The 57,671-nt window shown below is 71.2% G+C and carries 42 protein-coding genes (2 of these 42 only partly in view); 25 read left to right on the top strand and 17 right to left on the bottom strand.

The window, feature by feature from the left end; all coding sequences use genetic code 11:
• On the top strand, nt 1–416 hold the 3' portion of the coding sequence (locus tag ACIBK4_RS06380; RefSeq protein ID WP_033280066.1) for a GuaB3 family IMP dehydrogenase-related protein. It extends 709 nt beyond the left edge of the window; 416 of the gene's 1,125 nt are visible here — the last part of the coding sequence; the start codon falls outside the window, past its left edge; it ends in the stop codon at nt 414–416.
• A gap of 695 nt (nt 417–1,111) precedes the next feature.
• Here the strand turns inward: ACIBK4_RS06380 and ACIBK4_RS06375 are convergent.
• Nucleotides 1,112–1,687 carry a hypothetical protein gene (locus ACIBK4_RS06375; protein ID WP_398992622.1) on the bottom strand — a complete coding sequence of 192 codons (576 nt, stop codon included), beginning with the start codon at nt 1,685–1,687 and terminating at the stop codon, nt 1,112–1,114.
• 159 nt (nt 1,688–1,846) lie between these two features.
• On the bottom strand, nt 1,847–3,055 hold the full coding sequence (locus ACIBK4_RS06370; protein WP_398992620.1) for a nucleotide sugar dehydrogenase: 1,209 nt from the start codon (nt 3,053–3,055) through the stop codon (nt 1,847–1,849).
• Between the two features lie 290 nt (nt 3,056–3,345).
• Between ACIBK4_RS06370 and ACIBK4_RS06365 the strand changes: the two genes are divergently transcribed.
• Nucleotides 3,346–5,052 (top strand): glycerol-3-phosphate dehydrogenase/oxidase, encoded by a 1,707-nt coding sequence (locus ACIBK4_RS06365; protein WP_398992618.1) that lies wholly within the window; start codon nt 3,346–3,348, stop codon nt 5,050–5,052.
• 192 nt (nt 5,053–5,244) lie between these two features.
• Here the strand turns inward: ACIBK4_RS06365 and ACIBK4_RS06360 are convergent, their stop codons facing one another.
• Complete coding sequence (locus tag ACIBK4_RS06360; protein WP_398992616.1) at nt 5,245–6,372, bottom strand: serine hydrolase domain-containing protein; 1,128 nt, start codon at nt 6,370–6,372, stop codon at nt 5,245–5,247.
• 170 nt (nt 6,373–6,542) lie between these two features.
• Here ACIBK4_RS06360 and ACIBK4_RS06355 point away from each other — a divergent pair, with 170 nt between their 5' ends.
• The 7 genes from ACIBK4_RS06355 to ACIBK4_RS06325 all read left to right on the top strand — a co-directional run bounded on the left by ACIBK4_RS06355 (nt 6,543) and on the right by ACIBK4_RS06325 (nt 20,022).
• Nucleotides 6,543–9,098 (top strand): serine/threonine-protein kinase, encoded by a 2,556-nt coding sequence (locus ACIBK4_RS06355; protein ID WP_398992614.1) that lies wholly within the window; start codon nt 6,543–6,545, stop codon nt 9,096–9,098.
• 164 nt (nt 9,099–9,262) lie between these two features.
• Nucleotides 9,263–12,478, top strand: a complete 3,216-nt coding sequence (locus tag ACIBK4_RS06350; RefSeq protein ID WP_398992612.1) for a protein kinase — start codon at nt 9,263–9,265, stop codon at nt 12,476–12,478.
• Nucleotides 12,479–12,635: 157 nt separating this feature from the next.
• The gene (locus ACIBK4_RS06345; protein ID WP_398992988.1) at nt 12,636–14,312 is read left to right on the top strand and encodes a serine/threonine-protein kinase; all 1,677 of its coding nucleotides are present in this window, start codon (nt 12,636–12,638) and stop codon (nt 14,310–14,312) included.
• Between the two features lie 29 nt (nt 14,313–14,341).
• Nucleotides 14,342–16,051, top strand: a complete 1,710-nt coding sequence (locus ACIBK4_RS06340; protein WP_398992610.1) for a serine/threonine-protein kinase — start codon at nt 14,342–14,344, stop codon at nt 16,049–16,051.
• A gap of 119 nt (nt 16,052–16,170) precedes the next feature.
• The gene (locus tag ACIBK4_RS06335) at nt 16,171–17,835 is read left to right on the top strand and encodes a serine/threonine-protein kinase (protein ID WP_398992608.1); all 1,665 of its coding nucleotides are present in this window, start codon (nt 16,171–16,173) and stop codon (nt 17,833–17,835) included.
• 136 nt (nt 17,836–17,971) lie between these two features.
• Nucleotides 17,972–19,633: a LamG domain-containing protein gene (locus ACIBK4_RS06330; RefSeq protein ID WP_398992606.1), complete on the top strand. Its 1,662-nt coding sequence runs from the start codon at nt 17,972–17,974 to the stop codon at nt 19,631–19,633.
• A 29-nt stretch (nt 19,634–19,662) separates the two neighbouring features.
• Complete coding sequence (locus ACIBK4_RS06325; protein ID WP_398992604.1) at nt 19,663–20,022, top strand: hypothetical protein; 360 nt, start codon at nt 19,663–19,665, stop codon at nt 20,020–20,022.
• On the opposite strand, the gene ACIBK4_RS06320 is transcribed toward ACIBK4_RS06325, so the two are convergent.
• Entirely contained in the window at nt 20,023–20,928 is a 906-nt protein-coding gene (locus ACIBK4_RS06320; protein ID WP_398992602.1) for an AraC family transcriptional regulator, read from the bottom strand. It lies immediately after the preceding gene.
• Between the two features lie 102 nt (nt 20,929–21,030).
• Here ACIBK4_RS06320 and ACIBK4_RS06315 point away from each other — a divergent pair, with 102 nt between their 5' ends.
• From ACIBK4_RS06315 to ACIBK4_RS06300, 4 genes are all read left to right on the top strand, one after another.
• Complete coding sequence (locus ACIBK4_RS06315) at nt 21,031–21,924, top strand: MBL fold metallo-hydrolase (protein ID WP_398992600.1); 894 nt, start codon at nt 21,031–21,033, stop codon at nt 21,922–21,924.
• A gap of 44 nt (nt 21,925–21,968) precedes the next feature.
• Nucleotides 21,969–23,489 carry a serine/threonine-protein kinase gene (locus ACIBK4_RS06310; protein ID WP_398992598.1) on the top strand — a complete coding sequence of 507 codons (1,521 nt, stop codon included), beginning with the start codon at nt 21,969–21,971 and terminating at the stop codon, nt 23,487–23,489.
• A 158-nt stretch (nt 23,490–23,647) separates the two neighbouring features.
• Nucleotides 23,648–25,279, top strand: coding sequence for a succinic semialdehyde dehydrogenase (locus tag ACIBK4_RS06305; protein ID WP_398992596.1), 1,632 nt, complete (start codon nt 23,648–23,650; stop codon nt 25,277–25,279).
• A gap of 80 nt (nt 25,280–25,359) precedes the next feature.
• The gene (locus tag ACIBK4_RS06300; protein ID WP_398992594.1) at nt 25,360–27,138 is read left to right on the top strand and encodes a GMC oxidoreductase; all 1,779 of its coding nucleotides are present in this window, start codon (nt 25,360–25,362) and stop codon (nt 27,136–27,138) included.
• 130 nt (nt 27,139–27,268) lie between these two features.
• On the opposite strand, the gene ACIBK4_RS06295 is transcribed toward ACIBK4_RS06300, so the two are convergent.
• The gene (locus ACIBK4_RS06295) at nt 27,269–28,354 is read right to left on the bottom strand and encodes an LAETG motif-containing sortase-dependent surface protein (protein WP_398992592.1); all 1,086 of its coding nucleotides are present in this window, start codon (nt 28,352–28,354) and stop codon (nt 27,269–27,271) included.
• 212 nt (nt 28,355–28,566) lie between these two features.
• Between ACIBK4_RS06295 and ACIBK4_RS06290 the strand changes: the two genes are divergently transcribed.
• Nucleotides 28,567–29,757, top strand: coding sequence for a hypothetical protein (locus tag ACIBK4_RS06290; RefSeq protein ID WP_398992590.1), 1,191 nt, complete (start codon nt 28,567–28,569; stop codon nt 29,755–29,757).
• A gap of 604 nt (nt 29,758–30,361) precedes the next feature.
• Here the strand turns inward: ACIBK4_RS06290 and ACIBK4_RS06285 are convergent.
• Nucleotides 30,362–30,619 carry a chorismate mutase gene (locus ACIBK4_RS06285; RefSeq protein WP_366431114.1) on the bottom strand — a complete coding sequence of 86 codons (258 nt, stop codon included), beginning with the start codon at nt 30,617–30,619 and terminating at the stop codon, nt 30,362–30,364.
• A 388-nt stretch (nt 30,620–31,007) separates the two neighbouring features.
• Between ACIBK4_RS06285 and guaA the strand changes: the two genes are divergently transcribed.
• A complete protein-coding gene (gene guaA, locus ACIBK4_RS06280; RefSeq protein ID WP_398992586.1) occupies nt 31,008–32,576 on the top strand; it encodes a glutamine-hydrolyzing GMP synthase in 1,569 nt (522 codons plus the stop codon).
• A gap of 15 nt (nt 32,577–32,591) precedes the next feature.
• Here the strand turns inward: guaA and ACIBK4_RS06275 are convergent, their stop codons facing one another.
• Entirely contained in the window at nt 32,592–33,065 is a 474-nt protein-coding gene (locus tag ACIBK4_RS06275; protein WP_398992584.1) for a pyridoxamine 5'-phosphate oxidase family protein, read from the bottom strand.
• Between the two features lie 153 nt (nt 33,066–33,218).
• On the opposite strand from ACIBK4_RS06275, the gene ACIBK4_RS06270 reads away from it, so the two are divergent.
• On the top strand, nt 33,219–34,013 hold the full coding sequence (locus ACIBK4_RS06270) for a class II aldolase/adducin family protein (protein WP_398992582.1): 795 nt from the start codon (nt 33,219–33,221) through the stop codon (nt 34,011–34,013).
• A gap of 5 nt (nt 34,014–34,018) precedes the next feature.
• Here ACIBK4_RS06270 and ACIBK4_RS06265 read toward each other — a convergent pair whose 3' ends face one another.
• The gene (locus ACIBK4_RS06265; protein ID WP_398992580.1) at nt 34,019–34,912 is read right to left on the bottom strand and encodes a DUF4429 domain-containing protein; all 894 of its coding nucleotides are present in this window, start codon (nt 34,910–34,912) and stop codon (nt 34,019–34,021) included.
• Between the two features lie 209 nt (nt 34,913–35,121).
• On the opposite strand from ACIBK4_RS06265, the gene ACIBK4_RS06260 reads away from it, so the two are divergent.
• Nucleotides 35,122–36,402 (top strand): hypothetical protein, encoded by a 1,281-nt coding sequence (locus ACIBK4_RS06260; protein WP_398992578.1) that lies wholly within the window; start codon nt 35,122–35,124, stop codon nt 36,400–36,402.
• Nucleotides 36,403–36,542: 140 nt separating this feature from the next.
• Nucleotides 36,543–37,073 (top strand): DoxX family protein, encoded by a 531-nt coding sequence (locus tag ACIBK4_RS06255; protein ID WP_398992576.1) that lies wholly within the window; start codon nt 36,543–36,545, stop codon nt 37,071–37,073.
• 44 nt (nt 37,074–37,117) lie between these two features.
• Here the strand turns inward: ACIBK4_RS06255 and ACIBK4_RS06250 are convergent, their stop codons facing one another.
• Nucleotides 37,118–37,360 carry a hypothetical protein gene (locus tag ACIBK4_RS06250; RefSeq protein ID WP_366431121.1) on the bottom strand — a complete coding sequence of 81 codons (243 nt, stop codon included), beginning with the start codon at nt 37,358–37,360 and terminating at the stop codon, nt 37,118–37,120.
• Complete coding sequence (locus tag ACIBK4_RS06245) at nt 37,347–38,768, bottom strand: PspC domain-containing protein (RefSeq protein WP_398992574.1); 1,422 nt, start codon at nt 38,766–38,768, stop codon at nt 37,347–37,349. The genes ACIBK4_RS06250 and ACIBK4_RS06245 overlap by 14 nt, the downstream gene beginning before the upstream one ends.
• 498 nt (nt 38,769–39,266) lie before the next feature.
• Here ACIBK4_RS06245 and ACIBK4_RS06240 point away from each other — a divergent pair, with 498 nt between their 5' ends.
• Both ACIBK4_RS06240 and ACIBK4_RS06235 read left to right on the top strand, forming a co-directional pair.
• Nucleotides 39,267–40,559, top strand: coding sequence for a PspC domain-containing protein (locus tag ACIBK4_RS06240; protein WP_398992572.1), 1,293 nt, complete (start codon nt 39,267–39,269; stop codon nt 40,557–40,559).
• The gene (locus ACIBK4_RS06235) at nt 40,556–41,275 is read left to right on the top strand and encodes a response regulator transcription factor (protein WP_318018293.1); all 720 of its coding nucleotides are present in this window, start codon (nt 40,556–40,558) and stop codon (nt 41,273–41,275) included. The genes ACIBK4_RS06240 and ACIBK4_RS06235 overlap by 4 nt, the downstream gene beginning before the upstream one ends.
• Nucleotides 41,276–41,336: 61 nt before the next feature.
• Here the strand turns inward: ACIBK4_RS06235 and ACIBK4_RS06230 are convergent, their stop codons facing one another.
• Nucleotides 41,337–42,410 (bottom strand): NlpC/P60 family protein, encoded by a 1,074-nt coding sequence (locus ACIBK4_RS06230; protein WP_398992570.1) that lies wholly within the window; start codon nt 42,408–42,410, stop codon nt 41,337–41,339.
• Between the two features lie 415 nt (nt 42,411–42,825).
• Here ACIBK4_RS06230 and ACIBK4_RS06225 point away from each other — a divergent pair, with 415 nt between their 5' ends.
• Entirely contained in the window at nt 42,826–43,179 is a 354-nt protein-coding gene (locus tag ACIBK4_RS06225) for a hypothetical protein (protein WP_019055618.1), read from the top strand.
• Here the strand turns inward: ACIBK4_RS06225 and ACIBK4_RS06220 are convergent.
• Both ACIBK4_RS06220 and ACIBK4_RS06215 read right to left on the bottom strand, forming a co-directional pair.
• On the bottom strand, nt 43,157–44,146 hold the full coding sequence (locus tag ACIBK4_RS06220) for a tellurite resistance/C4-dicarboxylate transporter family protein (RefSeq protein WP_398992567.1): 990 nt from the start codon (nt 44,144–44,146) through the stop codon (nt 43,157–43,159). The two genes, ACIBK4_RS06225 and ACIBK4_RS06220, sit on opposite strands and share 23 nt — an antisense overlap.
• 97 nt (nt 44,147–44,243) lie before the next feature.
• Nucleotides 44,244–45,140, bottom strand: a complete 897-nt coding sequence (locus ACIBK4_RS06215) for a C40 family peptidase (RefSeq protein WP_398992565.1) — start codon at nt 45,138–45,140, stop codon at nt 44,244–44,246.
• Nucleotides 45,141–45,475: 335 nt separating this feature from the next.
• Here ACIBK4_RS06215 and pcrA point away from each other — a divergent pair, with 335 nt between their 5' ends.
• Complete coding sequence (gene pcrA / locus ACIBK4_RS06210) at nt 45,476–47,971, top strand: DNA helicase PcrA (protein ID WP_398992563.1); 2,496 nt, start codon at nt 45,476–45,478, stop codon at nt 47,969–47,971.
• Between the two features lie 71 nt (nt 47,972–48,042).
• Here the strand turns inward: pcrA and ACIBK4_RS06205 are convergent, their stop codons facing one another.
• A complete protein-coding gene (locus ACIBK4_RS06205; protein ID WP_398992985.1) occupies nt 48,043–49,587 on the bottom strand; it encodes a peptidoglycan DD-metalloendopeptidase family protein in 1,545 nt (514 codons plus the stop codon).
• 239 nt (nt 49,588–49,826) lie between these two features.
• Entirely contained in the window at nt 49,827–50,729 is a 903-nt protein-coding gene (locus ACIBK4_RS06200; RefSeq protein ID WP_398992561.1) for an esterase/lipase family protein, read from the bottom strand.
• Between the two features lie 475 nt (nt 50,730–51,204).
• On the opposite strand from ACIBK4_RS06200, the gene ACIBK4_RS06195 reads away from it, so the two are divergent.
• Nucleotides 51,205–51,621, top strand: coding sequence for a cobalamin B12-binding domain-containing protein (locus ACIBK4_RS06195; protein ID WP_033280095.1), 417 nt, complete (start codon nt 51,205–51,207; stop codon nt 51,619–51,621).
• A gap of 281 nt (nt 51,622–51,902) precedes the next feature.
• Here ACIBK4_RS06195 and ACIBK4_RS06190 read toward each other — a convergent pair whose 3' ends face one another.
• Both ACIBK4_RS06190 and ACIBK4_RS06185 read right to left on the bottom strand, forming a co-directional pair.
• Nucleotides 51,903–53,519, bottom strand: a complete 1,617-nt coding sequence (locus ACIBK4_RS06190) for a DUF5691 domain-containing protein (RefSeq protein ID WP_398992559.1) — start codon at nt 53,517–53,519, stop codon at nt 51,903–51,905.
• Between the two features lie 37 nt (nt 53,520–53,556).
• The gene (locus tag ACIBK4_RS06185; protein WP_398992557.1) at nt 53,557–54,909 is read right to left on the bottom strand and encodes an SWIM zinc finger family protein; all 1,353 of its coding nucleotides are present in this window, start codon (nt 54,907–54,909) and stop codon (nt 53,557–53,559) included.
• A 201-nt stretch (nt 54,910–55,110) separates the two neighbouring features.
• Here ACIBK4_RS06185 and ACIBK4_RS06180 point away from each other — a divergent pair, with 201 nt between their 5' ends.
• Both ACIBK4_RS06180 and ACIBK4_RS06175 read left to right on the top strand, forming a co-directional pair.
• Nucleotides 55,111–56,241 carry an AAA family ATPase gene (locus tag ACIBK4_RS06180; protein ID WP_398992555.1) on the top strand — a complete coding sequence of 377 codons (1,131 nt, stop codon included), beginning with the start codon at nt 55,111–55,113 and terminating at the stop codon, nt 56,239–56,241.
• Nucleotides 56,242–56,307: 66 nt separating this feature from the next.
• Nucleotides 56,308–57,671, top strand: partial view of a DUF5682 family protein gene (locus ACIBK4_RS06175; protein WP_398992553.1) — the 5' portion only. The gene runs 1,042 nt beyond the window's last position; 1,364 of the gene's 2,406 nt are visible here — the first part of the coding sequence; it begins with the start codon at nt 56,308–56,310; its stop codon lies beyond the right edge, outside the window.

The following is a 57,671-nucleotide window of genomic DNA, read 5'->3' as shown; positions in this document are numbered from 1 at the left end:
CGGTCGCCGACGTGGCCGCCGCCCGCCGCGACTACATGGACGAGTCCGGCGGTCGGTACGTGCACGTCATCGCCGACGGCGGTGTCGGCTGGTCCGGCGACCTCCCCAAGGCGATCGCCTGCGGCGCGGACGCGGTCATGATGGGCTCCCCGCTCGCCCGCGCCACGGACGCGCCGGGCAAGGGCCACCACTGGGGCATGGAAGCGGTCAACGAGGAACTCCCGCGCGGCAAGAAGGTCGATCTCGGCACGGTCGGCACGATCGAGGAGATCCTCACCGGCCCGTCCCACATCCCCGACGGCTCCATGAACATCTTCGGGGCGCTGCGACGCGCGATGGCGACGACCGGGTACAGCGAGCTGAAGGAGTTCCAGCGGGTCGAGGTCACGGTGGCCGACTCGCAGCACAAGCGGTAGGCGGTAGGCGGTTCTACGACGCGGTAGCCGTACGACGCTTTCAGGGGCCCGGGCCTGGGTGGTCCGGGCCCTTTCGTGTGCCCAAGTGGGGGGCGTGGGGCGCGTGTTGATGTTGGGGGGCGCACGGTTGCGTTCGGGGCGAAAGTTCGCTGGTGGGGCGTGTCGGGGCGGTAACGTCCGTGATCGGCGCCCCAGTTGTGTGGGGTGCTCCCTTCCACGGAAATCGTTCCGGACCCGGGCTCTCGGGGCCCGGCCCGAATTCCAGACGAACCGCCTACCGGGCCAATGGGCGGCCTCGTGGAAGGGGGCGCCCATGGGTCGCCACCGCAAGCCCACCCGCTGGGACCGGATCCGTCTTCGGATGGTGAAGCAACGGAGGAGGTGGATCTTGTGGATGTACGGCGGAAAGTGAGCGGCCACCCCCAACACAAGTAGGGGTGGACACTCCGTTCACTTTTCAGGAGCTCACCGCAGGGCCTACTGCGGTGGGCTCCACCTTGTTGGTGGAAAGTCAGCGGCCACCCCCATACCAACTAGGGGTGGACACTCCGTTCACTTTTCAAGAGCCAACCGCAGTAGCCCGCTACGGCCGGTTCCACCTGTTTCTTACGGTACCGGCGCCGCGAGTCGCACGCCACCAGCCCCCGACGCACACCCCGCCCCAAGCGCCCCCCTGCACAACCCGCGCGCCGGGGTCAGAGCGCCGCCTTCTTGGTGCCGGAGAACGCGGCGAACGCGGCGATGGCGAAGAAGACGAAGGTGAGCGGGTCGGAGTCGGCCTTCCAGGCGTCCTGGACCACGCCGAAGTGGTCGAAGAACACCTTGCTGAAGGTCACGCCGTACTCGTCCGCGATGAGCATCGCCTCGCCGACCAGCTGGCCGAGATAGACCGCGCCCAGGGCCAGCACGGCGCTGACCACGGGGAGCACGGGGTTGCGACCGCCCAGCTTGCCCGCCGCGAGGCCGATGACGAAGCCGACGCCGATCGCCGCCCAGCCGATCTCGTGCTTGGTGGTGCCGATGACGAAGCCGTAGATCCCGGCGGCGACCAGCGCGGCGGCGACAGCGGTCACCAGGCCGAGCGCGATGTTGTTCTTCGGGGGAGCGGGCGGGGCGTACGGCGCGTTCGGGGCCAGGGGCGGCGGTACGGCGCCGGGCTGCTGGGCGTACGGGTTGCCGTCGACCGGCTGCGGCTGCGCGGGCGCCTGCTGCTGGGCCTGCGCGTCGGGCTGCGGCTGTGGCTGCTGTGGTGGCGTGGCTGACTGGCTCATGACAGAGATCCCCCCACGGGATGCGAAGACAGGAAAAGCGAAACGGAGTCGCGTGCGCGCGGATATGCGACAACTGTGCGACGAGTGTGGGGAGATTAGCAGGTCGACGTAACCCTGTGACCAGTCGTTTTCGTGCTCAGAGTCGGTGTGTCTTCGTGCTCAGAGCCGGTGTGCCGCGCCCGTCGGTGTCGCCCCGCGCGTGTCCAGCAGCAACTGCGCCTTCACGGACAGGCCTTGGAGGTCGTACGTCCGGTGCTGCTGGAGCAGGATCGTCAGGTCGGCGTCGGCCGCCGCCTCGTAGAGGGAGTCCGCGCGGGGGACCGGGCGGTCCAGGACGCTCCAGGACGGGATGTGCGGGTCGTGGTAGCTGACGGAGGCGCCGAGTTCCATGAGGCGGATCGCGATCTCCTGGGCGGGGGTGCCCTGTTGGTCGGCGAGGTCGGCCTTGTAGGTGACGCCGAGCAGCAACACCCGTGCTCCGCGCGCGGACTTGCCGTGTTCGTTGAGGAGCGTGGCGGCGCGCTGGATGACGTAGCGGGGCATCTGGTTGTTGACCTGTTGGGCGAGTTCGACCATGCGGAGGGGGCGGGGGCCGTGGCCGGTGAGGTCCTGGGGGACGGTGTGGCCGCCGACGCCGGGGCCGGGGCGGAATGCCTGGTAGCCGAACGGCTTGGTCTCGGCGCAGCGGATGACGTCCCAGAGGTCGACGCCCAAGTCGTGGCACAGGACGGCCATTTCGTTGACGAGGGCGATGTTGACGTGCCGGAAATTGGTCTCCAGTAGCTGCACGGTTTCCGCTTCGCGCAGGCCACGCGCGCGTACCACCTTGTCGGTGAGGCGGCCGTAGAAGGCGGCGGCCGACTCGGTGCAGGCCGGGGTGAGGCCGCCGATCACCTTGGGGGTGTTGGCCGGGGTGAAGTCGCGGTTGCCGGGGTCGATGCGGCTGGGGGAGTACGCGAGGTGGAAGTCGCGGCCCGCGCGGAGACCCGATCCCTCTTCGAGGAGGGGGCGCAGGAAGTTCTCGGTGGTGCCGGGGTGCACCGGTGACTCCAGGATCACCGTGGTGTGCGGGCGCAGGTGCGCGGCGAGGGCGCGGGCGGCCGTCTCCACCTGGCTGAGGTCGAGGCCGCCGTCGGCGTCCCGGGGGGTCGGCGCGCAGATCACGGCGGTGCGTACACGGCCGAGCTCGGCGGGGTTGGTGGCCGGCCGGAAGCCCCCCGAGAGCATCCGGCGCAGTTCGGCGGGGCTGAGGGAACCGGCCTCGGGGCCGGTCTTGAAGCCGGCCGTGGCGATACCGGCGGCGACAGCGGCCTGGGCCAGGGGCAGGCCGAGAGGACCGAGTCCGATGACGGCGAGATCTGCGGGCATGGCGTGGGCCGTCCTTCCCAATAACCGAAAGCGGGACAGATAACCGAAGCGGGACAGGTGCGCAAGCCCTGTGGACAGAACGAGCGAGCGCAATGTCAGACTAGGAGTAAATATGACCGTTATGCGGGATTGGACGGCTGTGTTTTTCGGCAGTCCTGTGATTGTTGTCCACAGGCCGGGGGCGAGTGGTGGCTGAAGTCGGGCAACCCGGTCAGAATTTGGGCAGGAGGGATACGAACCGGGCTTCGCCGAACGGGTGCGGCCGGCGCTACCGATAGCGGGAGGCAGCGGTGAGGACAGCGACACTGGGTCCGGCGCAGCGAGCCGAGGCACTGGCGGGAATGGCCGAGCGGGAACTGGACGTGCTCGTCGTGGGCGCGGGTGTGGTCGGCGCGGGCACCGCCCTGGACGCCGTGACACGCGGCCTGTCCACGGGACTGGTCGAGGCGCGCGACTGGGCGTCCGGCACATCGAGCAGGTCGAGCAAGCTCATCCACGGAGGTCTGCGCTATCTGGAGATGCTCGACTTCGCCCTCGTCCGCGAGGCCCTCAAGGAACGCGGACTGCTCCTGGAGCGCCTCGCCCCGCACCTGGTGAAGCCGGTGGCGTTCCTGTACCCGCTCCAGCACAAGGGCTGGGAGCGCCTCTACGCCGGCTCGGGCGTCGCGCTCTACGACGCGATGTCCATGGCCCGCGCGCACGGGCGGGGCCTGCCGACCCACCGTCACCTGAGCCGCCGTCACGCGCTGCGCGTGGCCCCCGCGTTGAAGAAGGACGCGCTGGTCGGCGCCCTGCAGTACTACGACGCGCAGATGGACGACGCCCGCTATGTGGCCACCCTGGTGCGCACAGCCTCGTCCTACGGCGCGAAAGTCGCCAACCGCGCGCGGGTGACCGGTTTCCTGCGCGAGGGCGAGCGTGTGGTCGGCGCCCGGGTGCAGGACGTCGAGGCGGGCGGCGAGTACGAGATCCGCGCCAAGCAGATCGTGAACGCCACGGGCGTGTGGACCGACGACACCCAGGCGATGGTCGGCGAGCGCGGCCAGTTCCACGTCCGGGCCTCCAAGGGCATCCACCTCGTCGTCCCCAAGGACCGCATCAACTCCTCCAGCGGGCTCATCCTGCGCACCGAGAAGTCCGTGCTGTTCGTCATCCCGTGGGGCCGGCACTGGATCATCGGGACCACCGACACCGACTGGGACCTCGACAAGGCCCACCCGGCCGCGTCCAGCGCCGACATCGACTACCTCCTTGAGCATGTGAACTCGGTGCTCGCGGTGCCGCTGACCAGAGACGACGTCCAGGGTGTGTACGCGGGGCTGCGGCCGCTGCTGGCCGGTGAGTCCGACGCCACCAGCAAGCTGTCGCGCGAGCACACCGTCGCGCATCCGGTGCCGGGGCTGGTCGTCGTGGCGGGCGGCAAGTACACGACGTACCGCGTGATGGCCAAGGACGCCGTGGACGAGGCGGTGCACGGGCTCGACATGCGGGTCGCCGAGTGCGTCACCGAGGACGTGCCGCTGCTCGGGGCGGAGGGGTACCGGGCGCTGTGGAACGCGCGGGCACGGATCGCCTCCAAGACCGGCATCCATGTGGTGCGCGTGGAGCACCTGCTGAACCGTTTCGGTTCGATGGCGGAGGAGGTCCTCGACCTCATCGAGAAGGACCCCACCCTCGGCGAACCCCTCCAGGGCGCCGACGACTATCTGCGCGCCGAGGTCGTCTACGCCGCCTCGCACGAGGGCGCCCGGCACCTCGACGACGTCCTCACCCGCCGCACCCGCATCTCGATCGAGACCTTCGACCGGGGCACGCGCAGCGCCCGTGAGGCCGCCGAGTTGATGGCACCGGTGCTCGGCTGGGACAAGGACCAGATCGAGCGCGAGGTCGAGCACTACGAGAAGCGGGTGGAGGCCGAGCGGGAGTCGCAGCGCCAGCCGGACGACCTGACGGCGGACGCGGCGCGGTTGGGGGCGCCGGACATCGCGCCGTTGTAGTCCCGTCGCGGGGTGCGGCGCCGCTGTAGTCCTGTCGTGCGATGCGGCGCCGCTGTGGCGACGCCGGGTGCGGTCGGTCCCGCCCGGGGCCAGCTTCGCCCGCAGCCCGACGCCCGAAGCCCGCCGCACTCACCGTCCGCTTCACTCGAACGAGTGTCATGAGTTGGGATCTTTGTCCGGAACCCGGCCGTTCTACGAGGTGCGGGGGCAGAACTCGGCGGCGAGCAGGGCCGGTTCGAGGCCGGGGTCCGCTATCCCGCTCGTGTTCACCCGGAAGGTGAGGACATGACGGCCGTCGACGGTGGCTGCGGTGCGCACGTAGCTGCCCGAGATCCGGCCGTTGTGCCCCCACACCGTGGTGCCGCACGGCAGCTTCACCGGGAACAGACCCATGCCGTACGAGCCGTGTGCGGTGCGGGTGTCGAGCATCTCGCGCAGCCAGCGCGGGGGCAGCAACTGCCCGCCGAGCAGGGCCGAGTAGAAGCGGTCCAGGTCGGCGAGCGTGGTCACCAGCTCGCCCGCGGCGCCGGCCACCCGGGGGTCGAGATCGGTGACGTCGGAGCCGTCGGCGGCGTAGGCCCGGCCGTGCGGCGAGGGAAGAGTGGTGCGGGAGCCCGGGAAGGAGGTGCCCGTCAGACGCAGCGGAGCAAGGATGCGGCGCTCGGCCTCGGTGGCGTACGAGTTGCCGGTGACCTGTCGGATCACCAGGCCGAGCAGCACGTAGTTGGTGTTCGAGTACGAGAAGCGGCCTCGATCGGCCGGAGGGTGGGTGACTGCTATACGAACGGCCTGAGTTGGGGTGACGGGGACCGTGCCCCCGGTGACCGCGGTGAAGTCGTACAGGCCGCTGGTGTGGGTGAGCAGGGAACGGAGGGTCAGCGCGCGCCCGTCGTTGCCCGCTCCGTGTACCAGACCCGGGAGGTGCTGCTCCACTGTGTCGGACAGGGACAGCCGGTGTTCGGCGGCGAGTTGGAGGACCACGGTCGCGATGAAGGTCTTCGTGATGCTGCCGGCGCGGAAGTGGTCGGCGCGGCTGATGCCTGTTCCGGCCTGGGCGTACTGGGTCGTGCCGAGCGCGTAGTCCGTCGTGGCGGAGGCGTCGTCCGGCGCGGTCCGCGGGTGGTCCGTCCCGGTCGGTGTGGTGTCAACGCCCGTGCTGTCGTGGGCCAGTAGGGCGGCGGTGGGGGTTCTGCCTCGGGTAACCAGCAGTCTGACCAGGGCTTTCGTGTCCGGTGCCGGGTGGGCCTGGGAGGCGGCCGGGGACAGGCCGAGGAGGGCCAGGGACAGCGGAAGGGCCAGCAGTGTCCGAGGTGTGGGCATCGCGATCCTCCGTTCTTGCCGGTCATCCTGCCCGGCTTGGCTGTGTGACCTGCGGCGGATATGCGAGGGGATGTGCCGTCGGTGCGCGGGGAGAGGCCCCCTGGGCGTTGGGCACTTGTTCGGTGGGGGACAATGGAGGCTCTGTCAGGGCGGGTTGCATGAGGGGACGCATGTCGGAGGCGGAGCGGGCGGGGACATCCCGTCAGGACACTCGTCGGGACAAGAACGAGCGTCTTCTCGCCGGGCGGTACCGGTTGGGAGAAGTGCTCGGCCGCGGAGGCATGGGCACGGTGTGGCGTGCCGAGGACGAAACCCTGGGCCGGACGGTCGCCGTCAAGGAACTGAGGTTCCCGTCCAGCATCGACGAGGACGAGAAGCGGCGGCTGATCACACGGACGTTGCGCGAGGCGAAGGCCATCGCGCGGATTCGCAACACCAGCGCGGTGACGGTCTACGACGTCGTCGACGAGGACGACCGGCCGTGGATCGTCATGGAGTTGGTCGAGGGCAAGTCGCTCGCCGAGGCCATCCGGGAGGACGGCCTGCTGGAGCCGCGGCGTGCCGCGGAGGTCGGGCTCGCGATACTCGACGTCCTGCGGTCCGCGCACCGCGAGGGCATCCTGCACCGCGACGTGAAGCCGTCGAACGTGCTGATCGCCGAGGACGGCCGGGTCGTGCTCACCGACTTCGGTATCGCGCAGGTCGAGGGCGACCCGTCGATCACCTCCACCGGCATGCTCGTCGGCGCGCCCTCCTACATCTCCCCGGAGCGGGCCCGCGGGCACAAGCCCGGTCCGGCGGCCGACCTGTGGTCGCTCGGCGGGCTGCTGTACGCGGCGGTCGAGGGCGCACCGCCGTACGACAAGGGTTCCGCGATCGCCACGCTCACCGCGGTGATGACCGAGCCGTTGGAGGAGCCGAAGAACGCCGGGCCGTTGAAGGACGTCATCTACGGCCTGCTGAACAAGGACCCGGCGCAGCGCCTCGACGACGCGGGTGCCCGGGCGATGCTCAACGCGGTGATCCACGCGCCGGAGCCGAAGCCGGCCGAGCCCGAGCCGCCGGTGGACGCGACCCGGGTCGTGCCGTTGCCCGCGCAGCCGGGGCCCGCGGAGTCCGGCGGCAAGAAGAGCGGTGGCGGGAGCGGGAGTTCGGGTCCTTCGGCGGGGGCCGAGCGGTTGCGTGGGGCGTTGCGGTCCATGCGGAAGGCCGCGGGCGGGTCGGCGGGGGCCGGGGCGGCCACGTCTTCGGCGGCTGCGGGTTCGGGTACTGCTGTGGGTACCGGTACGAGTCCCGCTGCGGGTTCCGGTTCTGGGGCGGCTTCAACTCCCGTTGCTGGTAAGCCGGGTGGCTCGGGTGCGGGGGCTGCCGGGACCGGTTCGGCTGGTGGCGCCGGTGTTGCTGGTGCTGCGGGTAAGAGTGGGTCCGGTGCTGCTGGGGCTGTCGGCTCCGGTGGTGCCAAGGGCGCGGCCGGCAGCGGGAGTTCAGGGTCTGTCGGTGCCAAGTCCCGGACGTCCGGGGTGCCTTCGGCTCGGGCGGGAGATGCTTCCGGTTCGGCGGCGGGCTCCGGGGCGTCGACCGGTGCGGGGACTGTGGCCGGTGCCGGTGCCGGTGCCGGTGCCGGTGCCGGTGCCAAGGCCGGTTCGGGGACTGGCGGTTCTGGGACTGGCGGTTCGGCGGCTAAGGGTGGTGCGTCGGGCTCGGGTTCGCGTGACTCGGCGGGTACGCGTGACCCGGGTGTGCAGGCGTCCGGGCTGCGGGAGCCGGGTCTCGGTGACTCCGGTACTCGGGATCTGGGGGGCGCGACTCACGAGGTGGGTGCGCGGTCGACCAGCTCTGGTTCGGCCGGCTCCGGTACGGCCGCCAACTCGGGTGCGGGGGGCCGGAGTTCCGGGTGGCCCGTGATGACGCCGCCGGATCTGCCGCCGCGGCCGGTGCCGAGGGCGCCGCTCACCGATGTGGTGCCGAAGCGGACACTGGTGATCATCGCGGTCGTCGTCGTGCTCGCGCTGATCGGTGTCGTGCTGGCGTTCACGCTCGGTGGCGACGACGACAGCGGCTCGAAGGGGTCGAAGAACAACAGCGGTGCCAAGGCGGACAGCAGCGTCAGCGCGAGCGCGAGTGCGGGCACCGACACGAAGAAGGACACCGGCGACACCGGGAGCACGGGCGGTGGGCAGGACGACTCCACGGCGACGGCACCGGCCGCGGGGAGCACGGCTGGTTCGGGTACGAGCGCGTCCGGGGGGAGCGGCGGAAGCGGTGACGAGACGAACGGTTCCTCGGACGGTGCCGCGGTCGTCAAGACGTACAAGGGCAGCCAGGGTTTCTCGATAGGCCTGCCCGCCGGATGGTCGTACCAGTCGACGGACTCCGCCGGAGTCCGGTTGGTCGGCCCCGACGGGCAGAAGCTGCTGATCGCCTGGACCAGTACGCCGAAGAACAATCCGGTGGCGGACTGGCAGAACCAGGAGCAGTACATGACGCGCTCCGGGTACACGCGGATCCGCATAGAGAAGGTGGACTACCGGTCGTGGAACACGGCCGACTGGGAGTTCACCTATGAGGACGGCGGGACGAAGTACCGCACCATCGACCGCGGGTTCGTCGTCAACAGTCATCTCGGATATGCGCTCATGTACACCGCGAAAGCCGCTAATTGGGGCAGCGAGCTGCGTAAGGACACCTGGACGACCCTGACGAACACGTTCGAACCGAAGTCGTGAGGCGGGTGGGTCCGGGTTTGGCGCGCCAGATCCGTCAACCCCTCTTTGTGGGTTGCCTCCGGCACGTATCGTGAGTGGTTGCGGACCGTACGCATCCACGTATACGGGCGGAACGGGCCGCAAGGCGAACGGAATTGACCAACCGGGCGGCCGGGGGAGGCAACGTGGACGACTATGCGGGTCGGGTGCTCGCCGACCGCTACCGCCTGCCGCTGCCGCCCTCCGACGAGTACGAACTCACCGAGTCCCAGGCCTTCGACACCTACAGCGGGCAGGAAGTCCTGGTACGCCAGGTGCCGTTGCCCGAGGTCGTCGAGGCGGAGGTGCTCGGCGAGGACGGGCTGCCCGACGGGTTCACGGCGCGCGACCGCGGGGCGCGCCGGCCGACCGCGGCGCGGACCGCCACCCGGCGGCCCACCGATCCGGCGGTACGGCGTGCGGTCGAGGCCGCGCAGGCCGCGGCGCGGATCCCCGACCATCCCCGGCTGGACCAGGTCTTCGACGTGTTCGCCGAGGGCGGTTCGCTGTGGATAGTGAGCGAACTGGTGTCCGCCCAGCCGTTGTCCGCGCTGCTCGTCGAGAAGCCGTTGTCGCCGTACCGGGCGGCCGAGGTCGCCTCCGACGTGCTGATGGCACTCCGGGTCCTGCACGCGCACGGCTGGGTCCACCGGAACATCACCGCCCGCACGGTGCTCGTCTGCGACGACGGCCGCGTGATGCTGACCGGCCTCGCGGTCGGCGCGGCCGAGGAGGCACTGTGCGGCTACGACCCGGTGCCGCCCCAGGACGGCGAGGACGGCGGAGCGCGAACGGGACCCGGCGGCGCGGCACCGGTACCCGCGGGTTCCAGGGCTCCGGCGGCCTTCAGGACCCAGGGAGGCTCCAGACTCCCCGCAGGCTCGACACTTCCCGCAGGCGCGCCGGTTCAGGCCGCCGGCTCCCTCGCTCCCAGCGGCTCTACGGTCCCTGCGGTCCCCGGTGACTCCAGGGGTGGCGGAACCGGCGGTGGCGGGGCGATCGGCTTCGGCGGCGCGCGTGGCGGAACCGGCACGGGTGCCGCCGCCGTAGGCCCCGGTGCTGTGGACCCCGAGGCCGCTCGGCGGGCCGCGATCGAGGCGCGGGCTGCCGGAGGGCTGCCCGGAGTCGGTGTGGAGGCCGGTGGCGCGATCCCGTCCTCCGCCGCGCTGGCCCGCCGGGACGCGGAAGTCGGCGGTGACGTCCGGGCCGCGCGGGCCGGAGCGATCGCCGCGTACCGGGCGGGCGCGCGAGCCGCCGCCCGGGTGCAGGAGGCCCAGCAGCCGGGACGCCCCGCGCTGCCCGGCGCCCGGCCCACCGCGGAGGGCACCCAGGCCACCGGCGCGGCCCAACTCCCGTACGCCGGCGGCAACGGCGTGGAACACCCGACCACCACCACACCCCCGGGCCAGATAGCCGACCCCTACGGCGTCCGCAACACCACCGCCTGGCACGGCGCCGCCCCGCGCCCCGGCGCCCCGTCACCCCAGGCCGACCGACCGCACCCTCCGCAGCAGGGCACCACCGGTACACCGTCCCCCGAAGGAACAGGCACGTTCCCGGGTGCGGGTGCCCCGGCTCACGGCAGCGAGGCCCGTCCGCACGGCGCGGGCGCCCCGGCTTACGGTGCCGCCCCCCGCCCGCACGGCGCGGACCCCTCGGCGTACGCCCCGGAACCGGACCCCTCGACCCCCGGCGGAGACGCCCGCCCCTACGGCGGAAACGCCCCGGCCTACGGCGCCGACACCCGCCCCTACGGCGCGAACCCCGCGACCTACGGCGGCGGAGACGCTCACCCTCACGGCCCAGCCACCCCGCCCCACGGCCCAGCCACCCCGCCCCACGGCGGCACCCCTCGTCCCCACGGCGCGGCCCCCTCCGCCTACGCCCAGGACACCGCACCCCAGGCCACAGACACCTCCACCTACGGCGCCCTGACCCCCGCCACCGGTCAGCCCGCCATACCCCCCACCGGCAACCCCCGCCTCCCCGGCCCCGCTACGCCCACCGCGGCCCCCAGCCCCACCCCCGACAACTCCCCCCACCCTCCCGCCCGTTGGGACGAACTGGCCTCCGCCGGTGCCCCCGCTCGCCGAGGCCCCGCCACCGCGCTCGCCGCCGAGCGCGCACGCCAGGTGCGGATGACAGTCGTCGGTCCCGTCACCGAGCGCTGGGCGCCCGAGCAGGCCGTACCGGTGCATGAGAACTGGCAGTTGGCCGCGCCGATCGGGCCCGCCACCGACCTGTGGGCGCTGGGGGCGTTGCTCTTCCGGGCCGTGCAAGGGCATGCGCCGTATCCCGAGGAGGCGACCGCCGAGCTGGTGCAGCTCGTGTGTGCGGAGCCGCCCGCCTTTGCGGAGGAGTGCGGGCCGCTGCGGCCGGTCGTGGAGTCGCTGTTGCGGCAGGACCCCACCGAGCGGCTCGACTTCGAGGAACTGCGGGGCTGGCTGCGGTCGTTGGTTCGTTCGGCGCCCGAGCCCGAGGCGGGTACCTACGTTGTCGCGACCCCGCCGACCGACCCCCGGCGGCTGCCGATCGTGCGCAGGCGGGGCGAGTTGGTGCGCAGGCGGCGGGCCGGGCTGCCCGCGACCAGTCCGCACGGGCGGCACAAGCGGGCCAAGGAGGAGGTTGGTGGGTCGCCGAGACGGCTTGGCCGGACCCTGGTGATTCTCATCTTCCTGTTGCTCGCCGGTGCCATCGCGTACGCCATGCTCTTCATGCCCAAGTCCGGGGAGAACGCGGGGGCGGGGCAAGGGGATCGGACCGGGGCCGCCGGGGAGGTCAGTCCCGCGCCCACGCAGTCGTCGGCCGGGGCCAGCAGTCAGCCGCAGCCCGATCAGACTTCGCCCAGTGCCCACAACACCCCGTCCAATGCGGCCAGTTCGACCGACACGCAGACCGGCTCGAACGTCGCCGATGGGTTCGTGCTGCGCAAGGACCCCGAAGGGTTCCAGGTCGCCGTGGCCAAGGGGTGGACCCGTACGCCCAAGAACGGGAGCGGCCAAATCGTCTACTCCCACGGCGACTTCGAGCTGATCGTCGTGGCCGGGCGGGACAGCGCCACGAAGTACGGCAGCGATCCGATGGTCTATCAGCGGGACAGCGAGAGCGAGTTGCAGCCGTACCGCAACTCCAGTTGGGCCACCGCGACCGGGCTGCGGACCATCACGGTGGGCGGAAAGACCATGGCCGAGGGGCAGTTCACCTGGACGGACACACAGGGCGGCGACCTCTTCGTGCGCAACATGGCGTTCCTCATCGACGGCCGGTACCACATCGTGCAGGTACGCGGCCCGGAGGCTCAACGCGACGAAGTGACACGGCTGTACGAGCAGGCGTCGTCGACCTATCAGTACACCGGGTGACCTGCGGAGGCGGCGCGCCGAGGCGTGTTGGTTCCCGTTCGGGCCCAGAAGCGACAACCGTCACAGTGCGGTCTCCGTGGTACCCCGCCGGTTCCCTGGACGAGGGCCTGTCCTTACGCTGAGCCTGTCAAGAGCATTGCGGGGAAACGTGAATCAGATGCAGGGCCTGCTCCTCGCGGGGCGCTATCGGCTCGCCGAGTCGATCGGCAGCGGCGGTATGGGCCGGGTGTGGCGCGCGCACGACGAGGTGTTGCACCGGACCGTCGCCATCAAGGAGTTGACGGCCGCGCTCTATGTGTCCGAGAGCGACCAGCCGAGGCTGCTGGCGCGCACCCGCGCCGAGGCGCGCGCCGCCGCGCGGATCAACCACTCCGCCGTCGTCACCGTGCACGACGTACTCGAACACGACGGCCGCCCGTGGATCGTCATGGAGCTCGTCGAGGGCAACTCCCTTGCCGACGAGGTCAAGGAGAAGGGCCGGCTCGAACCGGCCGAGGCCGCGCGCATCGGCGTGTGGGTCGTGCGCGCCCTGCGCGCCGCGCACGCCGCCGGCGTCCTGCACCGTGACGTCAAGCCCGGCAACGTACTGCTCGGGCAGGACGGGCGGGTGCTGCTCACCGACTTCGGCATCGCGCAGATCGAGGGCGACTCCACCATCACCCGCACGGGAGAGGTCGTAGGCTCCGTCGACTACCTCGCCCCCGAGCGCGTCCGCGGCGCCGACCCCGGGCCGTCCTCCGACCTGTGGGCGCTGGGCGCCACGCTCTACACGGCGGTCGAGGGCCGCTCGCCCTTCCGTCGTACCTCGCCGCTCTCCACCATGCAGGCCGTCGTCGAGGAGGACGCCGGCGAACTGCGCTACGCCGGTGCGCTCGGCCCCGTCATCGCCGCGCTGCTGAACAAGGATCCCGCGCTACGGCCCGACGCCGACCAGGCCGAGCAGCTGCTCGCCGAGGCGGCCGAGGGGCGGCGGCCCCGGGCGGCGGAGGAGTGGCTGCCGACGCAGCAAGTGGGCTCGCGGCAGGGCGGGTTCGCGGAGGACTTCAGCTCGGGTTCGGGTGCGACGCCGTATCCGTCGGCGGCCGGGGGCGCCACCCCGTACCCGTCGGCCACCGGGCCGACGACCCATCAGGCGCCGCTCGTCGCCAGTACGGCCGGCGGCCATGCCGTGGCCCCGTCGAAGCGGCGTCGGCTCCGTTCGGTCGCGCTGGTGGTCGTCGTCGCCGCGCTCGTCGGCGGCGGTGCGGCGCTGGGGCTGCAGAAGTGGCACCAGGACGACGAGCAGGGCGGCAGCCCGTCCGCCTCCGTCTCGCAGAGCCCCACGGGAGTCGACGCCACGCCGTCCCCGGCGCAGGGTTCCCTTCCCGCCAACTGGCAGGTCTACCACGACCCTTGGGGCTTCGCCGTCTCCCTCCCCAAGGGCTGGGCGCGGAAGGTCTACGGCGACGCCGACGGCATCAAGCAGGTCGACTACACGCCCGACAACGGCAAGCACTTCGTCCGCATAGCCATCGACGCCTCACCGGACTTCCCCACCGCGAACGCCCACCAGCTGGACCTGGAAGTGCAGCTCCAGAAGCTGGTCGACTACCAGCGGGTGACCCTGGAGGCGAACACCTACCGCGACCGTCCGGGTTCCCTGTGGGACTACACCTGGACCGCGCTGGCCAAGGACACCCCCTTCCCGGGACCCCGGCGCGCCATCGAGGAGACGTACATGTCCCGCGACGGCATCGAGTTCGCGATCTACATGTCGTCCCCGGCCGCCGACTGGGCCACGACGAGCGCGCAGTTCAAGACGGTCCTGCAGAGCTGGAGCCCCAACTCGGGCTGACCGCTTCCGGTTGCGTCATGATGGTGCGCATGGGGACCGAGGGGGACAACGCCCGGGTGATCGCCGGGCGTTACCGACTGGAGCAGCGGCTCGGGCGCGGCGGCATGGGCGTCGTGTGGCGCGCGACCGACCAACTCCTGGGCCGTCAGGTCGCGGTGAAGGAGATCGCCCAGGACGACTCCCTCTCCGAGGAGGAGTCCCGCCAGCAGCGCGACCGCACCCTGCGCGAGGCGCGGGCCGTCGCGCAACTGCGCCACCCGCACATCATCGTCGTCCACGACGTCGTCGAGCAGGACGAACGGCCGTACATCGTCATGGAGTTGATCGACGGCGGCTCGCTCGCCGAGCGGATCTCCGGCCGTGGTCCCGTCGACGCCGCCGAGGCCGCACGCATCGGCATCGCCCTCCTCGGCGCGCTGCGCACGGCCCACGCGGCGGGCGTCCTGCACCGGGACATCAAACCGGCCAACGTCCTGCTCCAGACGGCCACCGACGACGCCGACCCCGAGCGGGTCGTCCTGACCGACTTCGGTATCGCGCAGGTCGCGGGTGCTACGACCCTCACCGAGAGCGGCGCGTTCGTCGGCTCGCCCGAGTACACCGCGCCGGAGCGGATGTCGGGCGTGCGGACCGGTCCCGCGTCCGACCTGTGGTCGTTGGGCGCGCTGCTCTGCACGGCGCTGAGCGGTGAATCCCCGTTCCACCGCGACTCGTTGGGCGGCATCCTGCACGCGGTCGTCATCGACGAGATCCGCCCGCCCGAACAGGCCCGGCCGCTGCTGCCCGTCGTACGAGGACTCCTCGAACGCGATCCGGAACGGCGGCTGGAGGCGGCCGAGGCGGAACGGATGCTGCGGGCCTTCCTGGACACCGGACGCACGCCGAAGGCGACGACGGGGCGCCATCCGAAGGCGACATCCGGCCACACGGCGAAGCCGACGCCCGGGTACACGCCGACTCAACGGGACGTTCCGCGCCGGGACTTGGAGCCCTCGTCCTCGTCCTCGCCCGCCCCCTCACCATCGCCGTCCCCGCCGACCCCTTCCTCTACTTCCTCTACGGCCGAGCAGCCCCCTCGGCGTTCCACGCGCGGGGTGCTCGTGGCCGCGTTGCTGGTCGCGGCGATGGCGGGGGCCGGGGTGTCGGCGGCGGCGCTGTTGATGCGCGGGGACGACGGGGGAGGGGGCAACGGGAGTGCCTCGCCGGTGAGTTCGGCGCCGTTGACGTCCACGAGTGCCGGTACGTCGTCATCGTCGCCCACACCCTCCGCGAGCGCCGAAACGCCCAACACCCCTACCGCGCCCTCCGGTTACCGCATCGCCCACGACCCCGACGGCTTCTCCCTCGCCGTACCGGAGGACTTCGTACGCGTACCGCAGGGTGAGCGCATCTTCTACATGTCGCCGGGGGAGACCTTCCGGCTCGGCATCAAGATGTCCGACCCCGAACAGGGCGGCCCGCTCGGGGTGATGAAGAGCGCGGCGGCCAACGGGGCGTCCACGAACCCCGGTTACCACGACGGCAAGGTCACCGACACCACGCACTACGGACACCCCGCCGCGCTCTGGGAGTTCAGCTGGAACGGCTTCAGCACGGCGGAGGGGCCCCGGCACACGTACGACATGTGCTGGGAGGAGAACGGCCGGATGTACGACGTGTGGGTGTCGGCGCCGGTCGGGAAGGTGCGGGAGGCGAAGGAGTACTTCGACGTCGCGCTGGACACGTTCGCCCGTACGTGAAGCCATGCAGGAAGCCGTACGCACGTAACGGGAGATAAGCCGCGCCCTCGGTCACGGGTCTGTGACCGGAAAGCATCAGAGGTGGATACGGCGGCGTCTGGCGCGATATGGATGGACGCATGAGCAGCAACGGGGGAGCCAGACACGGAGCCGACGAGCCGACGAGTTTCGCCCTGCAACCGCCGAACCCGCGCATGGCCGTGCCGACGCCGGTGCCGCACCCGAACAACCCGTACGCGACGCCCAGTTCACCTCCCGACGCTCAGTCCGCCCCTCAGCCGGAACCCGGCACCGGACGCCTCATAGCCGGCCGGTACCGGTTGCTCGGCAAGCTTGGGCACGGCGGTATGGGCACGGTGTGGCGCGCCCAGGACGAGACGGTGGACCGCGAGGTCGCCGTGAAAGAGCCGCGCGTCCCGGACCATCTTCCCGAACGCGAACGTTCCAACGCCTTCGAGCGCATGCGCCGCGAAGCGCGCGCGGCGGCACGGCTCGACCACCCGGCTGTCGTAAACGTGCACGATGTGGCCGTCGTCGACGGTCAGCCGTGGATCGTGATGGAGCTGGTGACCGGCCGCTCGCTGGGCGACGCGTTGCAGGAGGGCACACTCGACGCGCGGGACGCGGCCCGCATCGGCCTCCAGGTGCTGGGCGCGCTGGAAGCGGCACACGCGGCGGGCGTCCTGCACCGGGACGTGAAACCGGACAACGTCCTGCTGGGCCGCCACGACCGGGTCGTGCTGACCGACTTCGGCATCGCGCAGATCGAGGGCGAGACGAATCTGACGGACACCGGCGGTTTCGTCGGTTCGCCCGAATACATCGCCCCGGAACGGGTGTTGGGCCAGCGTCCCGGTCCCGCCTCCGACCTGTGGTCCCTCGGCGTGGTCCTGTACGCGGCGACGGAGGGCGTCTCGCCGTTTCGCCGCAGCAACACCCCCGCCACCCTCCAGTCGGTCCTCAACGCCGCGCCCGCGCCGCCGACTTCGGCCCCGGGCCCGCTCGCCGACCTCATCACCGCCCTCCTCGCCAAGGACGCGGCGAGCCGCCCGAACGCGGCCCAGGTGCGCGCCGCACTGGAATCGGTGGCCAACCCGCCGGCGCCGGTGCCCACGCAGGAGGTGCGGTACGTCGAACGACCCGGTGCGGCAAGGGGACTTCGGCCGGGCCGTAAGACGTGGTTCGGGCTCGGCGCGCTGGTCGTCGCGGCGGCGGTGACGGCGTATCTGCTGGTCGCGAACCCGTTCGCCGACGCGCGGACACTCCCGCAGGGTTGGAAGAAGCACCACGAGACGGACGTGGCGGCGACGCTCGCGGTTCCCGCCAAGTACACGCGCGATGTGCCCGACCGTAAGACCGACAAGGGGCACTGGGTCACGTACACGGACCTGAGCGGGACCATCCAGATCGGCCTGCTCCTCGACCGGAAGTCCGAGGACACCCTCAACGAGATCAAGGACTCGGCCGCCGCCCAGATGTACGACGACAACGGAGACTTCAAGGAGAGCGGCAGCTCCGAACTCGACATGGCGAAGGGCGGGAAGACCAGACCGAAACCCACCGGTACCTATCGGGGCAGGCCCGCCGCCACGAACACGATCGCCTACGACACCGAGGACAGCCAGGACCCCCTTCCCTGGGAGGTGCAGGTCCTCTACTACAAGACCACCTCCGGCAACATGTACCGCCTCACGATCAGCTACCCCGGCAAGGGCGACTTCACGGCCCGCGGCCGCGAGGTCGCGAAGGCGGCGATCGCGAACCTGGACGTCGACAGCCTGTGAGCGGTGCCGGTGCGGCGGCGCACAAATGCGTTGTCAGTGGCGGCAGTTAAGGTCATCCTCCTCTTTACCGGATCTTGGGAGGGGCTTGATCGTGAGGACGTCCAATTGGAGACGCACCGGGGTGACATGTGCCGCGGTGGCACTGACCGCGGCCGCCATGACGGGAGTTGCGACCGCCGCCGACGACACCGAAGCGCCGCAGGCGCCGGTCGTCTCGTCGCAGGAGTATCCCGACGACTCGAACGAGCATGACGGGACCGGCAGTTACGGCACGTTCGTCATCGACTCGGCGTCCGACGACGTGGTGTCGTACCGCTACGAGTGGATGGGCGCCCTTCCGCAGACCCTCACCGCGGCCGAGCCCGGCGCCCCGGTCTCCTTCCGCTGGCTGCCGCAGACGAACGGGGCCACCTATCTCTACGCCCAGGCGATCGACGCCGCGGGCCACGTCAGCGCCAGGACGACCTACTTCGTCCGGGTCGGTTCGGGCCGCGCGGCGGTCTCCCACTGGGACCCGCAGCACGACTCCGGCGCGGACACCGGCACCGGTGTCACCCCCGACGCGCAGGGCCCCACCGGGACGGGCATCGCCTCCGCCGCCCGCTTCGACGGCACGGACGAGGCGTACGCGACGCTCGACTCGGCCGTGGACACGGCGAAGATCTTCTCGGTCGCCGCGTGGGTCCGGCCGGACGCGCTCGACACCGACATGACCGCCGTGAGCCAGGCGGGCTTCTCCCTGGGCACGGCGACGAACTCGACGACGGGCGCCCCGAGTTGGTCCTTCGCGCTGCCCACCGAGGACGGCGGCACCGCACGCGTCACCGGCGGCTCCCCGGAAGCGGGCGAGTGGGCCCACCTCGTCGGCGTGTACGACGCCGAGCAGCACACGGCCCGGTTCTACGTCGACGGAGACCTCGTCGGCACCGCCGAGAACACGGTCGCGACCGGCGGCACGGGCACCCTGCGGCTCGGCGCGGGCAGCGACACGACCACCGCCCACTGGCACGGCCTCCTCGCCCAAGTGGACGTCTGGGACCGGGTGTTCGTCCCCGAGGAGATCACGGCCGCGGCCACGCGCACCCCGCAGCGCCAGGGCTACTGGGACCTGGAGACGGCGCCCGGCGGCAAGAGCCCCGAGTTCGCGGGCGGCGACCCGCTCACGCTGGCCGGCGACGCGTCGATCTACACGGGCACCGACGACTGCGACGTGAACCCCGACTGCACCCCGGCGCCGTACCCCATGGTGGGCTCCGGCAACATGCTTCTGGACGGTGACGGCGACTACGCCACGACACCGGACGCGGTACGCCCGTCCGACGCGGGCTTCTCGGTGACGGCCCACGTGCGCCTCGACGAGGACACGGCCACGCACGACATGACGGTCCTGTCCCAACCCGGCGCGCACACCGACCTGTTCACCCTGCGCTATGTCGCCGCGTCCAGGTCCTGGGAGGCCGTGGTCGCCCACGAGGACAGCGCCGGTGCGCCGACCACGACGGTCAGCGCGCCCGTCGCACCGTACGGGTGGGGAGAGGACGAGTTCCTCGCGGTGGTCTACGACGAGCGGACCGACCAGCTGCGGCTCTACGTGGACTACGACTACGCCGCGGACACGGCGAGCGTCGCCGGCCAGGACACCTGGACGCCCACCGGCGACCTCCAGGTCGGCCGGAGCGTCACGGCGGACGGGGGGACGGACTACCTGGCCGGTGAGATCGACGAGGTCCACACCTACGCCGGAGTGCTGGAGCGGACGCGGCTCGCCGCTCTGAGACTGGGCGGCACGGACGACTGACCGGGCTCGGGAAGCCGGAGGAGGTGGCGGTGCGGTCGCGGCAGGAGAACACGACGGAGCAGGCCGACCTGGCGCTCGCGAGCATGCGCGCGCTCGGTGACCGCGGTCTGCCGCAGGACGTGATCGACGTGCGCGCGGCCCACCGCCACTACTCCGTCATCGAGTTGGAGCAGCTGACGCTCGGGGCCGACGGCCCGGACTTCGACCTCTTCGGTCTGCGCGACCGGCTGGAGAGCGTCGTCTGGGTGAGCGACGAGGAGTTCGCGGCGCACGGGCTCGACGCGGCGGAGACCGCTGAGTTGAGGCAGTGGGCCCTGGAGTGGGAGTCCGACCTCGGGCTGCGGCTCGCGGAGGAGTACGACGACGGTCCTGACAGCGAGGGCGATTAGCTACGAACTCCCCGCTGATACACGGTACTTGCCCGGCGTCACCCCGAACTCCCGGCTGAACGCGTGCGACAGCGCATACGGGCTGCCGTACCCCGCCTCCCGCGCCACCGCCGCCAACGAGGCGTCCGTGTCCCGCAGCCGCGTCGCCGCCAACGTCAGCCGCCACCAGGTCAGATACGCCATCGGCGCCCGCCCCACCAGCGCGGTGAACCGGCGCGCCAGCGTCGCCCGGGACACACCTGCCGCCGCGGCCAGCCGGTCGTTGGTCCAGGGGGCGGCCGGGTCCGAGTGCAGGGCCCGTAGCGCGGCCGTGGTCACCGGATCGCTCAGCACGGACGGCCAACTCCCCGTCTCCGCCTCGGACATCCACGCCCGCACCATGTAAATCAGCAGCAGATCCAGCAGACTCGGCAACGCCAGGCAGGCCCCCGGCCGCCGTTCGTCGAGCTCGTTCGCCAACAGCTCTACGGCCGACCGCAGTTCGGGATGACGGCCGACCCGGTTCGGCAGATGGACCACCTCCGGCAGCTCCGCCATCAGCGGATGCGTACGGCTCCGGTCGAGCCGGTACTTCCCGCACAGCAACTCGACCGCACGCCCGTCGCCGTCACCGCGCCCGTCCGGCCGCCGCATCTCCTCGAACGGCACCGCACGCGAGATGTCCCCGGGCGAGTCCGCCAGCACATGCCCCGCCCCGTGCGGCAGCAGTACGACGTCTCCGGCGCCCAGCGTCACCGGCTCACCGCCCGTCTCGGGCACCAGCCAGCAGCCACCCGCGAGCACGACATGGAACCCGGCACCCTCGTACGGCGCGAGCCGCGTGCACCAACTCCCGCCCACCCGAAGCCGGTTGGAGGAGGGCCGCCCGGTCCGTACGGCGGAGATCGCGTCGCTCACCACGTCCATACGGGCAGGTTACGTCAGGGTGGGCAGCGGTGAGTCGTTCGCGCATCGAAGTGAGTCATTCACGCATTGAGACGCTCACACCGTCCTCCTAGGCTCGCTTTCATGACCGAGGACAACGCAAAGACCTTCATGATCGGTGACGTCGAAGTCGTCCGCGTCGTCGAGTGGGCACGCCCCTACGCCCCCGCCCGCACCCTCGTCCCGGACCTGCCGCCCGGCGTCTGGCAGGAACACCGCGAGACGCTCGCCCCCGACCACTGGGACCCCGACAGCGACCGCGCGGTCGTGGCGCTCCAGACGTGGGTGGTGCGCAGCGCCGGGCGCACCGTGCTCGTGGACACCGGGGTCGGCAACGGGCGGGAGCGGCCCGGCAATCCGCTGTTCCACCTGAGCCAGGGCGACCTCCCGGGGCGGCTGGCGCGGGCCGGCGTACGGCCGGAGGAGGTCGACGTCGTCGTCAACACCCACATCCACGGCGACCACGTCGGCTGGAACACCCATGACGTGGGCGGGAGTTGGGTGCCGCTGTTCCCGAACGCGCGCTACCTCCTCCCCGCCGCCGACGACTTCCACTTCGGGCCGGAGAACAACTACGGCGGTGCGGTACGCCCCGACGACCGCCTGATCTACGAGGACAGCATCGCGCCTGTGCACCGCGCCGGGTTGGTGACCCTGTGGGACGGCACGCACCGCGTCGACGAGCACCTGACGTTGGAGTCCGCACCCGGGCACACTCCAGGTTCATCCGTGCTCCGGGTCGCCTCCGGCGGTGAACGGGCCGTATTCGTGGGGGACTTGCTGCACAGCCCGGTCCAGATTCCGCATCCGGAGTGCAGCAGTTGCTTCTGCCTCGATCCCCGGCAGGCCGCGAGGAGTCGGCGGCGCGTGCTCGAACGGGCGGCGGACGAGGGGGAGTTGGTGATCCCGGCGCACTTCGGCGGTACCGGGGTCGCGGAGGTGCGGCGGGTGGGCGACACGCTGACGCTCGGGAAGTAGGACGCGCGTCGACAAGGCCGTATCCGGCGCGGTACTGATGGGGCATGAGCGAAGTCGGCGAACAGGTGCGCGACGGACGTCTGGTCGGCGGTCGCTACCGGCTGCTCGAACGGATCGGCTCCGGCGGCATGGGCACCGTGTGGCGGGCGTTCGACGAACTCGTGGACCGCGAAGTCGCCGTCAAGCAGCCGCGGTTGCCCGGCGACCCGGAGGACGAGGAGTTCCAGCGCGCCGCCCACCGGCTCTACCGCGAGGCCCGCGCCGCCGCCCGGGTTGACCATCCCTCGGCCGTAGCCATCCACGATGTGGTCATCGAGGAGGAACTCCCGTGGATCGTCATGGAGTTGGTGCGCGGCGAGTCCCTACACGAGCTGCTTGGACGCGGCCCCCTCACTCCCACTGACGCCGCCCGCATCGGCCGCGCCGTCCTCGGCGCGCTGTGCGCCGCGCACTCCGTAGGGATCGTGCACCGGGACGTGAAGCCCGCCAACGTCCTCCTGGGCCCACATGACCGTGTCGTCCTCACCGACTTCGGCATCGCGCACATCCAGGGCGAGGAATCCCTCACCGCCAGCGGGGAGTTCGTGGGATCGCTCGAATTCATCGCCCCCGAGCGCATGTCGGGCACGGGCGCGGGCCCGGCCTCCGACCTGTGGTCCCTGGGCGTCCTGCTGTACGCGGCCGTAGAAGGGGCATCTCCCTTTCGCCGTACGACTGTTGAGTCCACCCTCGGCGCGATCCTCGCCGGTGATCCGCCCGAGCCGAGCCGCGCGGGGCCTCTCGGGCCGTTGATCCTGCGGATGTTGGAGCGGGAGCCGGAGGGGCGGCCGGGGGCGGAGGAGGTCGGCGCGGCACTGGACGCGGTGGTCGAGGGGAAGGACGTACCGGAGCCGGCGGTCGTCACGGTTCCGCGCGGTGAGGTGCCTGGGGAGGAGCCCGAGAAGGCGCCTGGGGCTGCAGCGGTCGTAGCGGAGCCGGAGCCGGAGCCTGAACCCGTACCCGTACCCGCACCCGACCCCAAGTCCCGCCCCCGACGCCCCCGTTCGCGCCGCACGCTTCTCATCACGCTCGGGGTGCTCCTCGTGGCGGGTCTGGTCTTCGGCACCGTCGTCGAGGGCGTCCTCGACAAGGACTCCTGGACCGCTCACCGGCGAGAGGGCATGGACGCGGTCCTCTCCCTCCCGCCCCAGTACCGGCTGCTCCAGGCGCGGGCGGCATCCGGCAGCCGTACCGTCACCTACGGCACCGGCGCCCTCCGCGTCCGCCTCACCGAATGGGACGAGGCCGCCGGCACGCCCCTCGCCGAGGCCCGGTCCTGGGCCGAAGCCACGTCCGACCCGCACTACACGCGCACCAGCTTCCGAGGAAACAAGGACGCGATCCTGGCCGACACCACCTACGAAGAGTCCGGCGTCCCCACCCGCGCGATGGCCCTGATCATCCGCACCGCGGCCGGCCGTATGTACGAACTGCGCGTGGACATGCCCAAGGGCACCCCGGTGGAGAAGAAGGGCACCGCGCTCTTCAAGGGCGCCCGCGCCCGGCTCACCCTCACGGAAAAGTGATCCGGCGGCGGTCCGGTGGCGATTCGGGGTGATCATCGCCGTACAACGCCCTGATCAGGGCGTTCGTTGCCAGTGATCGCTGGCGTGATGTGAGCACTGGGTGAATCCCGATTACCGACGGGTACCCAAACCTCCCCTCGCGGCATACCCTGCCGCACATGACGGACTCGCAGGCCCCGGAAAAGACCGGTACGGAAACGACGACCGGCACGAACCCCCTCGCGCCGGCCCCCACGGGCGCGCGGACCGCCGCCGATGTGGTCACCCCGGAGCTGGTCGCCCAGCTCACGAAGGGTGTGGTCGGCTCCGGCCGGACCGCCAATCACTCGCCGTTCACCGGCGAGAAGCTGGCGGATCTGCCCGAGTCCACGCCCGAGGACGTGACGAAGGCCTTCGCCGCGGCCCGCGCCGCGCAGGCCCTGTGGGCGCAGACGCCGGTACGGCAGCGCGCGGCGGTCCTGCTCCGCTTCCACGACCTGGTGCTGGCCCGCCAGGCCGAGGTCCTCGACCTGATCCAGCTGGAGACCGGCAAGGCGCGGCTGCACGCGCACGAGGAGGTGCAGGCCGTCGCCGTCGCGGCCCGCCACTACGGCCGCAAGGCCCCCGCCTACCTCAAGCCGAAGCGGCACACCGGCGCGGTCCCGACCCTCACCAAGGTCACCGAACTCCGGCACCCGCGCGGGGTAGTTGGGCAGATCGCCCCCTGGAACTACCCCTTCGAACTCTCCGTAGGCGACGCGCTCCCGGCTTTCGCGGCGGGCAACGCGGTCGTCATGAAGCCCGACACCGAGACCTGCCTGACCGCCCTCTGGGCCCGCGACCTCCTCATCGAGGCGGGCCTGCCGGCCGACGTCTTCCAGGTCGTCCTCGGCGAGGGCCCGGTTGTCGGCCCCGAGGTCGTCAAGCACGCGGACTACGTCTCCTTCACCGGTTCCACCCGCACGGGCCGCGAGGTCGCACAGGCCGCCGCCGCCCGCCTGATCGGCGTCTCCCTCGAACTCGGCGGAAAGAACGCCATGGTGGTCCTGGAGGACGCCGACATCGAGAAGGCGGCGGCGGGCGCGGTCCGCGCCTGCTTCTCCTCCGCCGGCCAACTCTGCGTCTCCATCGAGCGGTTGTACGTCCACGAGTCGATCGCCGACACCTTCCTGGAACGCTTCGCCGCCCGCACGAAGGCGATGCGCCTCGGCACGTCCCTCGCGTACGGCGCGGACATGGGATCGCTCGCGGGGGAACGGCAGTTGGAGTCGGTCACCCGCCACGTGGACGAGGCGGTGGCCAAGGGCGCGAAGGTGCTGGCGGGCGGGGTGGCCCGTCCGGACATCGGCCCCTACTTCTTCGAACCCACCATCCTCGACGGCGTCGAGGCCCCCATGGCCGTCTGCGCCGAGGAGACCTTCGGCCCGGTCGTCTCCGTCTACCGCTTCAAGACGGAGGACGAGGTGGTCGAGGAGGCCAACTCCACGCCGTACGGCCTCAATTCCTCCGTCTGGACGAAGAGCGCCACCCGCGGCCGAGCCATCGCCGCCCGCCTCCACACCGGCACGGTCAACGTCAACGAGGGCTACGCCTCCGCCTACGGCAGCGTCCAGTCCCCGATGGGCGGCATGAAGGACTCCGGCCTCGGCCGCCGCCACGGCTCCGAGGGCATCCTCAAGTACACCGAGGCCCAAACCATCGCCCAGCAGCGGTTGTTGCCGATGGCTCCTTCGCTGGGGATGACCGACGAGGCGTATGCGCAGTTCATGAGCAGGAGCCTCCGGGTGATGAAGGCATTCCGGCTCAGGTAGGTGCTTTTGCTTTTAGGGGCGCGGGGAACTGCGCGCTCAGCCACAACGCACCCGCACGCGAAACTCAACGAGGAGAACCCGTGCCCCAGGAAACCTACGACTACGACGTCATAGTCGTCGGCTCAGGCTTCGGCGGCTCGGTGACTGCCCTACGCCTAACCGAAAAGGGCTACAGCGTCGGCGTGTTGGAAGCAGGCCGCCGCTTCACCCCGTCAACGCTCCCCAAAAACTCCTGGGACCTAAAGAACTACCTCTGGGCCCCCAAGCTCAACATGTACGGCATCCAACGCATCCACCTCCTCGGCAACGTCATGGTCCTCGCCGGTGCAGGCGTCGGCGGCGGCTCCCTGAACTACGCGAACACCCTCTACGTCCCGCCGAAGCCGTTCTTCGAGGACCCCCAGTGGCGCGACATCACCGACTGGGAAGAGGAGTTGGCCCCGTACTACGACCAGGCCCGCCGCATGCTCGGCGTACGCCTCAACCCGACGATGACCCCGTCGGACGTCCACCTGAAGGCCGCCGCCCAGCGCATGGGCGTAGGAGACACCTTCCACATGGCCCCCGTCGGCGTCTTCTTCGGCGACGGCAAGGACGCCGAGGGAACAACGAAGGCACGCCCGGGGGAACAGGCCGCCGACCCGTACTTCGGCGGCGCGGGCCCGACCCGCAAGGCCTGCACCGAGTGCGGCGAGTGCATGACCGGCTGCCGGCACGGCGCCAAGAACACCCTGAACGAGAACTACCTCTACCTCGCCGAGAGGGCGGGCGCGAAGGTCCACCCGATGACGACGGTCGTATCGGTGACGGACGACTCGCAGGGCGGCTACGCGATAGCCACCCTGCCGACCGACGCGCGCCGCACATCGGAGGGCCGTACCTTCAAGGCCCGCCGAGTCGTCCTCGCCGCCGGCACCTACGGCACCCAGACCCTCCTGCACCGCATGAAGGCAGGTGGCCAACTGCCTTACCTCTCCGAGAAGTTGGGCGAGCTGACCCGCACCAACTCCGAGGCGCTGGTCGGCGCGCAGACGAACAACCGGCGTTACCGCAAGGCGACCGGCACCCGGCAGGTCGACTTCACGCGCGGGGTCGCCATCACGTCCTCGATCCACCCCGACGAGAACACTCACATCGAACCGGTCCGCTACGGCAAGGGCTCCAACTCGATGGGCGGCCTCTCCATCCTCCAAGTCCCGTACGCGGAGGGCTCGTCGAGGGCGCTGGGATGGCTGGCGAACGCGGCCAGGCACCCGCTCCTGGTCCTGCGTTCGCTCTCCAACCGGCGTTGGTCGGAGCGGACCATCATCGGCCTGGTGATGCAGTCGCTGGACAACTCCCTGACGACGTACCTGAAACAAGACGGCGTGGGGAAGGGGCTGTTGACGGCACGTCAGGGCCATGGCGCCCCCAACCCCAAGCAGATCAGGGCCGCTTCGGAGGGCGCGGCCGCGATCGCCGCCGAGATCAACGGCTTCGCGGGCTCCAACGTCGGTGAACTCATGGGCACTCCGCTCACCGCCCACTTCCTCGGCGGCTGCCCCATCGGCGCCTCCCGCGAGACCGGTGTGATCGACCCGTACCACCGCCTCTACGGCCATGCCGGGATCTCGGTCGTCGACGGTTCGGCGGTCTCCGCGAACCTCGGCGTCAACCCGTCCCTCACCATCACCGCGCAGGCCGAGCGCGCGATGTCGTACTGGCCCAACAAGGGCGAGCCGGACCCGCGCCCGGAGCAAGGGCTGTCGTACGAACGCCTGAAGCCGGTGGAACCGCGTCAACCTGCCGTCCCCGAGGGCGCGTTCGGCGCACTGAGGCTGCCGTTCCTGGAGATGCCGACGGTGCCGCCGAAGTCGTAGGAGACAAGCGGTACTTGCGGTACTTGCGGTACTTGCGGTACTTGCGGTACTTGAAATAGTGGCCGGGACAGACAGAAGGACCTGCGCCCCCCTCCGAGCGCAGGTCCTTCTTTGTGCGGTGAGCTACGTGTTACGCGCTCTCTCCGGTCTTGCGCCGGCGCACCATGACCACCGCGGCGGCACCCGCGACGACCGCGGCACCACCCACGAGGCCGATGACCGGGAGTGCGGAACTGGAGCCGGTCTCGGCGAGGTTGCCGGTGGCCTCGTTGACCGCGCCCTGCGGCTTCAGGTCCTCGTCGGTGCCCTTGGGCTTCTTGCCGTTCGGCTTGGCGTCGCCGACGTCACCGGTGCTGCTGCCCGCGGCGAGCACGGTGAGGTCGTAGTAGTCGCCGTTGCCGTAGCAGGAGTCGCCCTTGCCCGCGTACACCGCCTGGCTCAGCGCGAACGACGCGCCCGCGGGGGCCGTGGACTTGATCAGCACGCGGAGGTCGAGCGTGGTCGAGGTCTTCTTCTCCAGGGTGGGAAGGACCGCGACGATGCTCCCGGTCAGCTTGACCGAGTCGCTCCCGGAACCGACGGTCTCCTGGTAGGAGTCGGTCCACTTGCCGTCCTGCTTCAGCTGGATCTCGGCCAGGCCCTCCAGCAGTGAGGACGCGTCGTCGGTGTCGTCGCTGTACTCGGTGAGCGCGTTGATCCAGACGTTGCTGAGGTCCTTGTCCGAGGCGTTCTTCACCACGAACTTGAAGGTGTGCCAGCCGGAACCGGCGACGATCTTGTTCGGCAGCCCGGTGATCGAGGCGGTGAGCTTCTCGTCCAGGTCGAACGTCTTGCAGTCCGTGTACGGGTCGAAGTCGTCGGCGGGCGTGGTCGGCGACGCGGAGACGGTGGGCGAGGAGCTCCCGGTCGGGGTGCCCGTCGAGGCCGGGGTGCTGTCGCTCGCGGCGGGCGTGCTGTCACTCGCGGCCGGGGTGCTGTCGCTCGCGGCGGGCGTGCTGTCACTCGCGGCCGGGGTGCTGTCCGCCGCGGCGGGCGTGCTGTCGTCGGCCGCCGGGGTGCTGTCGCTCGCGGCAGGGGTGCTGTCGTCGGCCGCCGGGGTGCTGGACGACGTGTCCGGGGCGTCGCCGTCCGCGAACGCCGCCGGCGCGGACAGCAGGGCGAGCGGAACGATGACGGCCGTCGCGGCCGCCGCGGCCATGGCACGGCGAAGCTTCATGAAGTCCTCAAGAAGTCCGGTGTGCTGCGGCAGTGCAGCACCCTGGGCGGAGGGCTCCGCGTGTGGGGCGCGGGTGTGACCCTTGGTTATGCAGGTGAGACCCGGGAAACGTGAGAACGGTTGTGCCCATCCTCACGGGATTTTTATGTGGGCTGTGTCACACCCAAGTTCTCCTTGTGAACGGGCTTTCGGAACGTCTAGAACTTGGGGACGTGTCTGACAAGCCTGCCGAGGAACCGTCCTCGATCCCGGAGATCCCCGACGATGTCTGGGAACAGTTCGCCCGTGACACGGAGCGCGAGATCCGTGCGTCCGCCCCGAAGGAACCGTCCGCCCGCGCCCGTGAGGTGACCGAGCGGCTGAAGCAGAACGACAGCAAGGCGAAGGGCAAGGGCAAGAAGGGCAAGCGCCAGGAACCCGAGGGCTGGCGGACCGGTCCCGCCTGGCAGGAGATGAACGGCACGGCCCGGCGCAGGCGTCGCGTGTGGGCCGTTCTCGGTGTCCCGCTCGCGATAGCCGTCGTCGTGGTCGCGATGAAGCCGTCGCTCATCCCGGGCGACCCCTTCCACAAGGGCGACAAGGCCGGCCCCGACGCCGCCGTGGCCTCCCCGCTCGCGCCGGAGACCGCCGCCCCGACCGCCGCGCCCTCCGCCGTCGACCCCGAAACCCCCACCCTGGACCGGCCGTTCGCCGGTTCACCCGCGCTGAACTGGGCCGACGGCACGGCCGGCATCGTCCTGCCGAAGGCGAAGGCGGTGGGCGCGTTCTCCAAGGACCGGGTCCAACTCGCCCTGAAACAGGCCGAGACGTTCCTCGTCGACGCCAACCTCGCCCCGAAGACGCTCGCCGGCGCGCGCCCGGCCGCCGCGCTCGCGGTCCTGGACCCGAAGCAGCCGGACATGGTCACCCGGCTGAACACGTCCCTGAGCACCCCGGCCAAGGACCACGACCCGCTGCTGATGTTCAGCCGCTTCGACCCCCAGCAGGTACGGCTCGTCGGCGACGTCGTGAAGACCCGCGGCCGGATCACGTTCAAGGAGGGCAAGCACTCCGGGGTCGCGATCCACGCGGACTACACCTTCGTCTACCCGGTCGTCCGCACCGACGGTTCCACCGAGGTCACCCGCACCATCGTCCGCCGCGTGCTCGACCTCGAACTCCTCGACCCCGCCCACTACCAGGTCACCTCCGGCCGGCTCAGCGTCGCCAACTACGACGCGGACTTCGGCAACACCGCCTGCCAGGTCTACGACGGCTACTTCCACCCGGACTTCCCCTCGGCGGAGCCCACGGGAGCGGCACCGACCGGCCCGACGACGGACCCGTACGACCGGAGCAAGGACATTGACGAGGGCGGCGAGGGCGGCAAGGGCGAGACGTGCGGGACGGTGTCACGCACCTGACGGCCGTACGCCGGCGGGCAGTTGAGACCGGCCGGGGGCAAGCGAAGGGCCCCGCGGGACGGAGCCGCGGGGCCCTTCTCCGTCAGCACCGACGTCAGGGCAGCGCCGGTGCCTGGGAGCGGCGCCGGGGGGTTGCGCCGCTTGTCTCAAGTGCCCTGGGTCGGCGCCCCGGCGCACACGGGGCGCACGCTTGGTCTCGACCTTTGGCAGGGTGTTGCCAGGGGGACAGTGCACTGCAAAGCGGTTGTCTGCATGGGGACTTGGGGCTGGGGGAAGCCTCAGGGCCCTCTACGCATCGTGCTGGATGGACGCGGCCTCCGCAACCGTTCGATCCGGCTTTGTGCATTTTTGCAATTTCCGCCGGGCGGCCCCGGGCGTCCCCGGAGCCGACCGTTCTCTTGGGTGACCGGGCTGCTGTCCCCTGCCGTCCGGTCACGACCCTGGAGCGAGGTCCCACGACGCACGGCACGATCCGTACGTCTCATCGCCCCAGCCGAGCCACGCGTGGTTCTTTCGGGCCCGCCCCTGGCTGGCGCGGACACCACCCCCAACGAAGCGGTTCGCGAGGCGGTCACGCGCCGTACGGGTGAGAGCGGGCCCGAACTCAGATACGACCCCGGGACAGTTCGAGCAACGTCATGGCCAGGGAGGTACCGGGCTTGCCGAGCGCGTCACTGTAGTGCCGCAGGATCTCGTTCTCCCGGGTCAGGCTCACCCGTCGTCCGCCGGACGAGATCCGCGTCTCCTGCACGACGGCGGACACGGCGACCCGTTCCTGGATGAGCCCGATGATCCGGTCGTCGAGGGCGTCGATGCGGGCACGGGCGTCGGTGATCGTCTGCTCGGGAGTGGTGGTGGTCATGCGGGGCTCCTTGTCGGGTACGGACGCGGTACCCCGGGCCGCCAGATCCGGGAAAACAACAGGCGCCCCGGACCTGTCGGCCCGGGGCGCCTGGAAAGTCGCTTGTCAGTAACTCAAGCAGCTCGACCATGGCAGCCGGCGGGCCGGTTGCCATAGGTAAAGAGGGAGGTCGAGTGCGTGAGCATGGGGTCAGTATGCACGGACCCGGGGCGCCTTTCCAAGCGGCGTCGGTCACATCCAGCCCGTCCGGCGTTTGAGGACGAGGCCCGTTCAGGGCCGAAGCGGGGGTCCGGGGGAGGAGCCCCCGGGGACGACCAGGTATCCCACCCGAACCCCGTTAGAATCGGTACCCAGACCCCCTGCCCCACCGCCGGAAGGCCCCGCTCCCGTGTCAGCGACCCCCGCCCCCGACACCGTCCTGGTCGTCGACTTCGGCGCGCAGTACGCCCAGCTCATCGCCCGCCGCGTCCGCGAGGCCCGGGTCTACAGCGAGATCGTGCCGAGCACCATGCCGGTCGCGGAGATGCTCGCCAAGAACCCCGCGGCGATCATCCTCTCCGGCGGCCCCTCGTCCGTGTACGCGGAGGGCGCCCCCCGCCTGGACCGCGAACTCTTCGACGCCGGCGTCCCCGTCTTCGGCATGTGCTACGGCTTCCAGCTGATGGCCACCGCCCTCGGCGGCACCGTCGACAACACGGGCGCCCGTGAGTACGGCCGTACGGAACTGCACGTCTCCAAGTCGTCCTCCACCCTCTTCGAGGGCACCCCCGCCGAGCAGTCGGTGTGGATGTCGCACGGCGACGCCTGCTCCGCCGCCCCCGAGGGCTTCACGGTCACCGCGTCCACGGACGTTGTCCCGGTCGCCGCCTTCGAGAACGACGAGAAGAAGCTCTACGGCGTCCAGTACCACCCCGAGGTCATGCACTCCACGCACGGCCAGCAGGTCCTGGAGCACTTCCTGTACCGCGGCGCGGGCCTCACCCCGAACTGGACGACCGGCAACGTCATCGACGAGCAGGTCGCCCTCATCCGCGAGCAGGTCGGCGACAAGCGCGCCATCTGCGGTCTGTCCGGCGGCGTCGACTCCGCCGTAGCGGCCGCCCTCGTCGCGCGCGCCATCGGCGACCAGCTGACCTGCGTCTACGTCGACCACGGCCTGATGCGCAAGGGCGAGACCGAACAGGTCGAGAAGGACTTCGTGGCCGCGACCGGCGTCAAGCTGGTCGTCGTCGACGCGGAGGAGCGCTTCCTCACCGCGCTCGCCGGGGTCTCCGACCCGGAGCAGAAGCGGAAGATCATCGGCCGCGAGTTCATCCGCGTCTTCGAGCAGGCGCAGGCCGAGATCATCGCGGACGAGGGCCCCGAGGTCGCGTTCCTGGTGCAGGGCACGCTCTACCCGGACGTCGTCGAGTCCGGCGGCGGCACCGGCACCGCCAACATCAAGTCCCACCACAACGTGGGCGGCCTGCCCGAGGACCTGGAATTCCAGCTCGTCGAGCCGCTGCGCAAGCTGTTCAAGGACGAGGTCCGGATGGTCGGCCAGGAGCTGGGCCTGCCGGACGAGATCGTCCAGCGCCAGCCCTTCCCCGGCCCCGGCCTCGGCATCCGTATCGTCGGCGAGGTCACCAAGGACCGCCTCGACCTCCTCCGCGAGGCCGACGCCATCGCCCGCGAGGAACTGACCGCGGCCGGCCTCGACCGCGACATCTGGCAGTGCCCGGTGGTCCTCCTCGCGGACGTCCGCAGCGTCGGCGTCCAGGGCGACGGCCGCACCTACGGCCACCCGATCGTCCTGCGCCCGGTGTCGAGCGAGGACGCCATGACGGCCGACTGGTCGCGCCTGCCGTACGAGGTCCTCGCGAAGATCTCCACCCGCATCACGAACGAGGTCGCCGACGTCAACCGGGTCGTCCTCGACGTCACGTCGAAGCCGCCGGGGACCATCGAGTGGGAGTAGTCCCCACGGTCACCGTCACCGTCTCCGGAGAGTGCGCACCGCCTCTCCGGGGTGCCAGACCTGAGTGACGAGATACGTCTCGTCCTCGACATAGGTCCGCACGACCTCCGTCACCTCGGTGCGGAAGAGGTGGAACGGCTCCGGCGGTTCCACCTCTTTGCTGTACGCCCCCTTCACCCCGGCATCGGTGACCTCCACCGCCCGCCCGCCGACCCGAACATCCCCGCCGCCCATCTCCGTACCGGCCCCCGGGTTCGCCTGCAGCGCGAACCGCGGATCCCGTCGCAGATCCAGCGCCTTCAACGAGTCGGGCATCATCCCGAACCACAACTCCCCGTCCAGGAAACGCACTTCGAGCCCACTCGTCCGCGGCGACCCGTCCTTGCGCAGGGTCGCGAGGACGTGGTGCGTGAAGGCACCGAAGCGCTCTTCGACGGTCGCGGCGAGGTCGGGTTCGGCGGCGACGAATACCGCCCAGTTCGATGTCATACGGTCACTGTCCCGCCGATACCCGACATCCACTGTCCGGATTGGCGGACGCCGGGCACGCTTGGTGCCGCATCTTTACAGAACACCACTGCCCTTTTCGCCTCACTGACGGTAACTTCCGCCGGTAACCAGGAACCCAGTGCTGGAGGACCGATGCACGGGCCGACGCCGCCCTCCCCCCTGCCCACCGACCGGCTGCAGTTCGCCATGCCGCCGATGCACGAGTCGGTCGAGGACGAACGCCGGCACCGCAAGGAACGGCTCGCGGGCGCCCTGCGCCTGTTCGGCCGGTACGGCTTCGAGGACGGGGTCTCGGGGCACATCACCGCCCGCGACCCCGAGTTCAGCGACTGCTTCTGGGTCAACCCCTTCGGGATGCCCTTCCGGCACGTCACCGTCAGCGATCTGGTGCTGGCCAACTCGGACGGCCAGGTCCTCCAGGGCCGCCATCACGTCAACCAGGCCGCGTTCACCGTGCACTCCCAGGTCCACGCGGCCCGCCCGGACGTCGTCTCGGTCGCGCACTGCCACTCCGTGCACGGCCGCGCGCTCTCCGCCCTCGGCGACTTCCTCGACCCGATCAGCCAGGAGAGCTGCGCCTTCTACGAGGACCACGCGCTCTACGACGCTTACAGCGGTGTCTCCGTCGACGCCGAGGAGGGCAAGCGGATCGCCGCCGGCCTCGGCTCCCGCAAGGCGCTCGTGCTGCGCAACCACGGCCTGCTCACCGTGGGCGACTCGGTGGACGCGGCGGCCTGGTGGTTCCTGTCCATGGAACGCTCCTGCCAGGTCCAGCTCCTCGCGAAAGCGGCCGGCAGACCCCTCCTCATCGACCACAAACTCGCCGTCGCCACCCGCGAACAGACCGGCGGCGACCTCGTCGCATGGATCAACTACCAGCCCCTGTGGCAGGACATCAGCCGCACCGAACCGGACCTCCTCAGCTGAGGCCCTTATCGAAAACCCCGCAGCACCGCCGCCTTGGTCATCGTGAACTCCTCGTCCGTGAGCACCCCTTCCCGGTGCAGCTCCCCCAACTCCCGCAGCCTGCGCAGGAGTACGTCGTGATGGTCGGCCGGGGGCGGGACGCTCGCCGCCCGCTGCGGACGGTCCCTGAACCCGCCGTCCTCCTCGCCGCGCGCCGACGGATGCGGCAGCCGCGCGGTCACCGCCGTCGCGACCAGCGCCGTGAGCAGATCCCGGCGGGTGCTGCCCCACAGATCGAGGGCGTACGGGTCCTTCTCCGGCGGCAGTTTCGAGAACACCGTCTCGTGGGTCACGAACCGCATGAACCCGTCCTCGTACCCGGAGTTGGGCAGCCACTCCACCTGGACGAGATCGCCCACGGCGATGATGCGCGGCCCGGTCGCCCGCTTGACGCGCTCCGAGGTGTCGGCCCAGTCGATGCGCACCTGGGCGCCGTCGAAGGACACCGTGCCGTCGGACGAACGCACCGACACCGGCACCGGCGGGCCAGGCAGGAGATACGCCTTGGTCGGGTCCTTGGGGATCTGGTCGAGGAGCAGCCCGTGCCGGATCTCCTCCGCCACGTACTCGGCGACCCCGGACCGGTCGATGTCCACCATCAGCCGGTACGGATCCGCCGCGTCCGGCAGCCGTCCGCCGGTCGCCTGGAGCAGCGGGTCGGCGCCCTCGCGGAGTCTCAGCCGGAGTCGGCCACGCTTGCGTTCGGGTTCGTAGACGACGCCCGCGACGGCTTCGAGGGGCACGGCGATCTCCCCGTACGTCTGCCGGAACAGTGGCACGGAGCGGTGAAGTCCCGGCGTGATACGGACCGTTGTGCCGTCGAAGGCCCAGGTCCCGTCGCGCTGGATGATCTCGGCCATGGGGAAATTCTCGCAGCCGGGTCAACACGGCGGCGCCCACTTCACCCGCGCTGACCAGACCTGCCGGACGCGGGCCGTGTCCCGTAGGGCACAATCCGCTGTTGTCGTACGGGAGTTGCAAGGCGGTGGCCAAAGGCTTCGGAGCCGGCCGCCGAACACGAGGGCCCGGGGTCGCGGGCCGCGGGGCATGGGGAAGGCAGGCGTCGGGCGTGGCGGTGCAGGAGGCGAGACAGGGCGGCGAGCACGTCGGTGCCCACGGAGGCGGCTGCACCTGCGGGGACTGCCCGCACGGAGCACGCGAGGGGCACCGGCGCGCGGTCGCCGCGTTCCTCGTCAAGCGGGACGGGTTCGCCGCGGGGGAGGGGCTGCCCGCGGCGGTGGCGCACTCGGTCTCCGCCTCCCGGCAGTGGGTCTCGGACGAACTGACCCAGTCCGCCGACGTCGTCGCCGAACGCGGCCGCGCCGAGGGCGGCGCCTGGCTGGCCCGCCTGTGGCACCGCACGGCCTTCGCGGTGTGGGGCGCCTTCGTCGTGCTGCTCCTGGTGCAGGCGCTCACCGCGATCGGCGCGGGCTGGACGGCGGCCCGCACGGCCGGACTGCTGGCCGCGCTCGTGATCGCCGGCGCGCTGACCGCGGCCTCCTGGTTCCACCGGGCGCGCGGTGGGGCGCTGGCCCCGGTCATCGGTGAGGACAACCGGCTGTCGACCTCACGTGCCGTGGCCGTGTCCTGGGTGCTGTTCGTGGCGTACGCGGTGCTGGTCCTGGCCGGCCGGCTCGCCGCCGCCTCCGACCACGCCGAGCGCGACGCCCTCATCTCCGGCCTCGAACTCGCCCGCGGCGCCGGGGTGGTGACCGTCCTCGCCGTGGTCTGCGCGATCGCCGTGCTCGTCCGCCGGGTCGTGGGCCTGCGCGTGCTGGGCCAGCGCCTCCAGAAACTCCCCGCCGACCGCCCCCGCGCCGCCGACCTCCTCACCGACGACTCCGGCCGCGGCACCTTCGCCGACATCCAGTACGTCGCGATCAGCGCCGTGGCCCTCGTCTTCGTCGCCGTACGCCTGGCCCGCCGCCCCGACCAACTGCCCGACCTGCCCTGGGGGTTGGCGGTGGTCGTGCTGATCTCGGCGGCGACATACCTGGCCGGCAAGTACGCGGAGGGCGGCCGTCCGGTCATCCTCTCGGTGGTGCGCTCCCGCGAGGCGGGCGACCTCGACGCCCCCATCCGCACCGGCGACGACATCGAGATCCGCGGCGCCGGCTTCGTGCCCCCGGGCGCCCAGACCGCCGACCGCCTCTCCCGCATGGTCGTGCGCATCGGCCCGGTCAACGTCCACGTCCCGCTGGTCCCGGTCACCGGCGGCTTCTCCAACCCGACGGACACCCTCCTGACCGTCCCGGTCCCGGTCGACGTCGAGCCCGGACGCGTGGAAGTGCAGGTCGTGACGGCGGCGGGCGTGGAGACGAACGCCTGCGTCGTCGACGTCACGGACTGACGCCCCCGACGGGGCGACCACCGCACGAGCCGTGTCAAAGTCGCGAAAACTGGTTGAAGCATGGTTGAGCGAGTCCCCCTATTCGTACGTATGGTCTGTTGAGGGGTCACGGCACAGCGGGCGAGAGGCGGCTAAGGGCGATGACTCACGGCACTCGAATGGATACGCAAACCCCGTACCTCGACGGCGACCGGGGCTGGCGGGACACCGCCACCCGTTACGCCCTGCTCCCACTGCGCGTGTTCCTCGGCGTCACCTTCATCTATGCAGGCCTGGACAAACTCACCGACAGCGCCTTCATGAAGTCCTCCGGTGCCGGCTCGATCGGCGAGACGATGCGCGCGGTCCGCGACTCGGCGGCGATCCCGGCCCTGGTGGACCTGGCCCTGAAGAACCCCGTCGGCTTCGGCTACGCCATCGCCTTCGGTGAACTCGCCGTCGGCATCGGCACGTTGATCGGCCTGCTGGCCCGCCTCGCCGCACTCGGCGGCGCGCTGATCTCGCTCAGCCTGTGGCTGACCATCAGCTGGGCCAACGACCCGTACTACTACGGCAACGACCTCGCCTATCTGATGGCCTGGCTGCCCCTCGTCCTCGCCGGCGCCTCCATGTTCTCCCTGGACGCGGTGATCCGCGGGAGGCGACGGCAACGGACCGGGGGCTACCGCTAGCTCCCGAGACCGGGCGAGCTGCCAGGCCCGCCCGTAGACGATCTTCAGCCGGATATGTCCGGACCGGGGTCGGCCGTGTTCCCGCGACCGGCCCCTCGGCGTCGGCGGATCGCGCCGTTGACGCCCGCCACCACACCGGCCAGCACCAGGCCGACCGTGACCAGCGGGATCACCGCGAACCACTCGGTCACCCACAGCCCGCCCGCGTCCCCGGCGTAGAGCACGCCCGCGGCGGCGAGGAAGAGACCGGCGACCAGCTTTCCGGGCTGGAACTCATGACGCAGCACGGCTGACCTCCGCCTGTCCGACGTCGACCCGGAGATCCAGGTCCAGCGTGCCGGTGCTCTTGACGCCCGTCGCCGGGGTCAGGGTGACCTGCTTGTGCTTGCCCGGCTCCACGTCCACGTCCTTCTTGTCGTCACCGGGCAACTGGATGTCCCCGACGCCCACGTCCACATTCAGCCGCACCGTCACGTCCGACGGCACGATCACCTTGAGCTGCCCGACGCCCACCTCGGCGTCCGTCGCGACCGTCTGCCCCTTGGTCAACCGCAGTCCGCTCAGGTCGAGTGTCCCCACCCCGTTCCCCAAGTCGTACTTCTTCTGCACCTGCGTCACCGCCGTCGGCTGCCAACTGACCCGTTCCCAATGGGTGGTGAGGTCCTTGGGCAGGGCCGCCGAGGCGGCGAGCAGGCCGGCCGTGACGATCGCGAGGAACACCGAGCCCGCTCCCGTACGCCCGAGGAACGCGCTGACCGCGATCCCCAGACCGAAGACGACGAGCGCACAGGCCAGGCCCGCCTGGAGGCTGGTGCCGAGAGCCTGGTCGTCCCACTTGGCGGCGGTGCCGAAGCCCCCCGCGAACAGGGCGAGGAGGAAGACCCAGCCGCCGATCCAGCGCGGGCCGCGCGGCTTCGCGGATGCCGGGCGCGGGATGCGCTGATCCTCGCGCCAGTGCGGATAGGCGGGGTCGAGCCTGATGTCGATCACGTCCGCGATGTCACGGTCGCGGGAGTCGCCGGGGCCCCACAGATAACCGGTGCCACCGACGTGCGTGCCGTCCTTGACGATCGGATCACGCCACCAGGAGGGATACGAGGCGGGCACCGGCGGCGCCTGGGCCTCCGGCGGGGCGTCGGCGACAGCCTGCGCGGCCAGCGGATCGGGGTCGGGGGCGCCGCGCTGCCGCGACCAGTACCCCGCGCCCGCCAGCAGCAGGGAGAGGACGACGGCGAAGGTCAGCACACTGGCGTTGCTCAGCATCGACAGGAACACTCCGCAACCGACCAGCGCGAACAGCACGGCCGCCAGGGCCTGGCCGTCCACGCGGCCGGTGAAGAGCTTGCGGACCTCGTTCTCCTCCTCGTCGTCGTACGGGACGAAGAGCCAGGCGAAGCCGTAGAAGATGAGGCCGATGCCGCCCGTCGCCGAGAGTACGGCGAGCGTGATCCGGAAGATCACCGGGTCCATGTCGCACTGCCGACCCAGCCCCGAGCACACCCCCGCGAGCACCTTGAACCGCCGGTCCCGCCGGAACCGGTGCGGTGCCGCGGCCGCGGTGCCGCCGCCGGGCACGGCACCCGGCGAAGAGGCGGCACCCGCGCCGGGCACGGCGTCCTGCGGCCCGCCGCCCGCTCGCGGACGTGGGCCGGAGCCGGGTCCCGGACCCGTCGCGGCGCGCTCGTGATCTGTCATGGGTCCATGCTGCCCGCCGCGAGGCGCGGATGGCAGTCGGGACGACCCTGGCCCAACCCTGAAATCCGCCCTGACCCGGACCGGGGGAGTGTTCGAGGCCGAGGGGCTTGGGTGTGCGCGGGCGGGCCGGCCGTACCGCGAGCTGTCCGCCGGGCGGGCGCGGTTGTCGAGGGCGGCCGGTCGCCCGCCGGGCTCCCGTGTCACCGCAGCGGACACTGCGACCGACACCGCGACCGACACGGCGATCGGCTCGGGTGCCGGCTCGGGTGCCGGCGGCGCTCAGATCACCCGCAGCCGCAGCCGCAGCCGCAGCCGCAGCCGCAGCCGCCGCCACCACCGACCCACGGACCGCTGCCACCCGCTCCACCTTCCGGCAACCCGTCAGAACCCCCGCAGCACGCCGTTTTCGCGGACCGAGCGCGTCGTATTCGAAGATCAGGGGAGTCTCGGGGGTCGACCCTGATGCCTCGGGCGGCGGGGCGTGTGAACATCGGTGGCATGCCGGAAGCCGCAGCATTGCCCGTCGAGGACCCGCGGCCGCCGCGCAAGCTCTACCGCAGCAGTGACGGTCGCTGGCTCGGTGGTGTGGCGCGGGGGCTCGCCGGGCATCTCGGGCTGCCGGTGATCTGGGTGCGGCTGGTGTTCGTGGGGCTGTTCCTCGCGGACGGACTCGGCGCGTTGTTGTACGCCTCGTTCTGGTTCTTCGTGCCGCTGGGCGTCGGCGGGGTCGCCGGTCAGCGGCCGCCGTCGCTCGTTTCCACCGAGACCTCGCCGGACGGCCGCCGCAGGCTCGTCGCCCGCAAGCCGGACAAGGGCCAGATCGTCGCCCTGCTCCTCATGGTCGTCGTGGCGCTGGTCTTCGTCGGCAATGTGAACCTGGGCAATGGCGCCAAGGCCTATCTCTTCCCGACCGTCCTCGTCGGCGCGGGCGTCGCCCTCGTCTGGCGCCAGGCGGACAACGCGCGCCGCGCCCGCTGGGCCGAGGTCGGCAGCCGCCGCCGTACGCTCAGCCTGCTGCGCGCGGGCGGCGGCGTCCTGCTGGTCACGGCCGGTGCCACCGCGATCTTCGTGCTCCAGGGCTCCGCCGATCACCTCGGCTCGGTTCTTCAGGCCGCCCTCGCGGTCCTCGTCGGCATCACGCTGCTCGCCGGCCCGTACCTCGTGCGGATGACCCAGGACCTCTCCGAGGAGCGCCTGATGCGCATCCGCGCCCAGGAGCGCGCCGAGGTCGCCGCCCATGTCCACGACTCCGTGCTGCACACCCTGACCCTGATCCAGCGCAACGCGGAGAGCCCGAACGAGGTGCGGCGCCTGGCCCGCGCCCAGGAGCGCGACCTGCGCGCCTGGCTCTACAAACCGGAGGGCACCGGCAAGGACGAGGCCGACGAACCCGACACCCTCGCCGAGGCGGTGCGCCGCAGCGCGGCCGAGGTCGAGGACAAGCACGGCGTCCCCATCGAGGTCGTCGTCGTCGGCGACTGCCCGCTCGACGACGGAATCGGCGCCCAGATGCAGGCCGCGCGCGAAGCTATGGTCAACGCGGCCAAGTACGGTGGCGAGGGCGGCGCCGTACAGGTCTACGCCGAGGTGGAGGGGAAGAAGGTCTTCGTGTCCGTCCGTGACCGCGGACCGGGCTTCGACCTCGACTCGATACCCGACGACCGGATGGGCGTCAGAGAATCGATCATCGGCCGTATGGAGCGCCACGGCGGTACGGCCCGACTGCGCGCGGTGCCGGACGGCGGCACCGAGGTCGAGCTGGAGATGGAGAGGGCGGAGAAGACGTCATGAGCGACGCGACCGAGACGAACGAACCGGCGGAGCCGACCGGCGGGAGCGCGGGCGGGCGTCACGTGCGCGTGGTCCTCGTCGACGACCACCGCATGTTCCGTACGGGGGTCCAGGCCGAGATCGGCCGCACCGACGAGACCGGCGTCGAGGTGGTCGGCGAGGCCGCGGACGTCGACCAGGCGGTCACGGTCATCACCGCGACCCGCCCCGAGGTGGTCCTCCTCGACGTCCACCTCCCGGGCGGCGGCGGGGTCGAAGTCCTGCGCCGCTGCGCCCCGTTGATGAGCGACGCCGAGCAGCCCGTCCGCTTCCTCGCCCTGTCCGTGTCGGACGCGGCGGAGGACGTGATCGGCGTGATCCGCGGCGGTGCGCGCGGCTACGTCACCAAGACGATCACCGGCACGGACCTCGTCAACTCCATCTTCCGGGTCCAGGAGGGCGACGCCGTCTTCTCCCCGAGGCTGGCCGGCTTCGTCCTCGACGCCTTCGCGTCGACCGACGCCCCGCCGGTCGACGAGGACCTCGACCGCCTCACCCAGCGCGAGCGCGAGGTGCTCCGCCTCATCGCACGTGGGTACGCGTACAAGGAGATCGCCAAGCAGCTGTTCATCTCGGTGAAGACGGTCGAGTCCCATGTCTCGGCGGTGCTGCGGAAGCTCCAGCTGTCGAACCGGCACGAGCTGACCCGGTGGGCGACGGCACGCCGACTGGTGTGACCCGTAAGGGCCATATCCCGTAAGGGAGTTCACCTGGACCCCTGGGGGACACCCCGGGGATTCACACCACCCGTGTCGCCCCCGCGAACGGCATCTGGTCGATCGGCGCCAGTCGCACCGGAGCGGTCGGGTTCGGGGCGTGGATCATCTGGCCGTCGCCGACGTAGATGCCGACGTGACTGATGCCCGAGTAGAAGAACACCAGGTCGCCCGGGCGCAGTTCGGACCGGGAGACCCGCTGGCCGGCGTTGATCTGGGCGTAGGTCGTGCGCGGCAGGGAGACACCGGCGGAGTTGTACGCTGCCTGGACGAGGCCCGAGCAGTCGAAGGCGTTGGGGCCCGTCGCGCCCCAGACGTAGGGGCTGCCGAGCTTCTGGTAGGCGTAGGAAACGGCCGCCGCCGCACGGGAGTTGGGGGCGTCGGCCGTAGCGGCGGAGGAACCGGGCGCGGCCAGCGCGCCCCGAGCCGTGCTCGACGACCGTGACGCGCGGCCGGTGCCACCCGCCTCGCCGACCTGCGCCCGCTGCTGCGGGGGCAGGGTGGACAGCAGCCGTCGGGCCTGGTCCAGCTTGCCGTTGATCGTCTTCTTCTGCCTGCCGAGCTCGGCCTGCCGGGACTTCAGCGAGGTCAGCTCGATGTGTGCGGCGCCGCGCAACTGCTCGATCTCGCGCAGCTGTTGGCGTACGAGTTCCACGGCCGCCGTCTGCCGGTGGCCGACCCGGTCGGCGAACTCGGCGCTGTCCAGATACCGTTCGGGGTTGCTGGAGAGCATGAGCTGCACCGCGGGGTCCATCCCGCCGCTGCGGTACTGGGCGGCGGCGACATAACCCAGCGCGTCCCGGGCCGAGTTGAGCTTCTCCGTCTTGCGGGCCGCCTCGTCCCGCAGGGTGTTCAGCTGCTTCTCCGCCGCGTCCGCCTTCTCCTTCGCGCCGTCGTACTTCTCGGTCGCGACCTCCGCCTCCTGGTACAGCTTGTCCACCTTGGCCTTGACCTGCGTAGGTGTCAGCTGTGGCTCGGCGTGCGAGGTCCCGTCGAAGCCTGTCGCCGTCGCCGCGCCCGCGAGGGCGATCGTGGCGGCGGTGCGGGCCGTATTGCCGCTGAGCGAGCGCTGTCGGGGCTTGCGGTGCGCTGCCACGTGGACTGCACGTCCTTTCGTACGACCGCCGGGGGAGCGGGCGATTGCGCGTCCGGCGGCGGCCCGCACAGGGGGAGCGGGCCGCCGCCGGACCTTCTCGGCGGTGGTGTCCGACTGCCGCCCCTGGTCCGGGCGGCGGTGGGGAGCCGGTCACCTGGTGGAGGACGCTAAACCTGACGGTGACGGCCCGGTAACGCATGTCCGCAACTGACATGAGGTGATCGGCAATTGACCGCAAGTGACGGTGATCCCGGTCCGGGGCCGCCGCCTTCGCACGGAGCGCTGACCGAAGCGGCGGTTCCGGCGCGGGGCGGGACGGCGCGGTGCTATGGGCCGCATATATGCAAGGTCATGCAGGCCGCTACGGAGGGGCGGTGTCGGACGGTCCCCGAGCCCCTGATTAGGCTCCGGCCCCATGGACGTACTCATCCATCTCTTCGTCGGCCTGCACATCATCGGCATCGCCGCGCTGCTCGGCGGTTTCCTCACCCAGATGAAGGCGATGGGCCAGGGCACCGCCCGCTTCGTCCCCGGCATGCTGCACGGCGCGCTGACCATGCTGGTCACCGGCGCGATCCTGGTCGGCCTCAACCAGGCCGACGATCAGCACGTCAACAACATCAAGATCGGCATCAAGCTCGCGCTGCTGATCGTGATCCTCGGGCTCGTCTATGTGAAGCGGGACGAGGAGACGGTCGACAAGAGCCAGTTCGCGCTGGTCGGCGGGCTGACCATGGTGAACATCTTCATCGCGGTCCTGTGGACGTGATTCCGGCCTCGGGTCCCGCGTAGAAGCGCACGGCCCCGACCGCGACGACCAGCCAGCCCGCCACCGCGATCCACACCAGCACCTGCCCGGGCGTCCTGAGCCACGAGACGTCCAGGGCGGTCCCCACGGAGAGCACGGCCACCGCCGTCATCCCCAGCGGGAACACGGTCGCCCAGCGCCGCACGTCGTAGCGCGGCCGGGGCCGGACGACCTCCGCGACCGCCAGGACGACGTACAGGGCCAGGACGAGCACCAGCAGCGCCTCCGTCACCGCGCGCAGGACGCCCCGGTCGTCGGAGTTCCACAGATACGGCCGCGCGCCGTCCGCCGCGATCAGCTTCGACCCGGCCAGCGCCGAGATCGCGAGCGCGCCGCCCACCACCCAGTGGTCCCCGGCGCCCGTGTGCACCTGCCGCGGATCGAAGTGGGCCAGCGCGACCCCGTAGAGGACCAGTCCCAGCCAGAACAGCACCAGCGCGGTGTGCGCGAGCCACGCCGTCGACTCGGCCGCCGCGAGCGTGGCGCACAGTACGGCGAGGCCCTGCGTGGCCACGCAGACGAGGAACACCGCGCCCGCCGTCCCGCGCTTCCAGTGCCGTACGACATCGACCAGCAGCCCCGGCCACAGCACGGCGGACAGGGCCAGCAGCGCCTCGGCGAGGGTCTGCCAGCCGGCCGCCGAGAAGCGGGTGCCGAGCACCGTGGTCGCGGCCACGGCGGTCAGCCCGGCCGGGGTCGCCGCCTCCGCGAGCCACCGCTCACGGTCCCGCAGCAGCCGTACGACGAAGTCCGTGGCCAGGGCCAGCCAGGCGGCGCAGGCCAGGGCGAGGAAGACGCGGGACAGCACCTCGTGGTCGACGAGGTGCAGGCCGAGCGACACGATCGCGGCGGCCATCACGGCGGTTCCGGCCGCCACCGGCCGCTGGGACCACCAGGCGCGGAAGCGGGACATACCGGTAGCGGACATGGGCCGATGCTAGGGAGCGGCCCCGGTGCCGACGACGGGCCACGCACGCGTGGAGCTCAAAAACACCTGCACGCGTGTGTGCGTGCCGAGAACCCGCTCAGGCCGGCCGCACCACGCTGTGGACGATCGCCGAGTCGTCGGAGTGGACCGACTCCTCGCGGACGTAAGTGCCGGGCTTCGGAGCGTGGATCATCATGCCGTCGCCTACGTAGACACCGACGTGGCTGCTGTCGGCGTGGAAGAAGACCAGGTCACCGGGTTGCGCGTCGGCCAGGGGGACCGTCGTGCCGGCGTTCGCCTGGTCGCTGGTCGCGCGCGGGAGGGTGACTCCGGCGGCCCTCCAGGCGGCCTGGGTGAGGCCCGAGCAGTCGTAGGAGCCGGGGCCGGCGGCACCCCAGACGTACGGTTTGCCGACCTGGGCGCGGGCGAAGGCGATGGCCTTGGCGGCCTTCGTGGCGTACGAGGAGTCGGACGGAGTGCTCTTTGCCGTATCCGCCTGCTGCTGCTTCTGCGCGTTCTGCGCGGTCAGTCGGGACAGCAGCTCGCGTGCGGTGGCGAGCTTCTTCTGGACGGTGGCCTTGGCCGTGCCCAGATCGCTCTGCGTGGCGTCGGGGGTCCGAGGGTTCTCGGCCGCGTCCCACTGCTTCTGCCCGGCCGCCGACTGCTCGGGGGCGTACGCGTTGCCCGCGTCCCTCCGGCGCACGGGCAGCCGGCTCATCAGCTGGGCCTGGTCGAAGTGGTCGTGCGGGGTGTCCGCGAGCTGGAAGGTCGAGGCGTCCGGGGCGGAGGGCCCGATGCGGTAGCGCTTGCGCTGCCTGGTCGCCCTCTCCTTGGCCGCGTTGTACTTCTCGGTCGCCGACTCCGCCCGCCGGTAGAGGTCGTCGATCTTCCTCTCGACCTCTCCGAGGCCCGAGTTGCCGTCGTCGGCGGCGGGGATCCATATGCCTGCGATGCGCTTGCCCGCGGAACGCGGCTTGCGGTGCGACGACGCCAAAGGAGGCGACTCCTTCCAGATGGGTGCCCTACGACCGCTGTCCTGTGGGCCGTTGCTGTCCTACGGGCCGTGGTTGCCCTACGGTCCGTGCCCGGAAAGGGAGTTGGACCGACGCACCCCAGGTCGGCGGGGCCGTACGGCTTGATCGAACGCTAACCAATTCGTGTGGCTTGTGTGAAGGTTGATAGTCGATATGCCCGGTACGCGTCCGTGAGCTTGGCCATGCGGGGGATCGGTCGTCGCTGGTCGTGACCGACCGGTTCTGGACCGTGAATTTTCCCGAGTTCTCGGGGTGGCAGTCGGTTGTCAGTGGGGCGCCCTAAACTCGGAAGGCGATGAGCAGCCTCTTTGACGACAGCTTCCTGGCGGATCTCCAGGGCCCCCGTGCCCACGAGGGAGAGCCCCCGCCACCGCCCGAGGACGAGCACGGACCGGAGCCGATTCCGGACGACCTGTTCGGCGGGAAGTTCGACGTGCCCGCGAGCAGAGACGCCCACTACCGGGACGGCGCCCCGCGCCCGGTGGTCGACCCGGCGGCACTGCTCGACGGGCTGAACGAGAACCAGCGCGCGGCCGTCGTCCACTCCGACACCCCGCTGCTCATCGTGGCCGGAGCCGGCTCCGGCAAGACCCGCGTGCTCACCCACCGCATCGCCTACCTCCTCGGCGAGCGCAACGTGCACCCCGGGCAGATCCTCGCGATCACCTTCACCAACAAGGCCGCGGGCGAGATGAAGGAGCGCGTCGAGCAGCTCGTCGGCCCGCGCGCCAACGCGATGTGGGTGATGACCTTCCACAGCGCGTGCGTCCGCATCCTGCGCCGCGAGTCGAAGAAGCTCGGCTTCACGTCCTCGTTCTCGATCTACGACGCCGCCGACTCCAAGCGCCTCATGGCCCTGGTCTGCCGCGACCTGGACCTCGACCCGAAGCGCTTCCCCCCGAAGTCCTTCAGCGCCAAGATCTCGAACCTGAAGAACGAGCTGATCGACGAGGAGGACTTCGCCGCCCAGGCCGCCGACGGTTTCGAGAAGACCGTCGCCCAGGCCTACGCGATGTACCAGTCGCGGCTGCGCGAGGCCAACGCCCTCGACTTCGACGACCTGATCATGACGACGGTCAACCTGCTGCGCGCCTTCCCGGACGTCGCCGAGCACTACCGCCGCCGCTTCCGGCACGTCATGGTCGACGAGTACCAGGACACCAACCACGCGCAGTACGCGCTGGTGCGCGAGCTGGTCGGCACCTCCGAGCACCCCGTCGACGTCCCGCCGAGCGAACACGACCTGCCCCCGGCCGAGTTGTGCGTCGTGGGTGACGCCGACCAGTCGATCTACGCCTTCCGGGGCGCGACGATCCGCAACATCCTCCAGTTCGAGGAGGACTACCCGAACGCGACGACGATCCTCCTGGAGCAGAACTACCGCTCCACGCAGACGATCCTGAGCGCCGCCAACGCGGTCATCGAGCGCAACGAGTCCCGCCGCCCCAAGAACCTGTGGACCAACGCGGGCGCGGGCGCGCAGATCACCGGCTATGTCGCGGACACCGAGCACGACGAGGCGCAGTTCGTCGCCGAGGAGATAGACCGTCTCACCGACGCGGGCGAGGCGAAGGCCGGGGACGTCGCCGTCTTCTACCGGACGAACGCGCAGTCCCGTGTCTTCGAGGAGATCTTCATCCGCGTCGGCCTGCCCTACAAGGTCGTCGGCGGCGTCCGCTTCTACGAGCGCAAGGAGGTCCGGGACGTCCTGGCCTACCTGCGCGTCCTGGCCAACCCGGAGGACGCGGTCCCGCTGCGCCGCATCCTCAACGTCCCCAAGCGCGGCATCGGCGAGCGCGCCGAGGCGATGATCGACGCCCTCTCGCAGCGCGAGAAGATCAGCTTCCCGCAGGCGTTGAAGCGCGTCGACGAGGCCTACGGCATGGCCGCGCGGTCGTCGAACGCGGTCAAGAAGTTCAACACGCTGATGGAGGACCTCCGGACGATCGTCGACTCCGGCGCGGGCCCGGCGACGGTCCTGGAGGCCATCCTCGAACGCACCGGCTACCTCGCCGAGTTGCAGGCCTCGACCGACCCGCAGGACGAGACCCGCATCGAGAACCTCCAGGAACTCGCCGCCGTAGCGCTTGAGTTCGAGCAGGAGAACAGTGACGGGGAGAGCGAGACGCCGGTCGGGCTCGCCGCGTTCCTGGAGCGGGTGGCGCTCGTCGCCGACTCCGACCAGATCCCCGACGAGGACGAGGACGGCTCCGGAGTCATCACGCTGATGACCCTGCACACCGCCAAGGGCCTCGAATTCCCGGTCGTCTTCCTCACCGGCATGGAGGACGGAGTCTTCCCGCACATGCGCGCCCTCGGCCAGGCCAAGGAGCTGGAGGAGGAGCGGCGCCTCGCGTACGTGGGCATCACGCGCGCGCGTGAACGCCTTTACCTGACCCGCTCGTCGCTGCGCAGCGCGTGGGGCCAGCCCTCGTACAACCCGCCCTCCCGCTTCCTGGAGGAGATCCCGGCGGCGCACGTGGAGTGGAAGCGGACCGGCGCGATGGCGGCTCCGCCGTCGACGGGTCCGGCCTCGGGCATCGCGTCCTCGCTGTCCTCGACCCGCTCGCGCTCCTCGGCGTCGGGTGCCTCGGGCTTCGCCACCCGCAGGACCTCGGAGAAGCCGGTCGTGGCGCTGGCCGTCGGCGACCGGGTCACGCACGACCAGTTCGGCCTCGGCACGGTGGTCGGCGTGAACGGCACGGGGGCGAACGCGGAGGCGACGGTCGACTTCGGGGAGCCCAAGCCGAAGCGGCTGCTGCTGCGGTACGCGCCGGTGGAAAAGCTGTAGCGCGTAAGGGAGTTGCCCCTAGGACCTAGGGGCCTTAAGGGGGCTGCCCGTAAGGGAGTTGGGGCGGCGGCTTACGTCGGGTCGAGGCCGTGGCTGCGGAGCCACGGGAGCGGGTCGATCGCCGCCCCGCCCGCCGGGCGCACCTCGAAGTGCAGGTGCGGGCCGGTGGAGTTGCCGGAGTTCCCGGAGTACGCGATCGCGTCGCCGGCCTTCACCGTCGTACCGGAGGCGACCCGGTAGCTGGAGAGGTGGCAGTACCAGGTCTGCGTGCCGTCCTTCTCCGTGAGGATCAGCATGTTGCCGTAGGCGCTGTTCCACTTCGTGCTGACGACGCCGTCGGTCGCGGCCATCACCGTCGTGCCGTACGAGACCGGGAAGTCGATGCCCGTGTGCACGGACATCCAGTTGACGCCGGCCTGGCCGAAGTAGGCGCTGAGGCCCTTCTGCGTCACCGGCAGCACGTACTTGGGGCGCAGCCGCTCCTTGCGGGCCGCCTCCGCGGCGGCCTTCTTCTTGTCGGCCTCCTGCTGGGCCTTGAGGTCGATACGTTCCTGCGTCCGGCTGGCCCGGTCGGCGAAGTCGTCGGCACCGGCCGACAGGCTCTTGATCTGGGCGTCCAGCTTGTTGTTCGCGACGGACGGCTTGACCGAGGTCGCGTCGGACGCGGAGGCCGTCGTGTCACTGCCGCCGGTCAGCGTGCCGACGGACGCGGCGGCGATCCCGGCGACCCCCATCACACACGCGGACGGCACGGCGATGGTCATCAGCGCCGAGCGCTTCGGGGGCGTACGGCGGCGGGAACGGCTCCCGTTGCGGGCCGCGGCGCGCGAGCCGGCCGGGGCGGCGGCCGGGGTGAACTCCTCCTGGTCTTCGAGGAGTTCGGGGTACGACGAGGACCCCTCCGTCTCCGGCTCGGCCTCGTCGAGGACGGGCAGCTCGCCGGTGGCGGTCAAACCGCCGGTCAACTCGCCGTCTTCCGGGGCGGGTTCGTCATACGTGCTCTCGTATGTGCCCTCGTGCGTCCCGTCGTACGACGCCTGCTCGAAGGTGGTGGTCGCGTCGGCGGCGGTGCCGTCGGCGTTCCACTGCGTGGCGTCGTACGCGCCGGTGTCGAAGGCCTGCGTGCCCCACTCCCACTGCTGGGTCTGGTCGGCGGGGGCGGGGTGATGGGCCGAAGTGTCGGGCTGGAGCCAGGCGTTGGCGTCCCACTGGCCGCTGACGTCGGGGGCACCGGTCTGCGGCGGGATGGCGGACAACTGCTGGTAGTCGGCCGACCAGGCGGTGGTCTCGTAGGCGCCCGTGTCGAAGGCGGCGTGGTGCTGGGCCGCGTACGGGTCGTAGTTCAGGGTGTGTTGGGCACCCGTGGACCAGGCGGAGGAGTCGTAGGCGCCGGTGGCGTGCGACCCGGTGTCCTGGGCGTGGCCGTGGCCCGACATGTCGCCGAAGAGGGGGTCGGTGGCGAAGCTCGCGGTGGCCTGGCCGATGTCCGCGCCCGGATGAAAACCCGTGGCGGTGTGGTCGCCGTACGTGGTGAAGTCACCGTACTGGGCGTCCTGCCCGCCGTACGACGCGTAGTGCGCCTGGGCGGCATCGGAAGCCGGGGCCGGGGTGGTCATGGTCCCCGACGGGTGACGATCGTTCACCAACTTCTCTATTCGCCTCGACAACAGGGGCTGCCAGAGCAGTGCGGTGGACTGTACCCGGCAGTATGCGGGCACGACAATCTTCGTCAGGTTTCGCGTCAGCAGGAAACGGGCATTCGGCCGTGTTTCGGGGGACGACGGGCACGGGTTTGGCCGTGGGTTCGATTAGCGTTCGATCTTCGGGAGGCTGTGCGCCCGCTGTCGGTACCCGGTCAGGCCACTGTCAGGCCGCCGGCGTGGGTGCCCGTGCGGGCGCCGCTGTGGCTGTCGGCGCGGGTCGCGGCCGGGGCTTGTGGCAGCGGGGAGTCGAGGGCCTGGCGGATGCCGGTCGCGACGGCCGGGTGGACCGGCAGGGCGAGATGGCCGATACCGCTGACCTGGACGTTCTGGGCGATCAGGTCGGGGTGGTCGACGCAGGCCGTCTCCAGCGGCTCCATCAGGTGGTCGAGATCGCTCCAGAAACTGACGAAGTGCGTACGGCAGCCGGGCGCGGGCCGGGTCAGTTCCTCGATCACCGGGGAGTCGGGCCGCATCTGGCGGACGATCGGGTGGGCGTTGGCCAGCGGGACGACGGCCGTACCGGAGTGCGGGGTGCCGAGCGTCACCAGCGTGCGGACCCGCAGGTCGCCGCCGAGCCGCTGCACGTAGTACCGCGCGATCAGCCCGCCGAGGCTGTGCCCGACGATGTCGACCTCCTTGCTGCCCGTGCGCTCGCAGATCTCCTCGATGTGCCGGCCGAGCAGCTCGGCGGCGGTGCGGATGTCGCAGGTCAGCGGTGAGTAGTTCAGCGATTCGACCTGCCGGCGGCCGTGCTGGGCCAGGGATCGGCGCAGCAGCACGAAGACCGAGCGGTTGTCGATGAACCCGTGCAACAGCACCACCGGCGGCTTCGCCTCGGTCGGCAGCTGCGTCGCGTCCTTGGGGGAGGGCAGCTCGGGCAGGGGTTCCCGGCGTTCCTGGGTGATGCCGGAGGGATAGAGGAGAAGGTGGCCCGCGAGGATCACGATCTCCAGGGCGGTCGCTTTCAGGAGGGTCATCGAGAGGCCCGCCAGCCTGCTGGGCAGGAGGCGCTGACAGAGGGGGAGAAAGGGCACTGAAGCCCCGGTGACCTTCATGGCCGACCTCCTGTCGGCACACGGAACGACAGCTCCGTCCCCCGTGTGCCCTCGTGGGAGGCCACGGCGAGGGTCACCGACGGTGCGCGAAGGGTATGCGTGGGGTGAGCGCGGCGTACGGCGTGACCGACGCCGTCGACGTACCGAGGAGCCCTGTCGGTCTGGCGACGAGCTTCCCGCTGTCGTGCCGTACCTGCCCTGCGTGCCCTTCGTGCCTGCGCCGATGCGCCGTACCATCGCGCCGCGCGGCCTGCGGCGCGGTGGTACGGCGACCTCGTTGCGGCTCCCGGTGCGCTTGTTCCCGCTGGAACGCTGCGCGGTGAACGTGTCCCATCGTGTGATTTCCCCCTCGGTATCCGCCGCGAAACTGCCGGTTGCGGGATGCTGGAGATAACGTTCGTTCACTTCCCGCACTGATGCGGGTACCGCGGTACCCGTGGGTAGGGATGAACGCAGTCGCTTCATGGAGGCAGTGATGGGTGTGGCAGCCGGTCCGATCCGCGTGGTGGTGGCCAAGCCGGGGCTCGACGGCCACGATCGCGGGGCCAAGGTGATCGCGCGGGCGCTGCGCGACGCCGGCATGGAGGTCATCTACACCGGCCTCCACCAGACCCCCGAGCAGATCGTCGACACCGCGATCCAGGAGGACGCCGACGCGATCGGCCTCTCCATCCTCTCCGGCGCCCACAACACCCTCTTCGCCGCGGTGATCGACCTCCTCAAGCAGCGCGAGGCCGAGGACATCCTCGTCTTCGGCGGCGGCATCATCCCCGAGGCGGACATCGCGCCCCTCAAGGAGAAGGGGGTCGCGGAGATCTTCACGCCGGGGGCGACGACGCAGGCGATCGTGGACTGGGTGCGGGAGAACGTGAGGCAGCCGGCGGGGGCGTAGGGCCTTCGGCGGACGAGGCTTGGCTTCTTGGCGCCGGTGACTCTTCGGCCTGGTCTTCGGCGAGTGGGGGTTCGCGTCTCGGCGCAGGCCGGCATCATCCAGCTCGTGCGAGGTTCGCTTTTCGGCGCGGGCCGGTGTTTCCAGCTCCTCCGGGGTTCGCTTGTCAGCGCAGGCCGGCATTTCCAGCCCGTCCGGCGTTTGAGGACGAGGCCGTTCAGGCCGAAGGGGGGTTTGGGGGCGCAGCCCCCAAGCTTCTACGGCGCCTCCAACTCCCGCCATTTCTACGGCGCCCCCAGCTCCTCCGCCATCGCCGCGCGCAACCGCAACGTAGTAACCAGCCGCTGAAACGCCTCCGCCCAATAGCCCCCGGCCCCCGGCGCCGAGTCCTCCGTCTCGTCCGGCACCGCCAGCAACCCGTCCAGCCGACCCGCCTCCGCCGGATCGAGACACCGCTCGGCCAGCCCCATCACCCCACTGAAACTCCACGGATAACTCCCCGCGTCCCGCGCGATGTTGAGCGCGTCCACGACAGCCCGCCCAAGCGGCGCAGCCCACGGCACGGCACACACCCCGAGCAGCTGAAACGCCTCGGACAACCCCTGCGCCGCGATGAACCCGGCGACCCAGTCCGCCCGTTCGCCCCCGCCGAGCGTGCTGAGCAGCTTGGCGCGCTCGGCCAGCGACACGGCCCCGGGCCCGCCCGCCTCGGGCGCCGACGGAGTCCCGAGCAGCGCCCGGGACCACTCGGGGTTCCGCTGCCGTACCGCCGCCCGGCACCACGCGGCGTGCAGCTCGCTCCGCCAGTCGTCCGCCACCGGGAGCGCCACGATCTCGGCGGGCGTACGGCCGCCGAGCCGCCGCTCCCAGGTCGCGAGCGGCGTCGCCTCCACCAACTGACCGAACCACCACGAGCGTTCACCCCGCCCCGCCGGAGCCTTGGCGACCACACCGTCCCGCTCCATGCCCGAGTCGCACTCGTGCGGAGCCTCGACCACCAGGCCCGGTTCCTCGCGCGTACGGTCGACGGCCACGCAGGCCGACGCCCGGACCGCCATCCGCGAGGCGAGCGCCGAGTCCGGTAGCGCGGACAGCAACTCGGCTGCCGTAGCACGGACGTTCCGGCTCCGGTCGGCCAACGCCTGCTCCAGGAACGGCTCGTCCTCGGCGGAGAGTTGCATCCGCAGCGAGTCGAGAAACATCAGCCGGTCCTCCGCCCGTTCCGTCGCCCACGTCGTGACGAGCAACTCGCGTGCGGCTGCGGGCCGTTGCGCGCGTATCGCCGCGAGCAGGGCGACCCGTTCGGCGAACAGACCCTCCTGCCACAGCAGTTGGACCTGGTCCGGGGCGTCGAGGTCCGGCAGGGCCGTGCCGCCGCCCGGTGTCGCGCGCAGGGCGAACCGCCAGTCCGGGTTCAGCCGGGCCAGCCACAACGCGCGCGGGCCCGCGAATTCCAGCGCCGCCGGCCGCAGATCCGTCCGCCCCCGGGCCGCGTCCAGCAGCGCGGGCAACGCCTGGACGGGCGCGGCGAATCCACGCGCGTTGGCCGCGGTCAGCCACTGGGGCAGCAACTCCATGAGATCCGGCGAGGTGCCCCTACGGCCCCCACCGCCCGTATTCGGACGGTCGGACAGCAGCATCGCCAGCCTGCGCGCCGCCGCGGCGGGCAACGCGGGACGCGCGTCGGGCCCGGCCGGTTCCGGACGCTCGGCCGCCGGCGCCGGAGTCAGCCCGGCCCGCCGCCGTACGGTCTCCACGGCCGCCGCGTCCAGGAGGGCCACGGGGGCGTCCTGGCCCGGCGCGTGCCCCGGAGGTGTACGCCGATCCGTGCCGAGCAGGGCCGTGGTGACGAGTTCCTCCCAGTCGCCCGCAGGGGGCGCCGGAGAAGAGGTGCTGTTCATGCCGTGCCTTTCCGTCGGGGTGTCTGAGGGGTGGGGTTCAGCACAGGGACACCGGCTCTCCCGCACCCTCCGGCCAGGCCGTCAGCGGGGTGAAGCCGCGATGGCCCAACTCGCCGAAGACCTTCACCGGGGCGCCGCCGGAGAGCGCGACGAGCCGCCACAGGCCGGGGCGGGAACGGGCGCTGGACGTGAGCGGCAGCGCCAAGTCCGCGTCGGCGTCCGCCAGTTGCCAGGAGTCGCCGTCCGGGGTGGGGACGACCCGGTCCAGCGTCACCGGGACGGAATCCAGCCAGGGGTCGTGCCGTAGGGCTTCGCCGTAATGGACGGTGGCCTGAGTTGTCGTCACCCCGCGCGGCCGTGCCGTCGTAGGCGAGGGCGCCGCGAACTGCTCACCCAGGGCCGCTCGGAGTTGCCCGGCACCCGGGAACGCGGACACCTCCGCGTCCAGGGTGAGCCCCATCGGCAGCGCCAACTCGGGGGCGCGGCCTCCGGCGCCGTAGGAGAGGAGGAGGGACGTGCGGCGCGAGTCCGTGCCGTACAGCCAGATTCTTCGGGTCGTCAGTTTCGGGTCCGTCGTGTCGTACTGGGCGAGGACCAGCCAGTGGTCGCGCAGGGGCGGGCCGTCCGGCGAGGCGGACAGGCCGATGCGGGAGCGGACCGTCGCCGCCAGGTCGTCGGGCAGTCGCTCGCGGCGCAGCCAGGACTGGTCGAGGAGGTGGAGCAGCGCGCACTCCTCCAGCAGCCGCACCGGCCACCCGGGACCGGACGACGGGATCGCCCCCAACTCCCGTGCGCGCGCGGCCAGTCCGGGGGCCTGCGCGTCGACCATGCGGGCCGCGGTCTCCTCCCACAGCGCGTACCCCGCCTGTTCCGCCGAGGCCAGGCCGGTGCGCAGCAGGTCCGTCAGCCGCTGCTCCAACTCGCCCACGCCCGCGGTGATCCGCTCGGCCCGGCGCTCCGCCCGGCGCCGCGCGGCCTCCGGATCAGCGGCGGCCTGGGAACCGGACGCCCCCGCCGCCCGCTTCTCCTCCGTCCGCTTCCGCCGCCCCGCCAGCCACTCCTCGGCCCAGTCCGGCGCCTGCCCCGACGGCACCGCTCCGTCCTCGCCCGCCCACAACAGCAGCAGTCCCAGCGCGTGTTTGCACGGGAACTTGCGGCTCGGACAACTGCACTTGTACGCCGGTCCCGCGGTGTCCGCGATGTCGACGACCGTCTGATACGGCTTGCTGCCACTGCCCTTGCACAGCCCCCACACCGTCCCCTCGTCAGAACTCCCCGCCTCGGACCACGGCCCCGCCGCCCCGAGCTTGCTTCCCGCTTTGCGTGACGCTGCGTCAGGCGCCAGTGCCAGCACCTGATCAGCCGTCCAGCGCACCCCCTGCTGAGTCATGTCATCGAAGGTAGATCCCACCACTGACAATCGGTCCGCGAGCGGGCCGTGGCCGGGCTGCGGGTGATCCGGTGGGTCGGAGTGCGGGCGGTTCCGCGAGCAGCCTGTGAACGCGTTTCCGCAGGTCACATCGCGTTGTCAGTGGCGTGGTGCACGGTGGACACCAGATCCGAACCGGCCGAGCTGGAGGGGGCCTCAGCCATGACTGTGTCCGTAGAGACCACGCCCGAGCAAGCGAACGAGAAGCCGTCGAACGAGGCGTTGCGGCCGCACGCCGAGGACGCCTTCGCCGATGAACTCGCCGCGCTGGCGGCGCAGGACGACCGGCCGCGTCCGGTCCGCTGGAAGATGTCGCCGTGGGCCGTCGCCACGTATCTGCTCGGCGGCGTGCTGCCGGACGGCACGGTGATCACGCCGAAGTACGTCGGCCCGCGCCGCATCGTCGAGGTCGCCGTCACCACTCTCGCCACCGACCGGGCCCTGCTCCTGCTCGGGGTACCCGGCACCGCGAAGACCTGGGTGTCCGAACACCTCGCGGCAGCGGTCAGCGGTGACTCGACGCTGATCGTGCAGGGCACCGCCGGCACCCCGGAGGAGGCGATCCGCTACGGCTGGAACTACGCGCAGCTGCTCGCCAACGGCCCGAGCCGCGACGCCCTCGTGCCCAGCCCCGTCATGCGGGCCATGGCGGAGGGGATGACCGCGCGGGTCGAGGAGTTGACCCGTATCCCGGCCGACGTACAGGACTCGCTCATCACGATCCTGTCCGAGAAGACGCTGCCCATACCGGAGTTGGGGCAGGAGGTGCAGGCCGTCCGCGGCTTCAATCTCATCGCCACCGCCAATGACCGCGACCGTGGGGTCAACGACCTCTCCAGCGCGCTGCGCCGCCGTTTCAACACGGTGGTGCTGCCGTTGCCGGAGAGCGCGGACGCCGAGGTCGAGATCGTCGCCCGGCGCGTCGACCAGATCGGCCGTTCCCTCGACCTGCCCGCCGTACCCGAGGGCGTCGACGAGATCCGCCGCGTGGTGACCGTCTTCCGCGAACTGCGCGACGGGATCACGGCCGACGGGCGGACCAAGCTCAAGTCGCCCAGCGGCACGCTGTCGACGGCCGAGGCGATCTCCGTCGTCACCAACGGCCTTGCCCTGGCAGCCCACTTCGGCGACGGACTGCTGCGGCCCAGCGATGTCGCCGCGGGCATCCTCGGCGCCGTCGTCCGCGATCCGGCGGCCGACCGGGTCATCTGGCAGGAGTACCTGGAGGCGGTCGTCCGCGAACGCGACGGCTGGAAGGACTTCTACCGGGCCTGCCGGGAGGTGAGCGCGTGAGCGGCTTCAGGGGGATGGTCGACGACGACTCGGCGTGGAGTCTGACCCGGAGGGGAGGGGGACGTAGTGGCCGGAGTTGAGGGGGGCCGGGGCGTCGGGCCGCTGTTGCTCGGGGTGCGGCACCACGGGCCGGGCTCGGCGCGGGCCGTACGGGCGGCGTTGGACGCGGCCCTACCGCGGGTCGTACTGATCGAAGGGCCGCCGGAGGCCGACGCGTTGATCCCGCTGGCCGCCGACGAGGACATGCGGCCGCCGGTCGCGCTCCTCGCCCACGCCGTGGACGAACCGGGCTGCTCGGCCTTCTGGCCGCTGGCCGAGTTCTCCCCGGAGTGGGTCGCGATCCGCTGGGCCCTGGAGCACGAGGTCCCGGCCCGCTTCATCGACCTCCCGGCCACGCACACGCTGGCGTGGGGAAAGGACGACAAGGACGACACCGAGGGCGAGTTGACGGGGGAGGAGCAGCCGCCGGACCCGACTGCCGAGACCCCGTCCAGTGAGCCCTCTTCCAGCGAGTCCCCCTCCGACCCGGGCACCGACATCCGCGTCGATCCCCTCGCCGTCCTCGCGGAGACCGCCGGTTACGACGATCCCGAGCGCTGGTGGGAGGACGTCGTCGAGCACCGGGGTGCGGGGGAGCGGGACGCGTTCGCGCCGTTCACCGCGCTGGAGGAGGCGATGGGGGCGCTGCGTGAGACGTACGGGGTCGGCGGGCGTGACCGGGATCTGGTGCGTGAGGCGTATATGCGGCTCCAAGTGCGGGCCGCGCAGCGGGAGTTCGAGGACGACGTGGCCGTGGTGTGCGGGGCCTGGCATGTGCCCGCGCTGCGGCAGAAGGCGTCCGTCGCCGCGGACCGTGCGCTGTTGAAGGGGCTGCCCAAGGTCAAGACCGATCTGACCTGGGTGCCGTGGACGCACCGCCGGCTGTCCCGGGCCAGCGGGTACGGCGCGGGCATCGACTCGCCGGGCTGGTACGGCCATCTGTTCGGCGCCCCGGACCGGCCGGTCGAGCGGTGGATGACCAAGGTGGCGGGGCTGTTCCGGGAGGAGGACCGGATCGTCTCCCCGGCGCATGTCATCGAGGCCGTGCGGCTGGCGGAGACGCTCGCGGTGATGCGCGGGCGGCCGTTGCCGGGGCTGGGGGAGACCACCGACGCGGTGCGTGCGGTGATGTGCGAGGGCTCGGACGTTCCGCTGTCGCTGGTGCACGACCGGCTCGTCGTCGGGGATGTGCTGGGCGAGGTGCCGCCGGGTGCGCCCGCCGTGCCGTTGCAGCGCGACCTCGACCGGCTTCAGCGCAAGCTGCGGATCAAACCCGAGGCGCTGGAGCGGGAGTTGGAGCTCGACCTGCGCAAGGAGACCGACGCCGGGCGCAGCAGGCTGTTGCACCGGCTGCGGCTGCTGCGGATCGAGTGGGGCGAGCCGACCGCGTC

Origin of the sequence: Streptomyces sp. NPDC050528 (genome assembly GCF_044457795.1) — a bacterium.
Classification (GTDB): Bacteria; Actinomycetota; Actinomycetes; order Streptomycetales; family Streptomycetaceae; genus Streptomyces.
This window is presented reverse-complemented; position numbering and strand designations above follow the sequence as displayed.

Bases quoted from the DNA above. Each gene is read 5' to 3' on its own strand.
- ACIBK4_RS06205 (WP_398992985.1), bottom strand. From the start codon at position 49,587: ATGACCACCCCGGCCCCGGCTTCCGATGCCGCCCAGGCGCACTACGCG.
- ACIBK4_RS06305 (WP_398992596.1), top strand. From the start codon at position 23,648: ATGACGGACTCGCAGGCCCCGGAAAAGACCGGTACGGAAACGACGACC.
- pcrA (WP_398992563.1), top strand. From the start codon at position 45,476: ATGAGCAGCCTCTTTGACGACAGCTTCCTGGCGGATCTCCAGGGCCCC.
- ACIBK4_RS06345 (WP_398992988.1), top strand. From the start codon at position 12,636: ATGCAGGGCCTGCTCCTCGCGGGGCGCTATCGGCTCGCCGAGTCGATC.
- ACIBK4_RS06375 (WP_398992622.1), bottom strand. From the start codon at position 1,687: ATGAGCCAGTCAGCCACGCCACCACAGCAGCCACAGCCGCAGCCCGAC.
- ACIBK4_RS06360 (WP_398992616.1), bottom strand. From the start codon at position 6,372: ATGCCCACACCTCGGACACTGCTGGCCCTTCCGCTGTCCCTGGCCCTC.
- ACIBK4_RS06295 (WP_398992592.1), bottom strand. From the start codon at position 28,354: ATGAAGCTTCGCCGTGCCATGGCCGCGGCGGCCGCGACGGCCGTCATC.
- ACIBK4_RS06220 (WP_398992567.1), bottom strand. From the start codon at position 44,146: ATGTCCGCTACCGGTATGTCCCGCTTCCGCGCCTGGTGGTCCCAGCGG.
- ACIBK4_RS06245 (WP_398992574.1), bottom strand. From the start codon at position 38,768: ATGACAGATCACGAGCGCGCCGCGACGGGTCCGGGACCCGGCTCCGGC.
- ACIBK4_RS06285 (WP_366431114.1), bottom strand. From the start codon at position 30,619: ATGACCACCACCACTCCCGAGCAGACGATCACCGACGCCCGTGCCCGC.
- ACIBK4_RS06355 (WP_398992614.1), top strand. From the start codon at position 6,543: ATGTCGGAGGCGGAGCGGGCGGGGACATCCCGTCAGGACACTCGTCGG.
- ACIBK4_RS06335 (WP_398992608.1), top strand. From the start codon at position 16,171: ATGAGCAGCAACGGGGGAGCCAGACACGGAGCCGACGAGCCGACGAGT.
- ACIBK4_RS06265 (WP_398992580.1), bottom strand. From the start codon at position 34,912: ATGGCCGAGATCATCCAGCGCGACGGGACCTGGGCCTTCGACGGCACA.
- ACIBK4_RS06370 (WP_398992620.1), bottom strand. From the start codon at position 3,055: ATGCCCGCAGATCTCGCCGTCATCGGACTCGGTCCTCTCGGCCTGCCC.
- ACIBK4_RS06270 (WP_398992582.1), top strand. From the start codon at position 33,219: ATGCACGGGCCGACGCCGCCCTCCCCCCTGCCCACCGACCGGCTGCAG.
- ACIBK4_RS06195 (WP_033280095.1), top strand. From the start codon at position 51,205: ATGGGTGTGGCAGCCGGTCCGATCCGCGTGGTGGTGGCCAAGCCGGGG.
- ACIBK4_RS06275 (WP_398992584.1), bottom strand. From the start codon at position 33,065: ATGACATCGAACTGGGCGGTATTCGTCGCCGCCGAACCCGACCTCGCC.
- ACIBK4_RS06225 (WP_019055618.1), top strand. From the start codon at position 42,826: ATGGACGTACTCATCCATCTCTTCGTCGGCCTGCACATCATCGGCATC.
- ACIBK4_RS06255 (WP_398992576.1), top strand. From the start codon at position 36,543: ATGACTCACGGCACTCGAATGGATACGCAAACCCCGTACCTCGACGGC.
- ACIBK4_RS06180 (WP_398992555.1), top strand. From the start codon at position 55,111: ATGACTGTGTCCGTAGAGACCACGCCCGAGCAAGCGAACGAGAAGCCG.
- ACIBK4_RS06320 (WP_398992602.1), bottom strand. From the start codon at position 20,928: ATGGACGTGGTGAGCGACGCGATCTCCGCCGTACGGACCGGGCGGCCC.
- ACIBK4_RS06185 (WP_398992557.1), bottom strand. From the start codon at position 54,909: ATGACTCAGCAGGGGGTGCGCTGGACGGCTGATCAGGTGCTGGCACTG.
- ACIBK4_RS06235 (WP_318018293.1), top strand. From the start codon at position 40,556: ATGAGCGACGCGACCGAGACGAACGAACCGGCGGAGCCGACCGGCGGG.
- ACIBK4_RS06315 (WP_398992600.1), top strand. From the start codon at position 21,031: ATGACCGAGGACAACGCAAAGACCTTCATGATCGGTGACGTCGAAGTC.
- ACIBK4_RS06340 (WP_398992610.1), top strand. From the start codon at position 14,342: ATGGGGACCGAGGGGGACAACGCCCGGGTGATCGCCGGGCGTTACCGA.
- ACIBK4_RS06240 (WP_398992572.1), top strand. From the start codon at position 39,267: ATGCCGGAAGCCGCAGCATTGCCCGTCGAGGACCCGCGGCCGCCGCGC.
- ACIBK4_RS06190 (WP_398992559.1), bottom strand. From the start codon at position 53,519: ATGAACAGCACCTCTTCTCCGGCGCCCCCTGCGGGCGACTGGGAGGAA.
- ACIBK4_RS06200 (WP_398992561.1), bottom strand. From the start codon at position 50,729: ATGAAGGTCACCGGGGCTTCAGTGCCCTTTCTCCCCCTCTGTCAGCGC.
- ACIBK4_RS06310 (WP_398992598.1), top strand. From the start codon at position 21,969: ATGAGCGAAGTCGGCGAACAGGTGCGCGACGGACGTCTGGTCGGCGGT.